This is a genomic window from Phytohabitans maris (assembly GCF_031085175.1).
In the GTDB taxonomy this organism is placed as follows: Bacteria; Actinomycetota; Actinomycetes; order Mycobacteriales; family Micromonosporaceae; genus Phytohabitans; species Phytohabitans maris.
In genome coordinates this window covers 57,672-115,342 of record NZ_JAVHUY010000024.1, presented here as the reverse complement: position 1 = coordinate 115,342, position 57,671 = coordinate 57,672, and the positions used below count along the sequence as shown (strand labels likewise).

44 protein-coding genes and 1 pseudogene (1 of these 45 only partly in view) are annotated in these 57,671 nt (G+C 71.4%); 19 read left to right on the top strand and 26 right to left on the bottom strand.

What is annotated here, in order from left to right; translation table 11 throughout:
* From ahcY to RB614_RS24830, 6 genes are all read right to left on the bottom strand, one after another.
* A protein-coding gene (ahcY, locus tag RB614_RS24855; RefSeq protein WP_308715023.1) for an adenosylhomocysteinase crosses the window boundary here: on the bottom strand, nucleotides 1–1,081 show its 5' portion. Its footprint begins 413 nt before the window's first position; the window shows 1,081 of its 1,494 coding nt (coding positions 1–1,081); its start codon is at nucleotides 1,079–1,081; the stop codon falls past the left edge of the window.
* 359 nt (nucleotides 1,082–1,440) lie between these two features.
* Nucleotides 1,441–2,538: a mannose-6-phosphate isomerase, class I gene (manA, locus tag RB614_RS24850; RefSeq protein WP_308715022.1), complete on the bottom strand. Its 1,098-nt coding sequence runs from the start codon at nucleotides 2,536–2,538 to the stop codon at nucleotides 1,441–1,443.
* Nucleotides 2,539–2,540: 2 nt separating this feature from the next.
* Nucleotides 2,541–3,482, bottom strand: a complete 942-nt coding sequence (locus tag RB614_RS24845) for a cation diffusion facilitator family transporter (protein ID WP_308715021.1) — start codon at nucleotides 3,480–3,482, stop codon at nucleotides 2,541–2,543.
* 67 nt (nucleotides 3,483–3,549) lie between these two features.
* A complete protein-coding gene (locus RB614_RS24840; protein WP_308715020.1) occupies nucleotides 3,550–4,734 on the bottom strand; it encodes an SIS domain-containing protein in 1,185 nt (394 codons plus the stop codon).
* Nucleotides 4,731–4,913: a Trm112 family protein gene (locus RB614_RS24835; RefSeq protein ID WP_308715019.1), complete on the bottom strand. Its 183-nt coding sequence runs from the start codon at nucleotides 4,911–4,913 to the stop codon at nucleotides 4,731–4,733. Before RB614_RS24835 ends, RB614_RS24840 begins: the two co-directional genes overlap by 4 nt.
* A 94-nt stretch (nucleotides 4,914–5,007) precedes the next feature.
* On the bottom strand, nucleotides 5,008–5,766 hold the full coding sequence (locus RB614_RS24830) for an HAD-IIB family hydrolase (RefSeq protein ID WP_308715018.1): 759 nt from the start codon (nucleotides 5,764–5,766) through the stop codon (nucleotides 5,008–5,010).
* An 81-nt stretch (nucleotides 5,767–5,847) separates the two neighbouring features.
* Here RB614_RS24830 and pgm point away from each other — a divergent pair, with 81 nt between their 5' ends.
* The 3 genes and pseudogenes from pgm to RB614_RS44350 form a co-directional block, all read left to right on the top strand.
* Complete coding sequence (gene pgm, locus RB614_RS24825; RefSeq protein WP_308715017.1) at nucleotides 5,848–7,503, top strand: phosphoglucomutase (alpha-D-glucose-1,6-bisphosphate-dependent); 1,656 nt, start codon at nucleotides 5,848–5,850, stop codon at nucleotides 7,501–7,503.
* Between the two features lie 452 nt (nucleotides 7,504–7,955).
* Nucleotides 7,956–8,870: an IS982 family transposase gene (locus tag RB614_RS24820; protein WP_308715016.1), complete on the top strand. Its 915-nt coding sequence runs from the start codon at nucleotides 7,956–7,958 to the stop codon at nucleotides 8,868–8,870.
* Nucleotides 8,871–9,554: 684 nt separating this feature from the next.
* A pseudogene (locus RB614_RS44350) lies at nucleotides 9,555–10,195 on the top strand (helix-turn-helix domain-containing protein); the annotation flags it as partial.
* Between the two features lie 112 nt (nucleotides 10,196–10,307).
* Here RB614_RS44350 and RB614_RS24810 read toward each other — a convergent pair.
* Complete coding sequence (locus RB614_RS24810) at nucleotides 10,308–11,747, bottom strand: aldehyde dehydrogenase family protein (protein ID WP_308715015.1); 1,440 nt, start codon at nucleotides 11,745–11,747, stop codon at nucleotides 10,308–10,310.
* Between the two features lie 204 nt (nucleotides 11,748–11,951).
* Here RB614_RS24810 and RB614_RS24805 point away from each other — a divergent pair, with 204 nt between their 5' ends.
* The 3 genes from RB614_RS24805 to RB614_RS24795 are packed head-to-tail and all read left to right on the top strand — an operon-like array spanning nucleotide 11,952 to nucleotide 16,035.
* On the top strand, nucleotides 11,952–13,385 hold the full coding sequence (locus RB614_RS24805) for a gamma-aminobutyraldehyde dehydrogenase (RefSeq protein WP_308715014.1): 1,434 nt from the start codon (nucleotides 11,952–11,954) through the stop codon (nucleotides 13,383–13,385).
* Between the two features lie 2 nt (nucleotides 13,386–13,387).
* Nucleotides 13,388–14,728 carry a 4-aminobutyrate--2-oxoglutarate transaminase gene (gene gabT / locus RB614_RS24800; protein WP_308715013.1) on the top strand — a complete coding sequence of 447 codons (1,341 nt, stop codon included), beginning with the start codon at nucleotides 13,388–13,390 and terminating at the stop codon, nucleotides 14,726–14,728.
* A gap of 44 nt (nucleotides 14,729–14,772) precedes the next feature.
* On the top strand, nucleotides 14,773–16,035 hold the full coding sequence (locus RB614_RS24795; RefSeq protein ID WP_308715012.1) for a type II toxin-antitoxin system HipA family toxin: 1,263 nt from the start codon (nucleotides 14,773–14,775) through the stop codon (nucleotides 16,033–16,035).
* 464 nt (nucleotides 16,036–16,499) lie between these two features.
* Here the strand turns inward: RB614_RS24795 and RB614_RS24790 are convergent, their stop codons facing one another.
* From RB614_RS24790 to RB614_RS24780, 3 genes are read right to left on the bottom strand one after another with little or no spacing between them, the layout of a single operon-like run.
* Nucleotides 16,500–16,907 (bottom strand): roadblock/LC7 domain-containing protein, encoded by a 408-nt coding sequence (locus tag RB614_RS24790; RefSeq protein ID WP_308715011.1) that lies wholly within the window; start codon nucleotides 16,905–16,907, stop codon nucleotides 16,500–16,502.
* 25 nt (nucleotides 16,908–16,932) lie between these two features.
* On the bottom strand, nucleotides 16,933–19,458 hold the full coding sequence (locus RB614_RS24785; protein ID WP_308715010.1) for a helix-turn-helix transcriptional regulator: 2,526 nt from the start codon (nucleotides 19,456–19,458) through the stop codon (nucleotides 16,933–16,935).
* Nucleotides 19,455–20,552, bottom strand: coding sequence for an Hsp70 family protein (locus RB614_RS24780; RefSeq protein WP_308715009.1), 1,098 nt, complete (start codon nucleotides 20,550–20,552; stop codon nucleotides 19,455–19,457). The genes RB614_RS24785 and RB614_RS24780 overlap by 4 nt, the downstream gene beginning before the upstream one ends.
* Before the next feature lie 321 nt (nucleotides 20,553–20,873).
* Here RB614_RS24780 and RB614_RS24775 point away from each other — a divergent pair, with 321 nt between their 5' ends.
* From RB614_RS24775 to RB614_RS24765, 3 genes are all read left to right on the top strand, one after another.
* Entirely contained in the window at nucleotides 20,874–21,785 is a 912-nt protein-coding gene (locus tag RB614_RS24775) for an IniB N-terminal domain-containing protein (RefSeq protein ID WP_308715008.1), read from the top strand.
* 178 nt (nucleotides 21,786–21,963) lie between these two features.
* Nucleotides 21,964–23,781: a dynamin family protein gene (locus RB614_RS24770; RefSeq protein WP_308715050.1), complete on the top strand. Its 1,818-nt coding sequence runs from the start codon at nucleotides 21,964–21,966 to the stop codon at nucleotides 23,779–23,781.
* Complete coding sequence (locus RB614_RS24765) at nucleotides 23,778–25,205, top strand: P-loop NTPase family protein (RefSeq protein ID WP_308715007.1); 1,428 nt, start codon at nucleotides 23,778–23,780, stop codon at nucleotides 25,203–25,205. The genes RB614_RS24770 and RB614_RS24765 overlap by 4 nt, the downstream gene beginning before the upstream one ends.
* Here the strand turns inward: RB614_RS24765 and RB614_RS24760 are convergent.
* The 9 genes from RB614_RS24760 to RB614_RS24720 form a co-directional block, all read right to left on the bottom strand.
* On the bottom strand, nucleotides 25,187–30,079 hold the full coding sequence (locus RB614_RS24760) for a DNA repair ATPase (RefSeq protein ID WP_308715006.1): 4,893 nt from the start codon (nucleotides 30,077–30,079) through the stop codon (nucleotides 25,187–25,189). The genes RB614_RS24765 and RB614_RS24760 overlap by 19 nt on opposite strands.
* A complete protein-coding gene (locus RB614_RS24755) occupies nucleotides 30,076–32,142 on the bottom strand; it encodes a flotillin family protein (protein WP_308715005.1) in 2,067 nt (688 codons plus the stop codon). Before RB614_RS24755 ends, RB614_RS24760 begins: the two co-directional genes overlap by 4 nt.
* Nucleotides 32,143–32,155: 13 nt before the next feature.
* The gene (locus RB614_RS24750; protein ID WP_308715004.1) at nucleotides 32,156–32,746 is read right to left on the bottom strand and encodes a hypothetical protein; all 591 of its coding nucleotides are present in this window, start codon (nucleotides 32,744–32,746) and stop codon (nucleotides 32,156–32,158) included.
* 103 nt (nucleotides 32,747–32,849) lie between these two features.
* Nucleotides 32,850–33,854, bottom strand: coding sequence for an agmatinase (speB, locus tag RB614_RS24745; RefSeq protein ID WP_308715003.1), 1,005 nt, complete (start codon nucleotides 33,852–33,854; stop codon nucleotides 32,850–32,852).
* Between the two features lie 10 nt (nucleotides 33,855–33,864).
* Entirely contained in the window at nucleotides 33,865–35,067 is a 1,203-nt protein-coding gene (locus RB614_RS24740; protein ID WP_308715002.1) for a saccharopine dehydrogenase family protein, read from the bottom strand.
* The gene (locus RB614_RS24735) at nucleotides 35,064–35,852 is read right to left on the bottom strand and encodes an ABC transporter permease (RefSeq protein WP_308715001.1); all 789 of its coding nucleotides are present in this window, start codon (nucleotides 35,850–35,852) and stop codon (nucleotides 35,064–35,066) included. Before RB614_RS24735 ends, RB614_RS24740 begins: the two co-directional genes overlap by 4 nt.
* A gap of 2 nt (nucleotides 35,853–35,854) precedes the next feature.
* Complete coding sequence (locus RB614_RS24730; protein WP_428983102.1) at nucleotides 35,855–36,754, bottom strand: ABC transporter permease; 900 nt, start codon at nucleotides 36,752–36,754, stop codon at nucleotides 35,855–35,857.
* Complete coding sequence (locus RB614_RS24725) at nucleotides 36,751–37,884, bottom strand: ABC transporter ATP-binding protein (protein ID WP_308715048.1); 1,134 nt, start codon at nucleotides 37,882–37,884, stop codon at nucleotides 36,751–36,753. The genes RB614_RS24730 and RB614_RS24725 overlap by 4 nt, the downstream gene beginning before the upstream one ends.
* Nucleotides 37,885–37,886: 2 nt before the next feature.
* Nucleotides 37,887–39,110, bottom strand: coding sequence for a polyamine ABC transporter substrate-binding protein (locus tag RB614_RS24720; protein WP_308715000.1), 1,224 nt, complete (start codon nucleotides 39,108–39,110; stop codon nucleotides 37,887–37,889).
* A gap of 150 nt (nucleotides 39,111–39,260) precedes the next feature.
* On the opposite strand from RB614_RS24720, the gene RB614_RS24715 reads away from it, so the two are divergent.
* Nucleotides 39,261–39,746 (top strand): Lrp/AsnC family transcriptional regulator, encoded by a 486-nt coding sequence (locus tag RB614_RS24715; protein WP_308714999.1) that lies wholly within the window; start codon nucleotides 39,261–39,263, stop codon nucleotides 39,744–39,746.
* 62 nt (nucleotides 39,747–39,808) lie between these two features.
* Here RB614_RS24715 and RB614_RS24710 read toward each other — a convergent pair whose 3' ends face one another.
* Nucleotides 39,809–40,429 (bottom strand): class I SAM-dependent methyltransferase, encoded by a 621-nt coding sequence (locus RB614_RS24710; protein WP_308714998.1) that lies wholly within the window; start codon nucleotides 40,427–40,429, stop codon nucleotides 39,809–39,811.
* Nucleotides 40,430–40,582: 153 nt separating this feature from the next.
* Here RB614_RS24710 and RB614_RS24705 point away from each other — a divergent pair, with 153 nt between their 5' ends.
* Nucleotides 40,583–41,929, top strand: coding sequence for an aspartate aminotransferase family protein (locus RB614_RS24705; RefSeq protein ID WP_308714997.1), 1,347 nt, complete (start codon nucleotides 40,583–40,585; stop codon nucleotides 41,927–41,929).
* Nucleotides 41,914–43,218, top strand: a complete 1,305-nt coding sequence (locus tag RB614_RS24700; protein ID WP_308714996.1) for an NAD(P)/FAD-dependent oxidoreductase — start codon at nucleotides 41,914–41,916, stop codon at nucleotides 43,216–43,218. The genes RB614_RS24705 and RB614_RS24700 overlap by 16 nt, the downstream gene beginning before the upstream one ends.
* On the opposite strand, the gene RB614_RS24695 is transcribed toward RB614_RS24700, so the two are convergent.
* Together RB614_RS24695 and RB614_RS24690 are read right to left on the bottom strand one after the other, a co-directional pair.
* On the bottom strand, nucleotides 43,190–43,954 hold the full coding sequence (locus RB614_RS24695) for a hypothetical protein (protein WP_308714995.1): 765 nt from the start codon (nucleotides 43,952–43,954) through the stop codon (nucleotides 43,190–43,192). The two genes, RB614_RS24700 and RB614_RS24695, sit on opposite strands and share 29 nt — an antisense overlap.
* Before the next feature lie 6 nt (nucleotides 43,955–43,960).
* Nucleotides 43,961–44,944, bottom strand: a complete 984-nt coding sequence (locus tag RB614_RS24690; protein ID WP_308714994.1) for an ABC transporter substrate-binding protein — start codon at nucleotides 44,942–44,944, stop codon at nucleotides 43,961–43,963.
* A gap of 116 nt (nucleotides 44,945–45,060) precedes the next feature.
* Here RB614_RS24690 and RB614_RS24685 point away from each other — a divergent pair, with 116 nt between their 5' ends.
* A complete protein-coding gene (locus tag RB614_RS24685; RefSeq protein ID WP_428983106.1) occupies nucleotides 45,061–46,068 on the top strand; it encodes a FecCD family ABC transporter permease in 1,008 nt (335 codons plus the stop codon).
* A complete protein-coding gene (locus RB614_RS24680) occupies nucleotides 46,065–47,045 on the top strand; it encodes a FecCD family ABC transporter permease (RefSeq protein ID WP_308714992.1) in 981 nt (326 codons plus the stop codon). The genes RB614_RS24685 and RB614_RS24680 overlap by 4 nt, the downstream gene beginning before the upstream one ends.
* A 287-nt stretch (nucleotides 47,046–47,332) precedes the next feature.
* Here the strand turns inward: RB614_RS24680 and RB614_RS24675 are convergent, their stop codons facing one another.
* Complete coding sequence (locus RB614_RS24675; protein ID WP_308714991.1) at nucleotides 47,333–48,460, bottom strand: hypothetical protein; 1,128 nt, start codon at nucleotides 48,458–48,460, stop codon at nucleotides 47,333–47,335.
* Between the two features lie 62 nt (nucleotides 48,461–48,522).
* Nucleotides 48,523–49,170 carry a hypothetical protein gene (locus tag RB614_RS24670; RefSeq protein ID WP_308714990.1) on the bottom strand — a complete coding sequence of 216 codons (648 nt, stop codon included), beginning with the start codon at nucleotides 49,168–49,170 and terminating at the stop codon, nucleotides 48,523–48,525.
* A 133-nt stretch (nucleotides 49,171–49,303) separates the two neighbouring features.
* Here RB614_RS24670 and RB614_RS24665 point away from each other — a divergent pair, with 133 nt between their 5' ends.
* Together RB614_RS24665 and RB614_RS24660 are read left to right on the top strand one after the other, a co-directional pair.
* Nucleotides 49,304–51,235 carry an acetoacetate--CoA ligase gene (locus RB614_RS24665; RefSeq protein ID WP_308714989.1) on the top strand — a complete coding sequence of 644 codons (1,932 nt, stop codon included), beginning with the start codon at nucleotides 49,304–49,306 and terminating at the stop codon, nucleotides 51,233–51,235.
* Nucleotides 51,236–51,281: 46 nt separating this feature from the next.
* A complete protein-coding gene (locus tag RB614_RS24660; protein ID WP_308714988.1) occupies nucleotides 51,282–51,656 on the top strand; it encodes a hypothetical protein in 375 nt (124 codons plus the stop codon).
* Here RB614_RS24660 and RB614_RS24655 read toward each other — a convergent pair.
* Nucleotides 51,637–52,341 carry a TIGR03089 family protein gene (locus RB614_RS24655; protein ID WP_428983105.1) on the bottom strand — a complete coding sequence of 235 codons (705 nt, stop codon included), beginning with the start codon at nucleotides 52,339–52,341 and terminating at the stop codon, nucleotides 51,637–51,639. The two genes, RB614_RS24660 and RB614_RS24655, sit on opposite strands and share 20 nt — an antisense overlap.
* Before the next feature lie 134 nt (nucleotides 52,342–52,475).
* Here RB614_RS24655 and RB614_RS24650 point away from each other — a divergent pair, with 134 nt between their 5' ends.
* The 3 genes from RB614_RS24650 to RB614_RS24640 are packed head-to-tail and all read left to right on the top strand — an operon-like array spanning nucleotide 52,476 to nucleotide 55,809.
* Entirely contained in the window at nucleotides 52,476–53,621 is a 1,146-nt protein-coding gene (locus tag RB614_RS24650; RefSeq protein WP_308714986.1) for a glycosyltransferase family 4 protein, read from the top strand.
* Nucleotides 53,622–53,658: 37 nt separating this feature from the next.
* A complete protein-coding gene (locus RB614_RS24645; protein WP_308714985.1) occupies nucleotides 53,659–54,759 on the top strand; it encodes a mannose-1-phosphate guanylyltransferase in 1,101 nt (366 codons plus the stop codon).
* A 3-nt stretch (nucleotides 54,760–54,762) separates the two neighbouring features.
* Nucleotides 54,763–55,809 carry a hypothetical protein gene (locus RB614_RS24640; protein WP_308714984.1) on the top strand — a complete coding sequence of 349 codons (1,047 nt, stop codon included), beginning with the start codon at nucleotides 54,763–54,765 and terminating at the stop codon, nucleotides 55,807–55,809.
* Between the two features lie 46 nt (nucleotides 55,810–55,855).
* On the opposite strand, the gene RB614_RS24635 is transcribed toward RB614_RS24640, so the two are convergent.
* Nucleotides 55,856–57,517 (bottom strand): glucuronyl esterase domain-containing protein, encoded by a 1,662-nt coding sequence (locus tag RB614_RS24635; protein WP_308714983.1) that lies wholly within the window; start codon nucleotides 57,515–57,517, stop codon nucleotides 55,856–55,858.
* Between the last annotated feature and the right edge of the window lie 154 nt (nucleotides 57,518–57,671).

The following is a 57,671-nucleotide window of genomic DNA, read 5'->3' as shown; positions in this document are numbered from 1 at the left end:
CGACGATCGCCTGGTGCTTCATCCGGGCCATGTGCTCGTTGGTGATCACGTCGAAGCAGCCGGTCGCGGTGATGAAGATGTCGGCGGTCTCGACCACGTCTTCGAGCGTGGCGACCTGGTAGCCGTCCATCGCCGCCTGCAGCGCGCAGATCGGGTCGATCTCGGTGACGATCACCCGGGCGCCCTGGCCGCGCAGCGACTCGGCGCAGCCCTTGCCCACATCGCCGTACCCGCAGACGACCGCGGCCTTGCCGCCGATCAGCACGTCGGTGGCGCGGTTGATGCCGTCGATGAGCGAGTGGCGGCAGCCGTACTTGTTGTCGAACTTGCTCTTGGTCACCGAGTCGTTGACGTTGATGGCCGGGAAGAGCAGGCTGCCCGCGGCCTGCATCTCGTACAGCCGGTGCACGCCGGTGGTGGTCTCCTCGGTCACGCCCTTGATACCGGCGGAGACGCGGGTCCAGCGGCGGTTGTCCTCCTCCAGCGAGCGCTGCAGCACGCCGAGGATCACCGCGTACTCCTCGCTGTCGGCGGTCTCCGGCGCCGGCACCACGCCCGCCTTTTCGAACTCGGCGCCCTTGTGCACCAGCAGCGTGGCGTCGCCGCCGTCGTCCAGGATCATGTTGGGACCCTGGCCGTCCGGCCACAGCAGCACCTGCTCGGTGCACCACCAGTACTCGGCGAGGGTCTCGCCCTTCCACGCGTACACCGGGACGCCGGAGGGGGCGTCGGGCGTGCCGTCGGGGCCGACGACGATCGCGGCGGCGGCGTGGTCCTGCGTGGAGAAGATGTTGCAGGAGGCCCAGCGGACCTGCGCACCCAGCGCGACCAGTGTCTCGATCAGCACCGCGGTCTGGATCGTCATGTGCAGCGAGCCGGTGACGCGGGCACCGGCCAGGGGCTGGGCGGCGGCGTACTCCCGCCGCAGCGCCATCAACCCGGGCATCTCGTGCTCCGCGAGCTGGATCTCCTTGCGACCGAACCCGGCCAACGACAGGTCCGCGACCTTGTAGTCGCCTTCGGCGACGGTGCGCGGGCGGGCCGAGGCCGACGCGTCCGGCGCCGGCAGAGTGCTGGTCATGAAAGCTCCTGTCGAACGCGTCCGTTGCAACGACCACACACCATACGCGGGCGCCGTCGAAGCCACACAGAAGGCTCGGGCCCTGGGTACCCCACGCAGCGCGCGGGGCGGCGGGTCATGAGCGGTCTTTCCGCTCAACTCCCACCGCCCCGCGCATCCCCCCGGTTTGGTTCCCCCGCGCGTGACTCGGACCTTCGTCGCGATAACGCTGCGTGGTTATAGCGTTACATTGCGCTATAGCGGTGTCAAGCGAATCAGGAAATTTCTTGATCTGTACCTCTGTGCTGATGGCGCAAACGCCCAGATGAGGGCGGAGACCGCTCAGGGAGGTACGCCCACAGAGGGCTACAGGGCCAAAACTACGCCGGTACCGACGCGACGTACGCCTCTCCGGCCCCTTCGAACGAGAGTCCGGCCGGCCCGGCCGCCGCGAACGCCGCCTCGCCACCGGCCAGCTGCACCGCGCCCGCGCCGTCGTCGACGGTCACCTCGCCGGCGGCGCAGAGGACCACCCGCGGCCCGGTCACCGGCAGCTCCACCACGCCTCCGGCGGGCCGTACCCGGTGCAGGACGAACTCCTCGACCGGCGCCGGCCAGGTCACGATCCCGGGCGAGACCGGCTCGGGCCGTACCACCGGGTCGTCCAGCACCTCGAAGCGGAGCACCCGGAGCAGCTCGGCGACGTCGACCGGCTTTGGCGTCAGGCCGCCGCGCAGCACGTTGTCGCTGGCCGCCATGATCTCCACGCCGGTGCCGTCGAGGTACGCGTGCAGGTTGCCGGCGGGCATCCAGATCGCCTCGCCGGGCGCGAGCGTGACGTGGTTGAGCAGCTGCGCCACCAGTGCCCCCGGATCGCCCGGATAGAGGGCGGCGAGCCGACGGACCAGCTCGGGCGCGTCGGGCGCCGCCGTGGCCTCCGTGACCACGGCGGCCGGCAGCTCGATCAGGCCGGCCACCGCGGTGCGCAGGTCGCCGCGGCCGAGCGCGGAGAGGACCGGGTCGAGCGCTGGCGCATCCAGTGTGGACAGTACGGCCGCGGCGGCCGCCGGGTCGCGAAACCCGCACAGCGCCTCGAAGTCCGAGACCGCCACGAGCATCTCCGGCTTGTGGTACGCGTCGACGTAGCTCGGATGCCCGGCCGCGAACCGCTCCCGGGCCTGCTCCGCGTCCGGGTGCGCCTGGAGCGACAGCGGCGCGGCGGCGGCGAGCACCTTCATCAGGTACGGCAGGCGCGGCCCGAAGCGCGCCACGACCGCGCCGCCGAGCAGGCGCTCCGGCTCGGCGGCGATCAGGTCGGCCAGGCTCGTCCCGTCGACCGTGGCCGGGTCGCGCGGGTGGGCCCCCAGCCACAGCTCCGCCTCCGGCCCGTCGCTCGGCACCGGCCGTCCTTGCAGCCGGGCGATCGCGCTGCGGGAGCCCCAGGCGTACGGCCGGATGCGGCCGGCGAGACGGCGCACGCTCAGCTCGTGGCCGGAGCCGGCTCGGCGCGGACCTGGTAGATGTCGGGCTCCAGGTAGATCACCCGGGCGATCGGCACGGCCTCGCGGATGCGGGCCTCGGTGGCGTCGATGTGCCGGGCGATGTCCTCGCCGGTCTCGTGCTCGCGTACCGCGATTTTGGCGGCGACGAGCAGCTCCTCCGGGCCGAGGTGCAGCGTCTTCATGTGGATGATCCGCTCGACCTCGGAGCCCGCGGTGATCGCCGCCTCGATCCTGGCCTGGTCTTCCGGCGTGGCACTCTCGCCCAGCAGCAGGCTCTTGGTCTCCATCGCCAGCACGACCGCGATGGTGACGAGCAGGATGCCGATCGCGGCGGTGCCGAACGCGTCCCAGATGCCGTCACCCGTGACCAGCGTGAGCACGACCCCGAAGAGCGCGAAGACCAGACCGACCAGCGCGCCGAGGTCCTCCAGCAGTACGACGGGGAGCTCGGGTGCCCGGGCCCGGCGGACGAACTGCACCCACGACGACTTCCCGCGTACGTGGTTGGACTCCAGGATCGCGGTACGGAACGAGAACGACTCCAGCACGATCGCCACGCACAGCACAAGTACCGGCACCCAGTGCCAGCTGTCGATGCCGTGCGGGTCCTGGAACTTGTGGTACGCCTCGTAGAGCGCGAACAGACCACCGACGCTGAAGAGCACGATCGACACGATGAACGCGTAGATGTAGCGCTCCCGCCCGTACCCGAAGGGGTGCTGCGGGGTGGCCCGCCGCTGCGCCCGGCGCCCGCCGAGCAGCAGCAGCGCCTGGTTGCCGGAGTCGGCCACGGAGTGGATCGACTCGGCCAGCATCGACGACGACTGGGTGAGCAACCACGCGATGAACTTGGTGACCGCGATGCCCAGGTTGGCCAGCAGGGCGGCGACGATCGCCCGCGTGCCGCCAGAAGCACTCATGCCCGTCCTCGCTTCGCTGCGGGCGGACATGAGGCACCCAAAGCGCTGTGCCTGATGATTCGCTCGCTCATGGGTTGCTCAGCTCCTTCATCTCAGTGACAGCGGGCACGGCCATGGGGTCGAGTCCGTGCGCGAGAGCGAGGTAGATCGAGGCGAAGTCCGGGACGGCCACCAGCGAGGCGAGCCGCTCCAGCGGGGAGCCGCCCTCGGCGGTCACCACGTCGCAGCGGACGCCGCGCCGCTCGGCGAGGGTCTGCACCGCGTCGGCCCGCCGCTCCTCGACCGCCACCGGCTCGTCGGCGTCCTCCTCGTTGCCGAGGCCGCCGTCGCGGAGCAGCACGACCCGCAGCCGGGTCACCTCCTGCTCGTCCCCGGGGTCCGCGAAGATGTCGCGGGACGACTCCACCAGCCCGCCGAAGACGCCGTCGAGCAGGCCCACCCGGCCACGGCCGGCCTCGCCGAGCGCGCCGGCGACCACGGGGTAGCGGGCGTTCGCGGAGATCGTGTCGGCGAAGCGCCGGGCCGCCACGGCGGCCAGCGGCGAGGAGCCCCACACGATCGGCACCGAGCCGGCCAGGCCCAGCGCGAGCGACTTGGCCGGGTTGACGAAGGACTCGGCCGTCGGGCGGCAGCGGTCGGCGTCCGCGTCGAGCCGGGCCGCGGTCTCCGCCAGGTCTGCCTCATTGACCTTGACCAGGCCGAACGTACGGGCGGCGAGCAGCACCGGCACGGTCAGCCCCCACAGGCTGGCGCGGGCCGGCGCGCGCCGCGGCACCGGGATGAACGGCGCCCGGGCGCTCTCGGCGACCGACTGGAGCAGCGAGTCGGGCGCGCCGACCGCCACCAATCGGGCACCCCGGCGGGCGGCCGCCTCGGCGGCACCGAGCGCCTCGGGGCTGCGCCCGGAGGCGCTGACCGCGATGACCACGTCGGCCGCGCCGACCCAGCCGGGCACGCCGGCGCTGCGGTGCGGGATCACGGGTACCGGGCAGCGCGGTCCGGCCACCGTGGCCAGGATCTCGCCGGTGCGGCCGGCGGTGCCGATGCCCGCGATCACGACGGCCCGGGGGCGCCCCTCGTCACCGAGCACGGCCAGGTTGGCCTCCGCGGCCAGGGCCGCCGACTCGCGGACCTGCGCGCCGGCGGAGGCGGTGGCCCGCAGCATGCCGCCCGGGTCGTTTTCCTCGATGGCGGCCGCGTCGTCCAGCACCGCCTCGTCGACCGAACGCCGGCCGCGAACGCTCGCGCTCATTTCTCGCCTTCGGGAGAGCGGGCCTCGTCCAGCAGCAGCACCGGGATGCCGTCGCGCACCTCGAAGATCCGCCCGCACTCGGTGCAGGTCAGGGTCTCGGCCGCGGCGTCGTAATCCAGCGGTGCGTGATGCGTGTCCGGGCACGCGAGGATCTCCAGCAACTGCGTGTCCAGCGACACCGGACGCTCCTTCCAAGCACTGTGCTCCCGCGCTGGTCCCGGGCCCACGAGCCGACGCGACCAGCGCCCAAAGTATCGGGGCGCTGCGATGATCCTAGACGTCGCCGGGTAGGGCGTCGGGGAGCGTGGTGAGCAGCCGCTCGACGTAGTCGGCGGTGTCCTGCCAGCGGGTCACCGCCACGCACCGGATGCCCATCGCCTTGACCGGGTAGTCGTTGCCCCCCTCGTCCAGGCGGTCGCCGACGAAGAGCACCTCCTCGGTGGTCAGCCCCAGGTGCCGCATGAGCTTGCCCATGCCGTACGCCTTGTCGACGCCCTTCTTGGTCACGTCGACCGATGTCGAGCCGCCGCTGCGCACCTCGAGGTCGGGCAGGCGGGCGGCGGCGTAGTCGCGCAGCGCCCCCTTCTTGGCCCCGTCCGGGTCCCACGCGTACTTGGCGTCGACCGGCGCGCGCTGCCCCAGCGCGGAGAACGTCACCTGGCTGCCGCGGTCTTCGATGATCTCGCCCCACGGCTCGGGCTCCCAGATGCCGAGGGCCTTCGCCCCCTCGACCAGCACGGATACGACCCGCTCCTTGGCCTCTTCGCTGAGGTCCTCCGCGTACACGAGGCCCCAGTCGCCGTCGATCCACCGGTAGTAGCGGGTGCCGCAGGTGGGCATGAGGTGCATCCGCTCGCGTACGCCGGAGTCGAGGTCCAGATAGCGCAGCACCTGGGTGTCGAACTGCTCGAACCGTCCGCCCGAGATGACACAGACGTCCACCTGGGCCAGCAACTCCGCCAGCAGCTTCGCCATCCGGTCGTCGATCTGGGACTTCGACACGGCGAGTGTGTCGTCGAGATCGAATGCCACGACCCGAATGTTCCCCGCCAACAGAAGCCTCCCACGCGACTACGATCGAAACCGCTTCCCAACTTCCCGAGAGGATACGTCGTGTCCGATACTGCCCGGCTTCACCCTCGTGCCGGTCGCGTTGCCGAGCCCGGCGATCTCGTCGATGTTCCGCACCTCGTCTCCGCCTATTACACGGGTAAGCCGGACGTGTCGCAGGCCGGGCAGCGGGTCGGCTTCGGCACCTCGGGGCACCGGGGCTCCAGCCTCAAGCTGGCGTTCAACGAAGACCACGTGGTCGCGATGAGCCAGGCCATCTGCGAGTACCGGGCGGAGCGCGGCATCGACGGCCCCCTCTACCTGGCCCGCGACACGCACGCGCTCTCCGAGCCGGCGCTGCTCAGCGCGCTGGAGGTCTTCGCCGCCAACGGGGTGCGGGTACGGCTGGACAGCCGCGACGGCTACACGCCGACGCCGGCCGTGTCGCACGCGATCCTCACGCACAACCGGGGTCGGACCAGCGGGCTGGCCGACGGTGTGGTGGTCACGCCGTCGCACAATCCGCCGCAGGACGGCGGCTTCAAGTACAACCCGCCGTCGGGCGGGCCGGCCGGCACCGACGTCACGAAGGTGATCGAGGATCGGGCGAACGCGCTGCTGGAGAGCGGGCTCAAGGAGGTCCGGCGGGTCACCGTCGCGCGGGCCCGCGCGGCCGAGACGACCGAGGGGTACGACTACGTCGGTACGTACGTCGGCGACCTGCCGAACGTCGTCGACCTGGACGCGATCCGGGCGGCCGGGGTGCGGATCGGCGCCGACCCGCTGGGCGGGGCGAGCGTGGCGTACTGGGACGAGATCGCCAGCCGGCACGGGCTCGACCTGACCGTGGTCAACCCGCGGGTCGACCCGACGTGGCGGTTCATGACGCTCGACTGGGACGGCAAGATCCGGATGGACTGCTCGTCGCCGTACGCGATGGCCTCCTTGATCGAGCAGCGCAGCGCCTACCAGGTGGCCACCGGAAACGACGCGGACGCCGACCGGCACGGCATCGTCACGCCGGACGGCGGCCTGATGAACCCCAACCACTACCTGGCCGTCGCGATCGACTACCTCTACCGCAACCGCCCCGACTGGGCGGCGGACGCCGCGGTCGGCAAGACGCTGGTCTCCTCCTCCATGATCGACCGAGTGGCGGCCGACCTCGGGCGGCGGCTGATGGAGGTGCCGGTCGGCTTCAAGTGGTTCGTCGACGGGCTGGTCGGCGGCAGCGTCGGCTTCGGCGGCGAGGAGAGCGCCGGCGCGTCGTTCCTGCGCCGGGACGGTTCGGTGTGGACCACCGACAAGGACGGGATCATCCTCTGCCTGCTCGCCTCCGAGATAATCGCGGTGACCGGCAAGTCGCCGAGCGAGCGCTACGCGGAGCTGACCGAGCGGTTCGGCGCCCCGGCGTACGCCCGGATCGACGCGCCGGCCAGCCGCGAGGAGAAGGCCGTGCTCGCCAAGCTCTCCGCCGAGCAGGTCACCGCGAGCGAGCTCGCCGGCGACCCGATCACCGCCGTGCTCTCCAAGGCCCCCGGCAACGACGCGGCGATCGGCGGCGTCAAGATCGTGACCGAGTCGGGCTGGCTGGCCGCCCGCCCGTCCGGCACCGAAGACGTCTACAAGCTCTACGCCGAGTCCTTCAAGGGCCAGGACCACCTCGCCCAGCTCCAAAAGGAAGGCCAGGCGCTCGTCTCCTCCGCCCTGAAATCCTAGGGCCTGTTTTTGCAGCGCCCTTGCCAGGCCGCGCCGGGCTCTTCTAGCTGCTCAGAGGGGCTTTGGCCATAGGCGTTGCCCGGTCCGCGCCGGCTGCGGGTCGCTGCCGCCGCGGACACCGCCGCGCCCCGGCGGCTCGCCAGGGCTCGCGGAAACGTCGCGGCTGGCACCCGATCATGGCGAGAGCAACCGGCAGAAGGAGGAAGCGGTCCAGGCGAATTGCCGAGCCACGATCCGGACCCGGGCTTCAGCGGGCTTTCCGAGCCGCTACGCAGCTATACGCACGAGGCTGGTCCGTGACCGACAAACCCGACGATCGGCCGACCGGTCCTCCGGCCTGCGGGCCGCGGGCCGCCTGCGGCCCCGACGATCTATTCCAAGGGGTACGGGGCAGCAGCGAAGACGGGCGTCCATGATCGACGTTGCTGAGCAACGATGACCATGGAGGCCACGTGCACGTCGATCTGGACACCCTAGCCACCGCACTGTACGTGAAGTTCGATGACGAGTTGAAGGCGTCCCCGCAGCTCAACCGGTACCGACCCACGATCGGCATCGACCCGAAAAACGCCGACGCCGAGCTGATCACCGCCGCGGTCCTGCAGGTGCTGCTCGGCCACCACCACGAGACCCGGTGGCTACGCCGGGCCCGCAAGGACATCGGGCATCTGTCCCCGTACCTGCCCAAACAGCCCGGCTACAACAAGCGCCTACGCGCCCTGACAACGCAACTGGCGCACCTGATCGCTCTTCTGGCCGCCGACACCGATCTGTGGCAACACCCCATCCGCCTAGCCGACTCCACCCCGGTGCAGTGCGGCACCTCCCGCACCACCGCCCGAAACTCCGACCTCGCCGGGTGGGCCGGGTGCGGCTACTGCGCCTCCCACTCCCGCAGATTCTGGGGACTACGGCTACATCTGGTCACCACCGTGCACGGACTGCCCGTTGCGTTCGCCCCGACCAACCCCAAGGCCGACGAGCGTGACATCCTGGCCGACCTGGTCTGCTTGCAACCGGCCATGTTCCACCACCCCGACGGCCTGATCCTGGTCGTGGACAAGGGCTACCGCGACCGAGCCACCGAGAAATGGCTCAACGAACGCAATGTCGAAGTCATCCGGCCCACCTACCGCACCGACCCACCACGACCCGGAAAGACACTCCTACGAGCCGTCCGGCATAACATCGAGTCCGTCAACGACACCCTCAAAGACCAACTCAACCTCGAACGCCACGGCGGCCGAACCGCCGCCGGCGTCGCCGTCCGCGTCCTGCAACGACTCCTCGCCCTGACCGCAGCCATCTGGCACAACTGGCACACCGGCCAACCGATCATGCGATCACTGACCGCCTACGACCACTGACCCCTTGGAATAGATCGTCTCGGTGCGTGGATCGCGGCGTGGCCGCCAGCTCGCTTCGCGTGCGGTGTGGCTGGAACGCATCCTGAGGTATTGGGGCCGGCTCGTGCTCTTACGGCTCCTTTGGCGAGATGTCTGGCCAATGGATTACGAATCTTGGTACGGCGTATACCAATAGCTGTCGGCGTTTTCGAGAGGCGCGCGATGGCTGCGTTTGGTGGCGTCAGCGTGGACCGCGACCGGGGTCTGAAGGCGCAGACACGTCGGCCAGGTGCGGTGCGCGTCGGGCGCGTCGGTGATTTGCTCGGCGCCGGTGCCAGGCTTCGCGACGGCTCGGCACTGTCGTCGCGGCTGTCGCGCTCGTCGCGCTTATGAGGGATGGGCTGGCTTTTCTCGGCTGGCGGTGTGACCCCGGTCGGTGTCTCGCCGCAGCGCGTGGAGGCGAGTGGGCTCGCCTCCTGGACGGCGGTGCGAGCTCCGTGGCGTAGGCGATTTAGCTTGTGGCCGTGGCGTTGCATGAGGCCCCAGGCGCGGTGACGCTCGTGCTCGCGGCGAAACTCGTCTCGCTCGGGAGAGTAGTTACGGGATGCGGTGCGGTCACGCATTTCGGCTAGTGCGGCCGGAGTGAATAGCTGAAGCTGCCGCATGCGATAATTGTCCCGCACGTCACGGAAATCCGCTGCCCGAATAGCGGCTGACCAGGTAGATCTAATTTGCTCCGGCTGCAAGCCCAGGCAGTTCCGCAAGCTGGTCCGACTGGTCGCCCGGCGCGGTTGGGGACCAAATCGCGGACGGTCGCCCAGGACGCCAGTGGGGCCTCGAACCTGTGGGACCGGATGCTGTTGGTCGCCGCCTACTGGCGCACCAACCTGACCTTGCGGCAGATCGGACCGCCGTTCGGGATCTCGCACTCCGCCGCCCACCGGCCATCGACACCCTCAGGCCGCTGTTGGCGTTGGGGCCGGTGCGGCGTCGCGGGCCCAGATCAGGTCACGATCGTCGCTGGCAGGCTGATACCGACCCGGGGCCACCGGCGGGCCGCAACGACACGATCGTCTACCGCACCAGCGGCATCAACCAGAAACTCGCGCCTACCGCGGCAACCCGGACGTAGTCATCCCGCACCGCAAGCCCGCTGACGGCACCGAACCGCCGCAGCGGAAACAGGACGCCAAACCCGATCCATCGCGGCGTCCGGGCCCGCATCTAGCACACCTTCGCCCCGAATGAAGGAATGGAAGATCCCGCGCGACTACCGCCGCGCCGCCAGCACATCGACCACCACCGCGTCCAGCATCGCCCACATATACAACATCATCACCGCAGGCTGGCTACTCCACCGCACGACCAACAGGCAGCGGTCTCCGCGGGAGCGACGGCCTACAGCTGCGGCGGACCGGGGCAAGCTATCTGAAAGTGACTCTGAAGTTGGAAAGCGTCTCAGAGATCGACGCCGGTGAGGACCATGACCCTCGGCTCGGTGTAGTCGTCCATGGCGCTGCGGAGGCCTTCGCGGCCGACGCCGCTGCCCTTCAGGCCGCCGTAGGGCATCTGGTCGGCGCGAAACGACGGCACGTCCCCGACGATCACGCCGCCCACCTCGAGCGTGCGGTGGGCGGTGAAGGCGGTCTGCAGGTCGTGCGTGAAGACGCCGGCCTGGAGGCCGAACGCGGAGTCGTTGATCGCCGCGAGCCCGGTGGCGTCGTCGGTGACCCGGGCCACCGCGAGCACCGGGCCGAAGACCTCTTCGGTGAGGACCTTGGCGCCGGCCGGTACGCCGGTCAGCACTGTCGGCGGGAAGGTCGCGCCCTGCCGGCGGCCGCCCGACACGAGGGTGGCGCCGCCGGCGACGGCCTCGTCGACCCAGCTCTCCACCCGCTTCGCCGCGTCCTCGTTGATCATCGGGCCGACGTCGACGGTCTCGTCGGCGGGGTCGCCGGTCTTCAGCGCCTCGACGGCCGCGACCAGGCGGGGCACGAACGCGTCCTCCAGGTACTCGTGCACGAAGACCCGCTGCACCGCGATGCAGCTCTGCCCGGCCTGGTAGTTGGAGAAGAGGGCGATCCGCTGGGCGGCCCAGTCCAGGTCGTCGAGCGAGGACCAGTCGCCGCAGACCAGGGCGGCCGCGTTACCACCCAGCTCCAGCGTCACGTGCTTGTGCGGCACCCTGTCGCGGATCGCGTACCCCACGGGGCCCGAGCCGGTAAACGAGACGACCGGCAGCCGCGGGTCCTCGACCAGCGCACCGGCCCGGTCGTTGGGGACCGGGAGCACCGAGAACATGCCCGCCGGCAGGTCAGTCTCGGCCAGGAGCGAGCCGAGCAGCAGCGCGGTCAGCGGGGTGGCCGGCGCCGGCTTGAGGACGATCGGGGCGCCGACCGCGATGGCCGGGGCGACCTTGTGGGCGACCAGGTTGAGCGGGAAGTTGAACGGGCTGATGCCGAGCACCGGCCCGCGGGCGAAGCGGCGCACCAGGGCGATCCGGCCGGCCGCCGCCGGTTCGGTGTCGAGTCGCTGGAGCTCGCCGGCGAAGCGGCGCGCCTCCTCCGCCGCCCACCGAAACGTGGAGACGCCCCGCCCCACCTCGACCCGCGCCCACTTGAGCGGCTTGCCGTTTTCCGCCGTGATCAGCTGGGCCACCTCGTCGGCCCGCTCGGCGAGCCGGCGGGAGACGTGGTCCAGCGCCGCCGCGCGGGCGGAGGCAGGGAGTGCGGAGGCATCCGCGGCCACGCCGGCCGCCGCCGCCAGCGCCCGCTCGACCTGTTCCGGAGTCGCGTTCGCGGTACGCCCCACCATCCGGCCGTCGTAAGGGTGGTGAACGTCGAGGATGTCGTCGCTGGTGCTCTTCTGGCCGGCCACGTAGAAGGGCGTGATCTCCATGGTCAGACTCTAGAGGGCCCCGGAGTCAGGGGGTGCCGGCGCCGGGTCCGCCTGTGATCGAAGCTCCTCTGAAGTCGTTCTAACGACTTCAGAGGAGCTTCGATCACCAAAACGAAAACGGTCGCACAGAACCTTGTCTGCCGCGAATTCAGTCGCGAAGATGGCGGGTGGGATGCGATAACCGCCGTTCACCGGGAGACCTCGATGACTGATAAGCAAATCCTGCGCAACTTCGTCAACGGGGAGTACGTCGATCCGGTCGACGGCGGCTACAGCGATCTGGTGGACCCCTGTACCGGCGAGGTCTTCGCCCAGGCCCCGGTCTCCGCCGAGCGCGACGTCGACATCGCGATGGGCGCCGCCGCCACCGCCTTCGAGTCGTGGCGTGACGCGACGCCGGCCGAGCGGCAGAAGGCACTGCTGAAGTTTGCCGACGCGGTGGAGTCGCGGGCGGCCGAGCTGGTCGACGCCGAGGTGCGCAACACCGGCAAGCCGCGCCAGCTCACCGCCGAGGAGGAGCTCCCGCCCTGCGCCGACGAGCTGCGCTTCTTCGCCGGGGCGGCGCGGGTGCTGGAGGGGCGCTCGGCCGGCGAGTACATGGCCGGGCACACCTCGTACGTGCGGCGCGAGCCGATCGGCGTCTGCGCCCAGGTGACCCCGTGGAACTACCCGCTGATGATGGCGATCTGGAAGATCGCGCCGGCGCTGGCGGCGGGCAACACGGTCGTGCTCAAGCCGTCGGACACCACCCCGGTCTCCACACTGCTGCTCGCCGAGATCGCGTCGGAGTTCCTGCCGGCCGGCGTCTTCAACGTGGTCTGCGGTGACCGCGACACCGGACGCTCGCTCGTCGCCCACCCGACCCCGCAGCTCGTGTCGATCACCGGCTCCACCCGGGCCGGCAAGGAGGTCGCCTCGGCCGCCGCACCCGACCTCAAGCGCACCCACCTGGAGCTGGGCGGCAAGGCACCGGTCGTGATCTTCGACGACGCCGACCTGGCAGCCGCGGCCGAGGCGATCGCGGTCGGCGGCTACTTCAACGCCGGCCAGGACTGCACCGCCGCCACCCGCGTGCTCGCCGGCCCCGGCATCCACGACGACTTCGTGGCCGCACTGGTCGAGCAGGCGCGGGAGACCAAGACCGGCGGGCCGGACGAGGAGGACGTGCTCTACGGCCCGCTCAACAACGCCAACCAGCTCGCCCGCGTCACCGGCTTCGTGGACCGCCTGCCCGGCCACGCCTCGGTCGGCATCGGCGGCTCCCGGGTCGGCGACCGCGGCTTCTTCTACGCGCCCACCGTCGTCTCCGGCGTCCAGCAGCAGGACGAGATCATCCAGGACGAGGTCTTCGGGCCGGTGATCACCGTGCAGCGCTTCACCGACGAGGAGGAGGCGGTGCGCTGGGCCAACGGCGTCGAGTACGGCCTCTCCGCCTCCGTGTGGACCAAGGACCACGGGCGCGCGATGCGGATGACCCGGCGGCTCGACTTCGGCTGCGTGTGGGTCAACACCCACATCCCGTTCGTCTCGGAGATGCCGCACGGCGGGTTCAAGCACTCCGGACACGGCAAGGACCTTTCCGTGTACAGCCTGGAGGACTACACCCGGGTCAAGCACGTCATGCACAACTGGGGGTAGTGGTGACCACTTCCGAGGAACTGCACAAGCGGCGTACGGCGGCGGTGGCCCGCGGGGTCGGCAGCGTCATCGACTCCTATGTGGACCATGCCGGTGGCGGCACGCTGACCGATGTGGACGGTCGGGAGTGGATCGACTTCGCGTCCGGCATCGCGGTCACCTCCGTCGGCAACGCGGCACCCCGTGTCGTCGCGGCGGTACGCGAGCAGGTCGCCCGCTTTACCCACACCTGCTTCATGGTCGCCCCGTACGAGTCCTATGTGGCCGTCGCCGAGACGCTGAACGCGCTGACCCCGGGCGCGTTCGAGAAGCGCTCGGCCCTCTTCAACTCCGGCGCCGAGGCGGTCGAAAACGCCGTGAAGATCGCCCGGCACGCGACCGGGCGGCCGGCCGTCGTCGTCTTCGACCACGCGTACCACGGGCGGACCAACCTCACGATGGCGATGACCGCCAAGAACATGCCGTACAAGCACCGCTTCGGCCCGTTCGCCGGCGAGGTCTACCGGGTGCCGATGTCGTACCCGTTCCGCGACGGCGGCCTCAGCGGCACGGAGGCCGCCGCCCGCGCGCTCGACCAGGTGGACAAGCAGGTCGGCGCCGCCAACGTGGCCGCGATCGTCGCCGAGCCGATCCAGGGCGAGGGCGGCTTCGTCGTACCCGCCGGCGGCTTCCTGCCCGCGCTCGCCACATGGGCCGCGTCCGCTGGCGCGCTCTTCGTCGCGGACGAGATCCAGACCGGCTTCTGCCGCACCGGTTCGTGGTTTGCCTGCGAGCACGAGGGCGGTGTGCCCGGCCCCGGCGCGCGGGTCGCGGGCACCCGCCCCGAGCACCAGGGGCAGGCGGAGTGGGTGCCCGACCTGGTCACCACCGCCAAGGGCATCGCCGGCGGGCTGCCCCTGGCCGCGGTCACCGGGCGCGCCGAGATCATGGACGCCGTGCACCCGGGCGGCCTCGGCGGCACGTACGGCGGCAACCCGCTCGCCTGCGCCGCCGCCCTGGCCGCCATCGAGACCATGCGCGAACTCGACCTCGCCGCCGCCGCACGCCACATCGAGTCGGTGATGATGCCCCGCCTGCGCACACTGGCCGGACGCGACCAGCGCATCGGCGACGTACGCGGCCGCGGCGCCATGCTCGCCGTCGAGATCGTCCAGCCCGGCACCACCACCCCGGACCCGACCACCGCCGGCGCCGTCTCGGCCGCCTGCCACCGCGCCGGCCTGCTCACCCTGACCTGCGGCACGTACGGCAACGTGCTGCGCTTCCTACCACCCCTGGTGATCGACGACCCGACCTTGGAGCGCGGCCTGCGGATCCTCGAAGAAGCCTTCTCCACCACCTGATTGACGGCCTCCCACCACGCTCCGTATCGGGCATGATGTGGCTCATGACGCTCGTCGTCCTGATGGACGGTCAGGTGGCCGGTGCGGTGAAACAAAACCGCGCTGGCGAGCTCACGCTCACCTACGACGACGAGTGGCGGGCATCCACAACCTCGACGCCGCTGTCGGTATCAATGCCGTTGACGCAGCGAACACATGACGACGCCATCCGCCCCTATCTCCTAGGCCTGCTGCCGGACAACGAGAGGGTCCTCGAACGGTGGGCCCGGTCATACCACGCGTCTGCGCGCAACCCGTTCGCGCTGCTCGGCCACGTGGGTGAGGACTGCGCCGGGGCCGTGCAGTTCGTCACACCGGACCGGGTCGAGGCCCAACTCGCCCGCGACGGTGGAGTCACCTGGATGAGCGAGGCGGAGATCGCCGACCGGATCCGGCTCCTGCGGCGGGATCCGGCGGCGTGGCACGTCGCCACCACCGGAAACTTCAGCCTCGGCGGCGCGCAGTCGAAGACCGCCCTCTACCACGACGAGACCACGGACCGCTGGGGTGCGCCCTGGGGCGCCGTGCCGACCACGCACATCCTCAAGCCGGCCATCACCGGGCTCGACGACCACGACCTCAACGAACACATGTGCCTCGCGGCCGCCCGGCACCTCGGCCTGGACGCGGCGGCCTCGCGCGTCGCGTCGTTCGCCGGGGAGCGGGTCATCGTCATCGACCGCTACGACCGGACGCGGCGGGCGGACGGGACGGTCGACCGGCTGCATCAGGAAGACCTGTGCCAGGCGCTGGGCATACCGCCCGTGATCAAGTACCAGAGCGAGGGCGGTCCGAGCCCGGAGCAGATCATCGCTCTCCTCCGGGCGGAAAGCGCCGACGGCGACGCGGAGGTACGGCGGTTCGTGGACGCGCTGGCGTTCAACTGGATCATCGCGGGTACGGACGCGCACGCGAAGAACTACTCCCTGCTGCTCGCCGGCCGGCAGGTGCGCCTCGCGCCCCTCTACGACCTGGCCAGCGCCCTCCCCTACGACGACATGTACGCGCCGAAGCTGCGGATGGCGATGCGCATCGGCGGCGAGTACCGGGTCGCGGCGCTCCGGGCGCGGCATTGGCGGCGGCTCGCCGAGGCCGCTGGGCTCGACCCGGATGCCACCGTGGCGCGGGTGGACGAGCTGGCGGCGCGTACGCCCGAGGCGGTCAAGGCGGCCGCCGCGCCCGGCGCGGACGGTGACCTCGCGGAGCGGCTCTGCCACCGGGTCACCGCACACGCCGAGCGGTGCCGCGCGGCGCTGGCGGAGGGCTAGATGCCAAAGCCCGCCACCAGCCCACGTTCGGCCCGCGTTCCGCGCGGACAATGACCAGATCCAGGCCGTTCGCCGAGATCGTGGTACTCAGGTGCCCCACAGGGGGCACTGGAATACCACGATCGCCGTGCGCCGACCGAATTTGACGCAGGGCAAGCCGTCCGAACCCCCGCTCTTCCCGCGTCGATCACGGAAGGGCTTGCGGCTCGACAGCCGTGGACAAGGTCGGACGGCGTGCCCCTAGGCACGGGCCCAGCTTCATGATCGACTTAAGGTGAGTGGCATTGGGTCCGACCACCGCGGACGTCGCGGTAGCCCAAATCTTCGAACAGATCGTAGAGCCTTCGGAGTGGGGTCACGGCCGAACATGGTGTGCGTCCGCAGAGCTCTCGAGCTGCACGCGCGAACGGGGCACCCGACAACCGCGACCATCCCGGGATGAGGAGGTAACCGCAACCGCCGGGCTAGGACGCGGCCAGCGCGGTGAAGGCGGGCAGGTGGTGGTCGGCGCGGCCGGCGAAGAGGGCCATCTCGTAGGCGATCGCGTCGACGTCGGAGTCGCCTTCGAAGACCACCGCGAGGATGGCGCCGCCCGCGGTGGCGGTCACGAAGAGGAACTTCTCCCGCATCTCGATGGTGATCTGGCGGACGGCGCCGCTCTCGGTGTGGCGGCCGGCGGCGACCGCCAGCGCGTAGAGGCCGGCGGCCACAGTGGACAGCTGATCGGCGGCCATCGGGCCGGCGTGGCGGGAGGCGGCCAGCAGCAGGCCGTCAGGGGAAATGGCTACCGCATGCTCCGCGCCCGGAACGCGGTCGACGACGTCGTCGAGAAGCCATGCCAGGTCATCGCTCGTAACCGCCGGATGCGCCAACGTCGTCTCCCCCTCGTTGAAATCTTCAGTCCATCGGGCGTCGCGGCCAAGGCGCCCGGCGCGACCCCGCGCCCGGCCGGTCCGCGGACATGGCACGCAGCTTGGCCAGCAGGTCGCCCCGGTTGGCGCAGCCCAGCCGCTGGCGCATACGTGCCACGTGGTGCTCGACCGTCTTGGCCGATATGAAGAGGCGGTCGCCGATCTGTCGATACGTCAGCCCGTCGAGTACCAGATCCGCCACCTCCTGTTCCCGCTCGCTGAGCAGGCTTTCCGCCGGCGCGGTGAACGCCTCTGTGACCTGCGCCACGGCCGGCTGGGCCGCCGACTGTGCGCCGCCACCACGAGCGGAACCCTGGAGCAGCCGGGCGCAGTCCAGCAACGCGGTCATGGCCTTGCGATCCGACGTACGGATCGCCGCCTGCCCCGCCAGCCGGGCCCCGTCCCACCACAGTCCCGCACCGTGCAACCCCCTGGCGGCAGCCTCCACTTTGGCCGGATCGACCGCCCCGCGCAGTGTCTCGAGCCAACTTTCCGCGGCCGCCGCTACCACCGCACCGTACCGGCTGTGCTGGGCCGTCGCCACCAACGCGGCGGCGTGTTCATCGGCGGTTGTGGGTTCCTCCGCGATGATCGCGGCGTGCAGGCCGCACCAGTGCAGCGGCACCGTCCACAGTGGTGGGCGGCCGAGCCGGTCGAGCAGCCGCCAAGCCTCGGCCAGGTGGGTGGCGATGCGGGCCTGCTCGCCCAGCCGGGCGGCGGCGACCGCCAGCTCACCGAGCGGCAGCAGCGAGTACAGGTCGACCGGGTGCCGCATGACCGCCTCGCGGGCCTGCGCCCAGGCGCGGTGCAGGGCGGCGAGGTCGCTGTTGCGCCGGGCGATGCCGGCGTCGAGGGCGGTGGCGAAGAGCAGGTCGCGCGGCTCCAGCTGGCCGGTCCCGGCAGCGGCGCGGTGCTCGGCGGCCGCCGCGGTGCGCCCGCGCACCATCTGCATCCAGCCCTGCAACAGCCGGTGGCGGCGGGACATCAGGGCGGCGCCGACATCGGCGGCGATGGCCCGGTCGAGCACCGACTCGCCGGTGTCCAACTCGCCACAGTGGATGGCCACGAGCGCGGCGAGCGCGGCCGGGCTGTCCGGCAGCAGCACCGCGCGGCCGGCCGGCTCCAGCAGGGCGGCCGCCTGGACCAATGTGGACAGCGCGGCCGTGGCGGAGCCGGACAGGGACTCCCGGATCCCGCTCGCCATCAAGGCGGCGGCGCCGGTGAGCAGGGTGGGCGGGCCGTCCGGCGGGACCAGGTCGTCGGCCCGGCCGAGCTGGCCGGTACCGATGAAGCCGATCGCCGCGAACGACACCGACGACGTGGTGCCCGACCACCGGTACAGCTCGGCGCTGCGACCGAGCTGGCCGCGATGGGCGAGCGCGGAACCCGATACCGCCGCACCCACCGCCCGGTCCGGCGAGCCCTCCGCGGCGACCAGCCGGTCGGCGAGGCGGAGGCCGGCGTCGAGGTCGCCGGAGAGCGCCGCGGCCAGCGCCCGGCGCGCGTCGGTCGGCCGTCCGGCGGACGCCGCGACCGCGAACAGCTCCGCGGCCAGCGCCGGCTCGTCGACGAGGGCCTCTTCGGCCGCGGCCTCGAAGACGGTGGCGAGGCCACCGCCGCTCACACCGACCTCGCGCAGGGCACGCACCAGCGGGAGTACGCCGCCGCCGCGGGCGAGCTGCAACTGCGCGAGCCGCTGCCACACGGCGGTACGCTGCGCGGCCGGGCTGAGCGAGGCGACCGCGCGGCGGGCGATCGGCACCAGCCGGCCGTCCGGCGCCAGCAGGCCGGTGGCGCGCGCGGCGTCGAGCAGGTCGTCGACCTCGTGCGGCGCGCGGTCGAGCAGCCCGCCGAGCAGGTCGGTGGGGAGGTCTACGCCGGTGGCGGCGGCGAGCAGCAGCGCGCGCAGGTCGGCGTCGAGGTCGTCCAGGTCGGTCCGGAACTGGGCGAGCACCTGCGGGGGTACGCCGTCCTCCGGGTGCTCGGCCGCCGGCGCCAGGCGCTCCACCAGTCGGGGTACGCCACCGGTCTGCGCGTGCACGTAGCTGGCGGCCGCCGCGCCCGGCTCGACGCCCAGGTGCTTGGCCGTCCGCTCGACGGTGAACGGGCTCAGCACCAGGGGCGGCCCGTCCAGCCGGAGCAGCTCCAGCAGCTCGACCAGCGCGGCGGAGCGGGGCCACGGCCGGTACGCGAGGACGATCCCGGCCCGCCGTGACCCGACGAGCGCGCACAGTTCGCGCAGCCGCGTCTCTCCCACTCTGTGGGCGTCATCCAAGGAAAGTACGAACGGACCGTCCTGTAGTGACACCTCTTGCCACGCGTCGACCACCGGCACGTCGGCGCGCCGGTAGATCCGGGCCAGCTCGCGCAGCAGCAGGCTCTTGCCGTACCCACCGGGGGCCTGGATGGCGACCCGCAACGGCGCCTGCGGCGCGGCGGTGGCCGCGTCGAGCAACGCCGTGGTCGGGTCGTCCAGGACGAGCCGCTGGGCCAGGACGATCCGGGAACTCAAGCTTGGCCTCCTACCAGGCCGAAGAGGCGCTGTGTCGGGCGGAGTCGCAACGGTGTGATGTCGACGGGCGGGCGCGGCGGTGGACCGGCGTCCATGCCCTCTTGAACGAGCGGCGGCGGCTCATGGTTCGATGCTTCGATGGCCCGCTGCTGCGGGATCCACATTGGATCCTGGCGGCGCGCGGTCGGCGGCGACACCACCTGCACGGCGGCGAGCGCCCCACCCGTGGCGGCCGTGGTCTGCGGCTCGGCCTCGACGCCGACCGGACCGGGCAGTGCGGCGCGGATCAGCTCCGCGACGAGCGGCATCCGCGCCGCGCCACCCACCAGGAGGACGCCGTCCAGCTCGCGCCGCCGCAGGCCACAGGTACGGATCACCTGCGCCAGCGTCTCGACGCTCAGCTCCAGCGCCGGCCGGACCAGCTCTTCGAGCTCGGCCCGGTTGACCGGCACCCGCACGTGCCCGTGGGACGTGCTGAGCACCACCTCGGCCTCGGTGGCCGTGGTCAGCTCCTCCTTCACCCGCCGGCACTCCCGGCGCAGGCCGAAAAGCGCGATCCGGGCCTGCGGGCCACTCGCGAACACCTCCCGCAGGTCCCGGTCGAGCCGCGACCGCACATGGCCGACGAGGGCTTCGTCGACGTCCGCGCCGCCGAACGGCTCGATCGCGCCCGCACTGCCGAGGAGCTGGAAACCGACACCCTCTGCCCAGCGCACGACCGAAGCCTCGTAGTCGCTGCCACCCAGGGAGTACACACCGAAGGTGCGGCCCCTCCAACCGCGTGCGGTGTGACTCTCAGCAGCGACGACGGGCTCCGGCAGCAACGTGACGTTGGCCAGGCCGATCTCCCAGAGCGCCCGGTGCAGCAGCTCCCGGCGATACGTACCCCATGCGGCGGGGTGGCTGATCACCACCTGCTCGGCCGGCTCCCCCTCGTGAGCCAACACCCGCTCGACCACCCACATGGCCAGCACGGCGGTGAGCGCCTGCGGGGTGCAGGGCTCACCCCCGACGATCTGCGGCACGTCATCGCCGATACGCCGGACGAAACCACGGGCTACCCGCCCCGCGTCCAACTGCACCGGCTCGCCCACGGTAAGCGCACCGTCTCCCGATACGTGTAACACCGACGGAACGGCCGCGGACCGTGTCCCCAGCCGCACGACCTCGGGTGCCAGCCATCCCGCGTTACCCAGTCGCGAGACAGCGGCGGTCGTGGTCGTCCCACCGATGTCGATTCCCAGCACGTACGGCATCCGAGCGCTCTCCTCCCAGCGGACCCATACGTTCGTACCAGAGATGTTCGTGCTGCTGAGCCACTAATTCTGGGGCGAGGGACCCCCTAATCCCCTAACCCGGAAACCCGGCGCGGTCCCCGATGCCCGGACGATCACCGCGCTTTTACGGTCTGCGGCATGGAATCGACCCAGACACTGCACGACTTCGTGCTGAACCTCCTCACCAACCCCGAGGCGCGCTCGGCGTTCGAGCTGGACCCAGAGGGCACGCTGAACGCCGCCGGGCTCGGTGACATCACCGCCGCGGACGTGCAGGACGTGGTCCCTCTGGTCGTGGACTACGCGCCGGTTCAGGGGATCACCGGCCTGGTGCCCACGAGCGACCTCAGCCTCGGCCAGCTCGGCGCACTCGACGGTGACGCCACCAACGTGATCGGCCAGCTCCAGACGGTCACCCAGCAGCTCGGCGTCGCCGTGCCCACGCCCAGCGCCGACGCCAACGTCAACATCGCCGCGGTCGGTGCGATCACCGTCGACACCACCGGTGTCAGCCTCACCACCAGCGGGATCATCCCCGGCATCGGCGTCGCGGCCAGCACCTCCGGCGCGTCGGTCGACCTCTCCGGCGTGCACGACGTGGCCGGCACCCTCGACTCCGATGTGGTCGGTACGGTCGGCGCGGACGCGACCGGCACGATCGACTCGACGCTGGGTACCGCCACGGGCCTGGTCCCGGGCGCGCCGGTGGACGGCGTGCTCGACACCACCGACGACACCCTGGGCACCGTCGACTCGCAGCTCGACGGCGTGACCGGCCTGGTCGGCTCGGTGACCGCCCCGCTCGGCGTCCCACCGGTCGACCTGCCGGAGCTGGACGACACGCTGGGTGCCGACTCGCTGCTGAGCGGCACCACCGGCACGGTGGACAGCACGCTCGACGGCCTCGGCGTGGGTGGCCTGCTGGGCGGCGGCGCGGAGGCGCACGGCTCGGCGAGCGTGGGCGGCGTGCAGGGCACGGTGCACGGTTCGGCGGGTGCCGACGCGCACACCGACGGCGGCCTTCTCGGCGTCACCGACATCCTGTTCTGATTCCGTCCGTAAAACCCGCCGTCACGGCTGGTTCTCTAAGCGTTACCGCGGTCCCAGGGATGGGAGACCGGACTCGGGCCCGGTCTCCCATCCCTCTTGATTTCTTTAAGTGACCCCGCTTGATATTTAAGTGACCCCACTTGATATGTGAGTGGAAATCAGCAGACTTGGTCCGGTGATGGCACCGATCTGGCTCGACACCCTCGACGAGACGGCTCGGGTATGCGCGGCGCACAGCCGCACCGACCTGGTCCGGTGGCTGCTGCAAAAGCGGGAGCAGCTGCTGGACCCCACCCTGCGGGTGCTCGTCGTGGGCGAGCCCAAGCAGGGCAAGAGCCAGCTCGTCAACGCGCTGATCAACGCGCCCGTCTGCCCCGTGGGCGACGGGCTGACCACCGCGATCCCCACGGTCGTACGGCACGCGGAGTCGCCCTCCGCCGCCCTGGTGCACGAGGGCGACGAAGACGAGCGGGTGCCGATGCCCGTAACGGACATCGCTGCCCGGATCAGCGCGACCACACCGGGCCGCCGGCCGGGCGCGAGCGAGGTGCACGCCGAGATCGGTGTCCCTCGTGGACTCCTGGCGAGCGGCATCGTGCTCATCGACACGCCCGGCGCGGACGGCGACGACCCGAGCACCGGCAGTGGAGTGGCGGCACTCCCCCGGGCCGACATCGTCGTGATGGTCACCGACGCGACCCGCGAGCTCTCGGTCTCCGAGATCAACCTGCTGCTGCACATCATCCAGTCGCACCCGCGGGTGGTCGTCGCGCTCACCAAGATCGACATCTCCCCGCACTGGCGGGCGGTGGCCGAGCGCAACCGCGACCACCTCGCCAGCGCCGGCGTGCCGGCCGCGCTCGTGCCGGTCTCGGCGACGCTGCGGCTACAGGCCGCGCGCACCAACGACAAGGCGGTCAACGCGGAGTCCGGCTTCCCCGACCTGATCGCCCGGCTCAAGCGCGAGCAGGGTTCCAAGGGGCAGGTGCTCGCGCCGGCCGCGGTGGGGCTGATGGCCAGCACCGTCATCGAGCAGCTCGCCGCGCCGCTGCGCGCCGAGCTGTCCAATGAGGACTCCGGGTCGCTGCACCGGCTGTACGAGGCGCAGCGCGGGCTCGACGAGCTGCGCCGCTGCTCCACCCGCTGGCAAAACACGCTCGCCGACGAGATGACGGATTTGATGTCCGACATCGAGTACGACCTGCGCGACCGCACCCGAAAGATCATCCGCAAGGTCGACGAGGCGTTCGAGACGGCCGACCCGCTGAAGACCTGGGACGACTACCAGGAGTGGATGGAGCAGAGCCTGACCGAGGCGGCCGAGGCCAACTTCGCCTGGCTGGTGCAGCGCTGCGACTGGGTCACCGGGCGGGTCGCCGACCACTTCGTCCGGTACGGCGCGGACATCCTCCCGGAGTGGCGGGCGGGCATCCCGGACCGGCTCGCCGAGCAGCTGGAGGAGATCGAGCGGCCGAGCGTGGAGAGGTTCACGCCGGTACAGAAGATCTTCAGCGGACTCCGCGGCTCGTACGGCGGCCTGCTCATGTTCGGCCTCGCCACGACACTCGCCGGCATGCCGCTGATCAATCCGGTCTCCCTCGGCGCCGGCGCGCTCTTCGGCGGCAAGACGATCCGCGACGAGGGCAAGTCGATGCTGCGGCGCCGGCAGGCCGCGGCCAAGGCCGCCTCGCAGCGGCACGTCGACGACTTCTTCCTCCGGCTCAACAAGGAGTGCAAAGACACCGCGCGCTGGGTGCAGCGGGCGCTGCGCGACCACTTCACCGGGCTGACCGAGCAGTTGCAGGAGGCGATCGTCCACTCGCTGCGCAGCGCGAAGCAGGCCGCCGACGCCGACGCGCTGGAGCGGGAGCAGCGCCGCCGCGAGGTGCAGCAGCAGATGCGGCGGCTCGCCGCGCTGTACGAGCGGGCCCAGGCCCTGACCGAGCTGGGCGGCGCCCCCGGGCAACGGCAGCGCCGCCTGGAGCCCGTAGGGTGACGTCCGTCCTGGAAGAGTCTGTGTGGCGGCTCATGCACGAGGCGCTCGACCTCTACCACGACAGCCCGGCCGCGGCCGATCAGCTCCGCCACCACCTGAGCCGGTTCGACGAGCCGCTGCGGATCGCGATCGCCGGCCCCTGGCAGGCCGGCAAGTCCACATTGGTCAACGCGATCGTCGGCGAGGAGGTCGCGCCGATCGAGGTACCGGACGCCGAGCAGGTCTTCACCTGGTACCAGGACGGCGCCGAGCCGCACGCCACCGCGTACCCGGCGGGGATCGAGCTGCCGGTCGCGCGCACCGCCAACGGGCTGCGGGTGGACATCCGGCGGTGGCGGCCGGCACCGGTCAACGACCTGGTGGTCACCTGGCCCAGCCGGGCGCTGCGCAACGCCACCATTGTGGACACTCCGGCGCTGCCGGACGCCGGCGACAAGGTGCTGCGGGACGCCGACGCGGTGCTCTACCTGACCCGCGACGGGCGCGGCACCGACCTGGAGTGGCTGGAGTCCGCGCAGGACGGCACCGTGGCCCGGGCCGCTCCGGTCAACGTGATCCTGGTGCTATCCCGGGCCGACGAGATCGGCGGCGGCCGGATCGACGCACTGCTCGCCGCCAAGCAGCTCGCCCGCAAGCATCACCGCGACCACCACGTCGGCTCCCTCTGCCTGGCCGTGGTGGCGCTCGGCGGCCTGATCGCGCTCGCCGGCCGGGTCCTCAGCGACCGGGACTACTCCGCACTGTCCACACTGGCCCGCACCCCGCGGCCGGAGCTGGAGCCGTACCTGCTCACCACCGACCGCTTCGTGGGTGAGGACTTCCCCGCGCTGGTCGACGTGGAGACCCGGGAGGACCTGCTCGACCGGCTCGGCATCTTCGGCGTACGGCTGGCCACCACGCTGATCCGCACCGGCACCGGTACGGACACCCGGGCCGGGCTGGCCGCCGAGCTCGTCCGCCGCAGTGGCCTCAGCGAGCTGCGCGAGGCGGTCGGCCGCTGCTTCGTCGACCGGGCCGACGCGCTCAAGGCCCGCTCGGCGCTCGCCGCGCTGGAGGCGGTGCTCCGCACCGAGCCGAGGCCCGGCAGCGAAAAGCTCCTCGCCGACCTGGAGCACACGCTGACCAACGCACACGACTTTCGCGAGCTTCGGCTGGTCGCCGCGCTACAGGGGCACCGGATCAAGTTCGGCGCGGAGCTGGAGGCGGAGGCGCGCCGGCTCGTCGGCGAGGGCGGCACCACGCCGACCGCCCGGCTCGGCGTCGACCCACGCACCAACCCGGGCCAGCTGTGGGAGCTGGCCACCGGCGCGCTGGCCCGCTGGCAGGAGCAGACCGAAGACCCGCTGCTGAGCCTCGAACAGCGGCGCGCGGCCGCCGTCGTGGTCCGCAGCTGCGAGGGCATCATTCACGCCTTGTCGTCGTAGAGCCGCTCGGCGGCGCGGTCGATCGCCGTCTCGACCGCGCCGACCCGGTCGGCGAGCAGGCCCACGGCGCCAACCGCGCGGCTCATCGGGTCGTCCTCGGCGCCGCCGAGTGCCTTGGCCTTCAGGTAGCCCGCCTTCACCTCGCTCCACCGGGCGGCCCGCTCGCCGCTGAGCCGCCCGCGCAGCTCGGCGAGCTTGAGCAGGTTGGCCTCGGCGTTGGCGGCCAGCGTCTGCGCCTCGCCAAGGTAGTGGTCGTCGATGACGGCTTCCAGCTCGGCGTCGTTCATCACCGGCACGATCCGCTCGGCCAGCTTGTTCATGTTTCGGTACGAGCCCTGCAGCTGGTACGGCGGCTCGGTGCGGGACGCGTCGGACTGGGCGGCCGAGGCGATGTACGCCTGGTTGTTGGTGAGCACCACCTGCTGCACCCGCAGGAGCTTGCGCAGCACCGCGAGGATCTGCTCCAGCTCGACCGCCGAGTACGGGTGGGCGAGCTGGTCCGGGCGCACCGCCTCGTCGCCCTTGGCGAGCCGGACGAGCAGCTCCAGGTCACCACGGTCCCTTGTGGAGAGCGGGGCGAGCACGGGGTTGGCGGTCAGCGAGTTTTCGATGTAGCTGAGTGCGAAGAGCTCCTCCTTGCCGGAGAGCACGTCGCCGAGGTTCCACACGTCGGCGCGGTTGGCGAGCATGTCCGGGATCCGGAAGCGCTGCCCCGACTCGGTGTACGGGTTGCCGGCCATGCAGACCGCGAAGCGCTTGCCGCGCAGGTCGTACGTGCGCGTGCGCCCCTCCCACACACCTTCCATCCGGCGCTGGGCGTCACAGAGCGAGATGAACTTCTGCAACAGCTCCGGCGAGGTGTGCTGGATGTCGTCGAGGTAGAGCAGGACGTTGTTGCCCATCTCCAGGGCGAACGAGATCTTCTCCACCTCCTGCCGGGCCGTGGCGTTGGGCGCCTCGGCCGGGTCGACGGAGGTGACCGCGTGCCCCAGCGCCGGACCGTTGACCTTGACGAAGACCAGGCCGAGCCGGCTCGCCACGTACTCCATCAGCGTGGTCTTGCCGTAGCCGGGCGGCGAGATGAGCAGCAGCAGCCCCATCTGGTCGGTGCGCTTGGCATCGCCCACCGCGCCGAGCTGGCGGGCCAGGTTGTCGCCGATAAGCGGCAGGTAGACCTCGTCGAGCAGGCGGTTGCGGACGAACGCGCTCATCACCTTGGGCTGGTGCTCGGCCAGGCGCAGCCGGGTGCGCTCGTGGGCGACGAGCTCGTTGCGCCGCCGCTGGTACGCCCGGAAGCCCGGCGCCCGCTCGTCACGGAACCGCCGCACGCGGGTGAGCACCTCGTCGAGCCGCAGCTCCAGCTTGCGACCGGTGACCCGCGGGTGCGTCCCCAGTACACCGTCCACAGTGGCGGAAAGGACGGCGGACGAGTCGTGGCGGGGCAGCTCGGTGCCGCAGAGCTCGATCGCCACCGCCTCGGACAGCTCGGGCGCGGGCCGATCGCCGGCGAACGCGGCCAGCCAGGCCGACGCGAGCTGGTGCCGGGCGGCCAGGTCGCCGCCGAGCGCGCGCAGATCCTCGTCGAAGGACTCCACCGTCGCGCGGTGAAAGCGGTCCAGCAGGTCTCGGGCGCCGGCACTGGTGACGAAGCCGAACGGCGCGCCCGCCAGCTCCTCGAAGAGGTACTCACCGGTGAGGTGGGCGTCCAGCGGCAGGCCGCGGTCGCGCAGGAAGCCGCCCACCGCGCCGGCCAGCTCGGTCCGCAGCTCTTCGATCGCCGGTGTGGCGCCGAACGCCGCCCGGGCCCGGGCCAGCGAGCCGGCCCTCGTGGACCACGCGGTGCGGGCGGCCCCGTCGGTGCCGTACGCCCAGAAGAGCTGGGCGGCGGCGCGAGCGGCGGGTGGGTAGCGGAGCAGGCCCGCGCCGGCGTGCAGGCGGAGCAGGGCGTCGAGAATGGCGGCCGCGTCCTGGTCGTGCACGCCGCGCTCGTACCCCTCGTCGTAGCGCGTTTCGGCCGCGCGGCGTACCAGGTCGCGCAGTCCACCCTCGACCACGGCGGCCTCGTGTAGAGCGTCCAGGTCGCCGTCGAGCAGGATCGACGCGGCGAGGAACTCGGCCCGGTACACCTCCGGCGTCTCCGAGACGAGAAGCTGCTCCCAGTACGGCCGGGTCGCCTCGAACGCCTCGTCGCGCACCGCGGCCCGGTAGTCGGTGCCGGTGACCGCGACCGCCATCCGCCCGTCGTGCGGCACGAGCGTGAGGTCGATCGCCTGGGTGTTGACCGCGAAGCGGTGCCGGCCCAGCGCGATCGTCTCGCCGCCGTCGCTGTAGAGGTCGAGCCGGTCGCGCAGGCTGCGGCCGGCCTCCTGGCGGGCCGCCTTGATCCGGCCGTCCAGCTCCTCCGCGCGCACCGGGTCGCCGAGGTCGCGCAGCTCCTGCGCCACCGAGCGGAGCTTGGCCACCATCGGGTCGCCGGCGAAGTACGTGTTGACCTCGTCGATCGTCTTGAGCGTGGCGATCCGCCGGTGGACGCTGGCGAGGATGCGGTCGGCCGAGTCGACGAGCCGGTCGGAGCGGCGGGCCCGCTCGTCCAGCAGCGCCTGCTTGCGGGCGGAGAAGACCTCGTACACATCGGTGCGCTTGGCCCCGAGGTCGGCGAGGAAGTCGTCGAACTCGCCGAACCGCGACTCCAGGTTTTCCAGCTGGAGCAGCAGCCGGCCCAGCTGCTCGTCGCAGCGCTCCGGGGTGTCGGCGACCGCGAGCGCACCGGTGATCGCCTGGCCGAGCAGCGCGAACTCGGCCGCGAACTCGGCCCGCCCCTCGGTGGCGAGCAGCTCCTTGCGCCGACCCTCCAATGTGGCCCGAGCGCGGTTGACGCCGCCGAGCACCTCGCCGATCCGTTCCAGGATCGAGGTGCGGACGGTGGCGTCGGCGATGTCGAGCGAGCCGACCACCTCGGTGATGACCTGCATCCCCTCGGCCTGCTCGGCGAGCCGCTCGCCGAGCGGCTCGGCCGCCGCGACGGTCGCGATCCCCTCCGCGTCCGCGACCAGCCGGTCGATCTCCGCGTGGTAGCCGGCGAACGCGTCGTCCCGCCGCAGGAACGACACCGCACGCTGCGCCGCGGACGCCAGCTCCTCGTCGAGTACCCGGGAAAGCTCGTCGATCCGGGCGGTGTCCACATAGCGCAGTTCGCGGAGTGTCACCAGGTGGCCCTGCGCCGAGCGGAGGTCGGCGAGCTGCGCCACCCAGCCGTCCGTCGACTGTGGAGCTTCACCGCGCGTGCGGCGGACCAGCGACTGGATCCGGGCGCCCGCCTCGTCCAGCGCGGTCGCCGCCTGCGCGGTGAGCGCCTGCACTTTCTCGAACTCGTCGAGCACCTGCTCGGCGGTGGCGCGTACCTCCGACAGCGGCGAGCGCAGGTCGCCCAGTTCCGGCTCGCCGAGCCAGTGATAGTGGTCGAAGATGCGGGCACAGGTGGCGATGAGGGCCTCGAAGACTCCGGTCGACGGGGTCGTCTCGTCGGCCATCCGCCCCACGGAGAGGCAGTCGGAGATGCCCCGGACGAGGTCGGCGTTGCCTACCCGCTCCAGCGGCCCGGTGCCGGTCGGCTGGGCGGCGGCGTACGCGTCCGAGAGGTACGGCGACTGCCACACCTGCATCGGGTGCACCCGGGTCGGCTCTTCGGAAGTCGCCCGGAACACGACGAGCGTGCCGTCGTCGAAGAGCGAGTACCCGTGGCACGGGATCGGGGTGGCGACCTCTTTGCGGATCACGTTGTACGGCAACAGGAGCGTGCGCCCCTCGGCCCGCGCGTGGAAGACGTAGAGCACGTCCTCGCCGTTGGTGGAGCGGATGACCCGGTCGAACTCCAGGCTCGCCACGTCGGTGTCGAACGTCTTGTTGACGCCGGTCGCCAGGTAGTAGCCGCCGGGGAAGATGATGCCGTGGTCCTCCGGCAGCCGCTGGCACGCCTGCCCGATGCCGTCGAGCCGCACCACCGACTTGGTGCGCGTGTTGAAGACCAGGTGCCGCCAGACCGTCTCCTTGTACGGCCGTACGCGGAGCAGGATCAGCGGGCCGACCCGGGCGTAGTGGACGTCGGCGTCGGCGAGGCTCTGCAGCGGCTCGTCGACCGGCTCGGCGTAGATCCCCTCACCGGTCTCGGTGTTGTTTTCCACCTTGACGGTGAGCGTGCCGCCGACCGTCTCCACGAAGACCTCGTCGCTGATGGAGATGTGCGGGTGGCGGCCGAGAACGTGGTGTTCCCGCGTGGTCTCCACCCACTCGAAGTCGTGCGGCGACGGAAACGTGTGGTCGCGCTCGCCCCGGTTGTCCATGTAGGACACGGTGCCGTCGGTGGCCACCTGCCACCGCAGCACGCGGATGTCTTCGGTGTTGGGGCCGGTCTGGAAGACGGCGAGCAGCCGCCCGTCGAGCCGGCGCAGCTGGAGCAGCCGGGTCTCCCGGTAGTACCGGTACAGCTCGCCGAAGTCGCGCAGGAACTGCGGCTCGCGCAGCCACGGCACCTCGGCCGCCGGCTCGAAGCGGAACGCCTCGCCCTCGCGGCTGAACGCGTGCACCGCGAACACATCGTCCACTGTGGTCTCCGGCTTGAGCCCGATGAAGACGTTGTAGCCGAAGAGCATCAGCCCGCCGATCGACACGATGTCGCGGGGCACGCAGTTGTTTTCGGTGCGGATCCGCTCGGTGCCGACCAGCCGCATCTCCGCGCTGCCGAAGACCTCCAGGCGGCGCACGTTGAGCGCCTCCGCCCGGCGGACCAGCTCGGCCGACCGGTCGGCGAGCCGCCCGCGCAGGACCTCGTAGGTACCGACGTCGAGCGCGGGCTTGGCCTCGGTTGCCGTCGTCACTTGGCGTTCAGCTCGGCCAGGGGTGCGTCGGCGAGGCCGAGCCGCTTGGCCGCCTCCAGCAGCTCCTTGAGCTTGTCGGCGTTACCACCGGCCTTGATCTGCTGGAGCAGGAACGCGGACAGCGTCAGGTTTTGCACGTCTGCCGTGCTGAGCGACTTGAGCATCTCGGCCAGATCCTTGGTGAAGTCGGCCGAACCGTCCAGCCACGGCTTGGCCAGTGTCTGCGCCACGTCGGAGTGGCCGACGAAGCCGTCGACCGCCTTGCCCGCCGCGATCGAGCCCATCAGCCGGTCGAAGAAGATGCTGTCGCCGCCGACGATGTCGATGTTTGCCTTTTCCAGGCCCTTGCCGATGACCGACGCCTGCGCCTCGGCCACCTGGCGCTGCACGTCGATACCGGCCAGCCGGATCTCCTTCTCCGCCTCCAGCCGCAGCCGGTACTCCTCGTGCTCGCGGGTGGCCTCGTCGAGCGCGGCCATCGCGGCGGCCTTCTCGGTGAGGCCCTCGGCCTCGCCCTTCAGCTTTTCGCGCACCGCGTCGGCCATCGCGAGGGCCTTCTCCCGCTCGACCACGGCCTCCGCCTTGCCGACCTTCTCCGCGCCCTCGGCAGCGGCGAGCGCCTTCTCCCGCTCGACGGCCGCCTCGGCGCGACCGACCTTCTCGATCGCCGCCGCGTCCCGCTCGCGCACCTGCACCTCGGCCAGCCCGGCCGCGGCCGCCTCGGCCTGCGCCCCCTCGGCCAGCCGGATCTTCGCCCGGGTGTCGAGCTCGGCCGCCTGCTGGCGCGCCTCGGCCAGCACCAGCGCTTCGCGCGCCTTGTGCTTGGCGGCCGCCTCCGCCGCCTCGGCCGCCTTGATGTCCTTGACCAGCGACTCCTGCGCCTCGGCCTCGGCCTGGATGACGGTCGCCTGCCGCACCCGCTCGGCCTCCTCGACCACCCGCAGGCGCTTGATGTTTTCCTCCTGCTCGGCGACGGTCTTTTCGACCGCGATCCGCTCCCGGACCACCTCGGCGATCGCCCGCTTCTCCGCTTCGACCTCTTTGTCCTTGGCGATCGTGGTCAGCTCGGTCTCCCGCTGCCGGGCGATGACCTCGAGCATGCGGTCCTTTTCGATCCGCTCGGTCTCGATCGCGATGACCCGCTCCCGGTTCTTCGCCGCGACCGCGATCTCGCGTGCCTTGTTCTCCTGCTGGACGCCCAGCTGCTCCTCGGTGCGGAGGTTGGCACCCTCGGCCCGCTGCCGCTCCTGGGCGTGCGCGGTGGCGATCTCCGCCTCCTCGCGGGCCCGCATGGTCTCGATCTCGCGGCGCTGCTTGATCTCCGCCTCGGCCTGCTGCCGCTCCAGCTCCAGGATCGTCTGGCGGGCGTCGACGTTTTGGCGGGTGATCTCCTTCTGCTCGGTCTTCTGGAACTCGTTGGTCCGCACGTGCTCGATCGCGGTCAGCTCGGTGATCTTCCGGATGCCCTGCGCGTCGAGGATGTTGGCCGGGTCGAGCCGCGCCATCGGCGTCTGCTCCAGGAAGTCGATCGCCGCGTCCTCCAGGCTGTACCCGTTGAGGTCGGTGCCGATCACCTGGATGATCTGGTCGCGAAACTCGTCCCGCTTCGTGTACAGGTCGACGAAGTCGAGCTGCTTGCCGACCGTCTTCAGCGCCTCGGAAAACTTCGCGTTGAACAGCTCCTGCAGCGTCTCCTGGTCGCTGGCCCGCGCGGTGCCGATCGCCTGCGCCACCTTGATGACGTCTTCGACCGTCTTGTTGACCCGCACGAAGAACGTGATCCGGATGTCGGCCCGGATGTTGTCGCGGCAGATGAGCCCCTCGTTGCCGGTGCGCTCGATGTCGATCGTCTTGACCGAGATGTCCATGATCTCGGCCTTGTTGAAGACCGGCAGGACAACCGCGCCGGTGAACGTGACGTCGACCTTCCGGATCTTCGAGATGATGAGCGCCTTGCCCTGCTCCACCTTGCGGAAGAGCCGGCTCACCATGAACAGCAACACGATGACGACGAGAAGTACGACGGCGATGAGCACGCCGAAGCCGGTGGTGATGGCGTCCATGAGGGGTCCTTCTCTATCCGTGTGGCTGGCTGTGTGGGACGGGGGTGACCCAGAAGAACTCCCCGTCGGCGTCATACTCGTAGATCAGCGCGGTGGTGCCGGCCTTGAACGTGTCGGCGCCGGTCTGCCGCACCTGGATGATCGCGGACGAACCATCCGCGGCGGTAACCTCCGCTTGGCCGAATGTCTGGCTGACCCGCCCGGTGCGGATGACACACACCGACCCGACGAAGTCGGCGCGGGACGCCTCCGGCCCGCTGGGAAAGAGCTTTTGGAGTGGCTTGACAAGCAGTCGCGTGACGAACCACGCGGCCGCGAGCGCCACGAACAGCGCGAGGATCGCGAGCACGAGCACGCCGCCGAAAAGCACCGTGCCGGCGAGGCTCACGAACCAGGCGATCGCGATGAGCAGCGAGGCGGTGACGGCCACGGGCACCCCGGCGAAGCCGAGACCGCCCAACACGTCACCGTCGGCGTCGAAGTCGAGGGCCTCGATGTCGAGCGCACCGAGAAGCACGAGGAGCCAGTAACCGACGACGACCACGAGGAGGAAAGTGAACAGCACGGCCGGGAAACCGAGCGCCGCGTCCACGAACTCACCCATCGACCCGCGCCTACCCCCGCTACGAAAATCCCCAAAACCCGTAGCCAGGATCATGACACGCCAGGTCAACCCGCTGGTGCCCCGGGCTGGGCCCGGCTTGGCGTCAGCGGCCGTCGAGCAGGGGTCGGCGGGGGTCCCAGGGCTCGCCGCCCTGGCGGCGGCGGGCGATCGCGGAGAGGGCCTCCAGGACGACACGGTTGCCCAGGTAGGCGGTGATGTCGGCGTGGTCGTACGGCGGGGAGACCTCGACCACGTCGACACCGACGACGGGTAGCTCCAGGCAGCAGCGGCGGACCGCGTCGAGCAGTTGGCGCGCGGTCAGGCCGCCCGGCTCCGGGGTGCCGGTGCCGGGCGCCATGCCGGGGTCGACCACGTCGATGTCGACCGAGAGGAAGACGCCGTCGCACTCGTCCACCGCGATCGTGAACGCCTCGGTCAGGCACTCGTCCACGCCGCGGGCCACGATCTCGCTCATCTCGTACGAGCGCATGCGCCGCTGCGCCATCCAGTCGAGCACCGCCGGGCCGGGCCAGTAGCCGCGCAGTCCAATTTGGAGGAACCGGTCGCCGCGGATGGCGCCGGACTCGATGAGGCGGCGCATCGGGAGGCCGTGGCCGTAGAGCGAGCCGAACTCGATCTCACCGGTGTCGGCGTGCGCGTCGAAATGCACCATCGACACCCGGCCGTACCCGTGGTGGCGGGCCACGCCCTTGGCGTCCGGCAGCGTGATGGAGTGGTCGCCGCCGAGCACCAGCGGGATCGCGCCAGTCGCCGCCACCGCGGCGACCGCCTCCTCCAGCGCGCCGAGCGCCCGCTCGATGTCGCCGCTGAACATCTCGACGTCACCCGCGTCGTACACCTTGAGGTCGCGCAGGCCGTCGGTGCGCAGCGCGAGCGACGGGCGGCTGCCGTCGTGCTCCAGGTAGCAGGCCTGGCGCATGGCGGACGGGCCGAAGCGGGTGCCCGGGCGGTTGGTGGTGCCGCCGTCGAAGGGCGCGCCGACGATGACGACGTCGGCGTCCGCGTACGTGGCTGGCTCGCCGATGTCGCATCGCGCGACGCCGAGGAACGTCACGTCGGGACCGAACATCGGGCCGTATCGGGTCATCGGGTGTACCTCACCGCTCCTCCATCCCCCACGGCGAGCCGTACGCGGTCAGCAGGTCGAGGAACGGCCGGGCCGCGAACGCCTCCGGCCCGAGTACACCGCTGCCGGACCAGGTGCCGGAGGCGAGCAACTCCAGCGCGACCACCGGGTTGATCGCGGTCTGCCAGACGACGGCCTGGTGCCCGTACTCGCGCATCGACCACTCGTTGTCGACCACGTGGTAAAGGTAGACGGCGCGCGGCTCGCCGGACTTGCCGGTGCCGCGCACCCAGGTGCCGGCGCAGGTCTTGCCGCGCATCCGGTCGCCGAGCGTGGCCGGGTCGGGCAGGCAGGCGGCGACCACGTCGCGCGGCGCCACCGACACTCCGCCCACCCGCACCGGCGCGGTGCCGTCCAGGCCGAGCTTGTGGAGGGTACGGAGCACGTCGATGAACTCGCTGCCCAGGCCGTATTTGAAGGTGACCCGCTTGGCGCCGACCCAGCGCGGGATGAGCAGCACCTCCTCGTGCTCGACGTTGACGCACTCGACCGGGCCGATCCCCGCCGGAAAGTCGAAGACCTCCGGCTCGGAAAACGGCTCGGTGGTGTGCCAGCCCCGGTCCGCGCTCCAGATCACCGGCGGGTTGAGGCACTCCTCGATGGTGGTCCAGATGGAGAACGAGGGGGCGAAGTCGTACCCGTCCACGACGAGGTTGGCACCATCGCGCACGCCGATCTCGTCGATCTCGCTGAACAGCTCGTCGGCCGCGTACCGGGCGAAGACGTCGGAGAGCCCCGGCTCGACGCCCATGCCGACCAGCGCCAGCCGCCCGCTCGCCACCCACCGCTCGGCCTGGGCGAACTGGTCGTCGCCGAGTTTCACGCCGGTCTCCGCGTGCGGCCGCTCGGGGTGCGGCTTGGAGAGCGACATCGCCATGTCGAGGTAGTCGGCGCCGGCGGCGTACGCGCCGTCGAAGATGGGCATGACGAACCGCGGGTCGACCGCGTTGAGTACGTGGGTGATGCCGTGCTCGCGGCAGAGCGCCGTCACGTCCGCGGGCGAGGACGCGTCGAGTCCCACCGCCGTGAAGCGACCATCCATAATGGACACAGCCCGATCGGCGCGGCGCGGGTCGCGGTCGGCCACCACCATCGACCCGAAGAAGTCGCGGCGGGCGGCGATCGACACGACGGCGGAGCCCACCCCGCCCGCGCCGACCAGCAGGATCCTCATGCGGCCCGCCGGCGGCGTACCGAAGTGCTGAGCACCAGCAGCAGCGCGATCAGGAACATGGCGGTGCCGATGACGTTCACCTGCGGCGGGATGCCCCGCTGGGCGGCGCCCCAGACGTACATCGGGAACGTGACGGTGGTGCCGGAGTTGAAGTTCGTGATGATGAAGTCGTCGAACGACAGCGAGAACGCCAGCAGCGCGGCCGCCACGATGCCCGGGAAGACCAGCGGCAGCGTCACCTTGCGGAAGGTCTGTAGCTCGCTGGCGTACAGGTCCATCGCCGCCTCCTCCAGCCGGCCGTCCAATCCGGACAGTCGCGCCTTCACCGTGACGACGACGAACGAGACACAGAACATCACGTGCGCGATGACCACCGTCCAGAAGCCGAGCGGGACCCCGCCGGCCACGAAGAGGGCGAGCAGCGAGGAGCCCATCACCACCTCGGGCGTCGCCATCGGCAGGAAGATGAGCAGGTTGGTGGCGCCCCGGCCGCGGAAGCGGTGGCGTACCAGCGCGAACGCCATCAGGGTGCCGAGCGCGGTGGCCACGACGGTGGCGAGGAAGCCGATCTGCACGCTGCGCACGACCGCGTCGCACATGTCACCGGGACCGCACGGGTTGGTCCAGTTGTCCAATGTGAACTCGTTGAAGTCGTACGACAGGCGGCTCGACGGCTCGTTGAACGAGAGGCCGACGACCACCGCGATCGGCAGGAAGAGGTAGGCGAGGACGAGTACGCCCGCGCCCATCACCCAGTGGTCGGAGAGCCAGCGCCCGAGCTTCATGGTCAGAGCACCTCGTCCGTTCCGGCCCGCCGCACGTACACGAACACCATCGCCAGGATGATGGCCATCAGGATGAACGACAGCGCCGCCGCCTGCGGGTAGTCGAGCCGCACGAGGAAGGCGGAGTCGATCACGTTGCCGATCATGTACTGGTTGGGCGTGCCGAGCAGCTCCGCGTTGATGTAGTCACCGGCGGCGGGGATGAACGTGAGCAGCGTGCCGGCCACCACGCCGGGCATCGACAGCGGCAGTGTCACCTTGGCGAAGGCGCGCACCGGGCTGGCGTAGAGGTCGTTGGCCGCTTCCAGCAGCCGGCCGTCGAGGCGGTCGAGGCTGGCGTAGAGCGGCAGCACCATGAACGGCAGGAAGTTGTACGTCAGGCCGAGCACGACCGCCACGGAAGTGGCCAGCAGCCGGCCGTCCGAGCCGAGGATGCCGACGTCGCGCAGCAGGCCGACCACGAAGCCGTTGTCCGACAGGATCGTCTTCCAGGCCAGCGTGCGCACGAGAAAACTGGTGAAGAACGGTGCGATGACGCAGACCAGCATGAGGTTTTTGAAGCGGGTGGCCTTCTGCGCGATCGCGTACGCCAGCGGGTAGCCGAGCAGCAGGCAGAGCAGCGTGGCGATGCCCGCGTAGACGAGCGAGCGCACGAAGTGCGGCCAGTACGCGGAGAGCGCGTCGGCGTAGTTGCCGAACTCCCACGTCATCGCGTAGCCCTCCTGCAGCGACCCGCTCGGGTCGTACAGGCTGGTGGCGGCGAGCTGCACCGCGGGCACCGCGAAGAAGACGGTCAGCCACAGCCCGCCCGGGAGCAGCAAAAGGTATGGCAGCAGGCGGCTGTGCCCCCGCCTCGTCTGCTGGGCCGGCGTCTCGGCGGGCAGGTGGGCCAGGACACTCACGGAACCGGCTCCAGCAAAGGCTGGGTGGCGTCGCCGGCACCCGCCTCGCGGCCGAGCAGGAACGCGTGGTCCGGCCGCCAGTACGCCACCACGTGCGCGCCGAGCGGGACCTGGGCGAGCACCCCGGCGTTCGAGGCGAACGCGGAAACCTCGGTGCCCCAGGGGGTACGGACGAGGTACTGCGTGCTGACGCCCACATAGGAGGAATCCGAGACGACCCCGGTGACCCACTGGTGGCCCGCCGGCACCGAGTCGGAGTCCGGAGCGAGGTGCAGCTTCTCCGGGCGTACCCCCAGATAGACGTCTCCGTCGACGGCCCGGCAGCGGGCCGCGGGCACCGAGAAGCGCGAACCGTATGCCGAAACCAGGATGTCGTCGCCGGAACGGCCGGCGACCTGGCCGGCCAGGAGGTTGGACTGGCCGAGGAAGTTGGCGACGAAGGGTGTGGACGGAAACTCGTAGATCTCGGCGGGCGCGCCCAGCTGCTCGATCCGCCCCGCGTTCATCACCGCGACCGTGTCGGCCATCGTCATGGCCTCCTCCTGGTCGTGCGTGACGTGCACGAACGTCAGCCCGACCTCGGTCTGGATCCGCTTGAGCTCGATCTGCATCTGCCGGCGCAGCTTGAGGTCGAGCGCGCCCAGCGGCTCGTCGAGCAGCAGCACCTGCGGGTGGTTGATGAGGGCGCGGGCGAGGGCGACCCGCTGCTGCTGGCCGCCGGAGAGCTGGGCGGGACGGCGCTTGCCGTACCCCTCCAGCTGCACCAGGGCGAGCATCCGCTCGACCTGCGCCCGGATGTCGCCGATGCCGCGCCGGCGCAGGCCGAACGCGACGTTTTCGAAGACGTCCAGGTGTGGGAAGAGCGCATAGCTCTGGAACACGGTATTGACCGGCCGCTTGTAGGGCCGGAGCCGGCTGATGTCCCGGCCGCCGAGCTGCACCTTGCCGCTCGTCGGCTCCTCCAGGCCGGCCACCATGCGCAGCGTGGTGGTCTTTCCGCAGCCGGAGGCCCCGAGCAGGGCGAAGAACCCACCCTGCGGGATCGTGAGGCTGAGGTCGTCGACGGCGGTGAAGATCCCGAACCGCTTCGTCAGGCTGACCAGCCGCAGGTCACCGTTTTCGGCCGCCATCGTCACGCCCCGATTGCCTGCTGGAACTTCGTGGAGTACGACCGCTCCTGTGCCTCGTCGAGCGCCATGAACACCTTGGTCTTGCCGAGCGTCGCGTCGTCCGGGAAGATCAGCGGGTTTTCCGCCAACTCGGGGTCGATGTCCGTGATCTTCTCCTGGGCGCCCTGCACGGGGCAGATGTAGTTGACGTACGCGGCGAGCTCGGCGGCCACGCCCGGGTCGTAGTAGTAGTCGATGAGCTTCTCGGCGTTCGCCTTGTGGGCGGCCTTGTTGGGCACGAGCATGTTGTCCGACCAGAGCATGAGCCCCGATTCCGGCGCGACGAACTTGATCTTTTCGTCTTCCGCGGACAGCTGGATCACGTCGCCGGACCAGGCGACGCAGGCGGCGATGTCACCCTTGGCCAGGTCGGTGGAGTAGTCGTTGCCGGTGAACTTGCGGATCTGGCCGGAGGCGACCGCCCGCTTGAGCTTCTCCAGCGCGTCGTCGAACTGGGCCTCGGTGAAGTTGCTCGGGTCGTGCCCGTTGGAGAGCAGCATCAGGCCCATCGTGTCGCGCATCTCGGTCAGGCAGGTCACCTTGCCCTTGAGGTCGGCGCGGGTGAGCAGCTCGTCGATCGTGCGCACCTCGCCGGTCACGCTGCCGTTGTACGCGATGCCGGTCAGGCCGGACTGCCACGGCACCGCGTACTCGTCGTTCTTGTCGAACGGGCGGGCGCGCAGCGAGCGCAGGAGGTTGGCCTGGACGTTCGGCAGGTTGGCCTTGGTGAGCTTTTGCAGCCAGCCGAGCCGGATCAGGCGGGCGGCCATCCAGTCGGTGAGGACGAAGATGTCGCGGTCGGTGGGCTGGCAGCCGGAGAGCTGGTTTTGCACCTTGCCGAAGAACTCGTCGTTGTCGTTGACGTCCTCTGTGTACGTGACCTGGATGCCGGTGCTCTGCTGGAAGGCGAGCAGCGTGGGGTGCTTGGACTCGTCCTTCTCATCGACGTCCATATATTGTGGCCAGTTGGAGAAGGCCAGCTTCTTGTCGGTGCTCGACGTGTCGTCGCTGACGCAGCTTTCGGCGGACTGCGAGGTCCCCTCGGTGCCACAGGCGCTGAGCAGGCCGCCGGTGGTGACCAGCGCGCCGGAGGCCATCGCGCCGCGGACGAGGGTGCGCCGTGAGAACCTGGTGGCCGACAGCACGGCGGTGGCCTCAGGTGACAGGGGGCTATGTGTGAGGCGCATGTGCGGCTCCAGAGTGGTTCGCGAGAATGGTTCGTACGACCCGACGCCTGATCCTGGCATGATGTAATGCTCAGTCACAAGGATTCCGTTGCGGAAGAGCCAATCCGCAACGAAATGCGAACGTAACAGTGCTCTCGCGGGAGGCGTTGGATGGCGAAGCCGCGGCAGGGCGTGGGCGAGGGTGTGGCCCACGTACTGCTCGATGACGTGGGCAAGCAGATCATCGAGCAACTGCAGGAGGACGGGCGGCGCCCGTACGCCACCATCGGCAAGGCGGTCGGGCTCTCCGAGGCCGCGGTACGGCAGCGGGTGCAGCGGCTCCTCGACGCCGGCGTGATGCAGATCGTGGCGGTCACCGACCCGCTCCAGCTGGGCTTTCCCCGCCAAGCCATGATCGGCCTACGCGCCACCGGCGACCTGGAGGCGATCGCCGACCGGCTCGCCGAGGTCGAGGAGCTCGACTACGTGGTGATCACCGCTGGCTCGTTCGACCTGCTGACCGAGGTGGTCTGCCGCAACGACGACCACCTGCTCGAGATCATCAGCCGGCTGCGCCAGGTCGAGGGCGTGGTCGCGACAGAGGCGTTCGTCTACCTCAAGCTCCGCAAGCAGACGTACAGCTGGGGCACGGCCTGAGGCCGGCCCGCCGTGATCGAAGCTCCCCTCATGTCGTTCTAGCGACTTGAAGGGAGCTTCGATCACGCGGGGAGAGCGGGGAGAGCGGCGGGCAGGGTGCGGGGGCGGCGGGCGTGGTAGACGAGGGCGGGCGGCAGGTTGCGCCAGACCGTGCGGCCGACGACCACCTCCTCGAACGCCGTGCCCAGCGCTGACCGGAGCCGCCGGGCCGGGGGTGCCCAGAGCGCGTGGATGTACGCGAACGTGGTGAAGGCGCCGGTCGGGGCCAGTGCCCAGCGCACCGCGTCCAGTACGCTCCCCTGCCGGCGGGCGGAGAAGGCCGCCCACGGCAGCCCGCTCACGATCACGTCGGCCTGGCCGCGGCCGCGCTCGGCCAGCAGGTCGCCGAGGTGCGCGGCGTCGGAGACCGCGACGTCCAGGCCGGGGTACCGGTCCGCGAGCCGGGCGGCGAAGACCGGGTTGAGCTCGACCGCCAGGTGGTGACCGCGGCCGCCGAGCCGGCGCTGGATGACGTCGGTGAAGGCACCGGTACCGGGACCGAGCTCCACCACCACGGGGTCGCCGCCCTCCGGGACGGTGGCGCAGATCTGGCGGGCCAGGACGGCGGAGCTCGGGGCGATCGCACCCACCGAGAGGGGTGCGCGGGCGAACTCGCGGAAGAAGCGCATCGCATCGTCGGTCACGCCGCCAGTCTGGTGATCGGCGCGGCGGCAACCCTCCTCCCAGCGGACCGGGGATCGACCAGAAGGAGGAGACGCTGCGAAATCCGTTGTATCCCGTTTATCGCGTGACGGATTCCCTTGCACGCCGGGGCAGCACTATGCGGTAATCGTTGCATGGGCAACGCGACCGACCACCTCTGGATGCACTTCACCCGCATGGCGAGCTACCGCGAGGGCGAGGTGCCCACGATCGTCCGCGGCGAGGGTGCCTACGTCTGGGACGCCCAGGGCCGCCGCTACCTCGACGGCCTCGCCGGCCTCTTCGTGGTGAACGCCGGCCACGGCCGCACCGAGCTTGCCGATGCGGCCGCCAAGCAAGCTTCCGAGCTGGCGTTCTTCCCCCTCTGGTCGTACGCGCACCCGACCGCGGTCGAGCTGGCCGAGCGGATCGCCGCGCTCACGCCGGGCGACCTCAACCGGATCTTCTTCACCACCGGCGGCTCGGAGGCGGTCGAGGCGGCCTGGAAGCTGGCCCGCGCCTACTACAAGCGGGTCGGCAAGCCGACCAAGCACAAGGTGGTCAGCCGCTACATCGCGTACCACGGCACGTCGATGGGCGCCCTGTCGATCACCGGCCTGCCCGGCATCAAGAGTGACTTCGAGCCGCTGGTACCGGGCGGGATCAAGGTGCCCAACACGAACTTCTACCGGGCACCGGAGCACGGCGACGACGTCGAGGCGTTCGGGCGGTGGGCGGCCGACGAGATCGCCCGGGCCATCGAGCGCGAAGGGCCGGAGACGGTCGCGGCGGTCTTCCTCGAGCCGGTGCAGAACTCCGGCGGCTGCTTCCCACCCCCGCCCGGCTACTTCCAGCGGGTGCGGGAGATCTGCGACGAGTACGACGTGCTGCTCGTGTCGGACGAGGTGATCTGCGCCTGGGGCCGGCTCGGCGAGTACTTCGGCGCGGTCCGCTACGGCTACCAGCCCGACATCATCACCACCGCCAAGGGCCTCACCTCCGGCTACTCGCCGCTCGGCGCGATGATCGCCACCGACCGGCTGATGGAGCCGTTCCTCGCCGAGACCGGCGTGTTTGCCCACGGCGTGACCTTCGGCGGGCACCCGGTCTCCTGCGCGGTGGCCCTGGCCAACCTCGACATCTTCGCCCGCGAAGACCTCACCGGGCACGTCCGGGCCAACGAGGCCGCCTTCCGGGCCACGCTGGAAAAGCTCAACGACCTGCCGATCGTCGGCGAGGTCCGGGGCGACGGCTACTTCTACGGCATCGAGCTGGTCAAGGACAAGCAGACCCGGGCCACGTTCGACGACGACGAGTCCGAGCGGCTGCTGCGCGGCTTCCTCTCCACCGCCCTCTTCCAGGCCGGGCTCTACTGCCGGGCCGACGACCGGGGCGACCCGGTGGTGCAGCTCGCGCCGCCGCTGATCGCCGGGCAGGAGCAGTTCGACGAGATGGAACAGATCCTGCGCGCCGTACTGGCCGAGGCATGGCAACGTCTCTGAAGGCGGACAGCCTCTGGATGTCCACTGTGGACGACGACCTGGCGCGGCGGCCGGCGCTGGGTGGGTCGCTCGTGGCCGACGTCGCGATCGTCGGAGCCGGGTACACCGGCCTGTGGACCGCGTACTACCTGGCGAGCGCCGCGCCCTCGCTGCGCGTCGTGGTGCTGGAGAAGGAGTTCGCCGGCTACGGTGCCTCCGGCCGCAACGGCGGCTGGTGCTCGGCCCTCTTCCCCACGCCGATGTCCCGGATCGAGCGGCAGCACGGCTCGGCGGCGGCCGCCGCGCTGCGCCGCACCATGAACTCCACTGTGGACGAAGTCGGGCGGGTCGCCGCCGCGGAGGGCATCGACTGCCACTGGAGCAAGGGCGGCACGGTGGCGCTCGCCCGTACGCCGGCACAGCTGCGCCGCGCCCGCGCCGCCGTGGCGGAGGACGAGGACCTGGTACTGCTCAGCGCCGAGGAGGCCGCGAAGCGGTGCGGCGCCACGGGCGTACTGGGCGGTGCGTACACGCCGCACTGCGCCGCGATCCACCCGGCCCGGCTGGTGCGCGGGCTGGCCCGGGCGGTGGAGCGGCGGGGCGTCACCATCTACGAGGGCACGCCGGTCGTCGGGCTGCGCAAGGGCGCGGCCGACACCCCGGTCGGCACGGTGCGGGCCCCGGTGGTCGTGCGGGCGACCGAGGCGTACACGCCACGGCTGCCCGGCACCCGCCGCGCGATCGCGCCGGTGTACTCACTGATGATCTCCACGCCCCCGCTGCCGGACGACTTCTGGGCCGCCGCCGGGCTGGCCGAGCGGGAGACGTTCACCGACTTCCGCCGGCTCATCATCTACGGGCAGCGCACCGCGGACGGGCGGCTGGCGTTCGGCGGTCGGGGCGCGCCGTACCACTTCGGGTCGAAGACCGACGCCGCGTACGACAGCGAGCCGCGTGTCTTCGCCGCGCTGTACAAGGCGCTGGTCGAGCTCTTTCCCGCGCTCGCCGGCGTACCGATCACGCACAGCTGGGGCGGCGCGGTCGGGGTGGCGAGCGACTGGGCCGCCTCGGTGGGGCTCGACCGGGAGACCGGGCTGGCCTGGGCCGGCGGCTACGTCGGTGACGGGGTCGGCACGACCAACCTCGCCGGCCGTACGCTCGCCGACCTGATCCTCGGCGTGGAGAGCGAGCTGACCTCGCTCCCCTGGGTCGGCCACCAGTCTCCACAGTGGCCACCGGAGCCGCTGCGCTGGATGGGCATCAACACGGTCCGCAAGATAGTCACGTGGGCTGACGCAGCCAGGTTGTGATCTGGTCCCGCCGGGTAACGTCGTCGAGCTTCGGGCAGACCCGCTCGCAGTGCTCCAGCCCGGGCCGCTTGTAGGCGAGGCAGCAGGCCGCGGCGAGCGGCACCGGCCCGCTCCAGCGCCGCCGCACCGCGAGCGGGCCGCCGGCGGCGAGCAGCCGGTCCGCCTCCGCCACCGCGGCGTGCGCCGGGCCGGGCGGCAGCTCCCCCGCGAACGCGCTCATCACGGTGTCGGCGACCAGCGCCCAAGCGGTACGCCGGCCGAGGCGCGAGACGCCCCGCAACGTGTCGAGGACCGGGCCGGACAGGGCGAGGACGGTGCCGATCAGATCGGCGTCCATCGTGGACGTCACCACGACACCCGGTTTGCCGGCGAGCGGGTCGCCGGGGAGGACGGCGAGCACGGGCGCCTCCACGGCCAGCGCGTTGAACCAGCCACCCGGGTCCGCGCGGAGCGCCGTACCGTCCATTGTAAACAGTGGCAGCCGGCGCTCCTCCCGGTACGCGTAGACCAGTGGCCGGATGAACGAGCCGGTCACCCAGCCGGCCATGTGCGTCGCCGCGGTCTGCGCCGGGCAGCCGGACGAGGCGGCGAACGCGCGCATCTGCGCCGCCAGCACGCTCCCGTCCGCGTGCAGCTCGCGGAGGGTGTGCCAGCCCGCGCCGTCCCGGACCGCACCCGCGGGCGGGTAGCCGTCAGCCGCGTTGTAGCGCTCCAGGAGGGCGTTGGCCAGCGGCATGGCGACTCACGCGACGGTCTTGCACGCGCTCAGCTTGCCGGTGAGGTCGCGCATCGCCGCCCCGAACGCGGCCCAGGTGGAGGGCGTCTCCGGGTTCCACGAGATCGCCTGGTTGGCCTTCACGGCCGGCAGGTTGGCCACCGTCGGGTAGCGGGAGAGGTCGGTGGTGAAGTACGACGGGTTGCGCGAGTCGTAGAGCAGCACGTCGATCGGGTACTTGCCGGCCTGCTCCCAGGAGAGCACCTCCCAGTGCGGCTCGTTCGCCGGCACGGTCGGCTGGACGAAGTTGACGCCGAGGTTCTGCAGGTACGCCAGGTCGGAGAAGATCTTCGCATTGCCGAGGTAGAGGTTTTCCTTGGTACCGCTGACGAACGCCACCCGCAGGCCGGGCTTGGCCTTGACCGCCTCGCCGAGGGCCGTGCCGGCCGCCTCGAACTCCGTCTTGGCGCTGGTGACCGCGCTGGCGTTCAGGTCGGCGCCGAGTGAGGTGGCCAGCTCGGCGAAGCGGCTGATCACCTTGTCGACCGGCACCTCGAACTGGTTGATGCCGACGGTCGGGCAGAGTGGCTCGATCTTGGCGACCGCGTCCTCCGGCACGTACCAGAGCTGGTCTTTGGTCTGCATCGGCGCGACCAGCAGGTCGGGGGTGAGCGACGCGAGCTTTTCGATGTTGAAGTCGCCCCAGGTCTGGCCGACCCAGGTGACCGCGTCGGTGTCGACGTTGCCCTTGCGCGCGGTCATGTCTTTCGTGTCGCCCCAGGTGCCGACCGGACGGATGCCGAGGTCCCAGAGGGTGGCGGCGGCGCTGAGCTGCGCCACGATCTTGGTAGGCCGGCTCTCCCGGGTCGCCTTCTTGCCCCGGTCGTCGGTGAACTCCCACGGACCGCTGCCGCCGGTCGCCGCGGGCGCCTCACCGCCGTCCTCGCCACCGCACCCGGCCAGCACGAACAGTGCCGCGCCCCCACCGATCAACAGCCGTCGCCGGCTCACTCCACTCACGCCATGGCCTTTCCTCGCCTAGATAAGGGGAGGCTAAGCTAACCGACACCGCGATGTCGAGGAGGGATCTTGTGACGGCGACCGCAGCGGGAGTCCCCGCGACGAGCGTGCGGTCGCGGCCGGCGCTCGCCTGGGGGCTGGTCGCGGCCGGCGCCGCCCTGGTGGCCGCGGCGCTGCTGTCGATCGCGGTCGGCTCCAAATCGATCCCGATCGGCACGGTCTTCGACGCGCTGCTGCACTACGACGCGCGGATCGACGACCACGTGGTGGTCCACGACCTGCGGGTCCCGCGTACGCTGCTCGGGCTCGTCGTCGGCGCCGGGCTGGGGCTCGCCGGTGCGCTCATCCAGGCGCTGACCCGCAACCCCCTGGCCGACCCGGGCATCCTCGGCATCAACGAGGGGGCCGCCCTGGGCGTGCTGGTGGCGATCGGCATCGCCGGGCTGACCAGCCCGTGGGCGTACGTGTGGTTCGCCTTCGCCGGGGCCGCCGCCAGCGCCGCACTCGTGTACGCGATCGGCGCGCGCGGCCGGGAAGGGGCGAGCCCGGTACGGCTGGTGCTGGCCGGTATCGCGTTCACGTACGTGCTGCACGCGATCGGCCGGGCGATCCTGCTCACCGACTCGGCGACCTTCGACCGGTGGCGCAACTGGATGGTCGGCTCGCTGGCCAGCGCCGATCCGGGCGTGATCGTGGGCGTACTGCCGTTCATGGTGATCGGGACGGCGATCGCGCTGGGGCTGACCCCCTCGCTCAACGCGCTCGCGCTCGGCGAGGAGGCGGGACAGGCGCTCGGCGTCCACCGTGGACAGACGCGGGTGCTCGGTGCGGTGGCGGTCACGCTGCTCTGCGGCTCGGCGACCGCGGCGGCCGGGCCGATCACGTTCGTGGGCCTGATGGTGCCGTACGCCGCCCGCATGATCACCGGACCGGACTACCGGTGGCTCGTGCCGTACTCGCTGGTGCTCGCGCCGATCCTGCTGCTCGTCGCGGACGTGTTGGGTCGGGTGGTGACCCGCCCCGGCGAGGTCGGCGTCGGCGTGGTGACCGCGGTGATCGGCGCCCCGCTGCTCGTCGTGCTGGTCCGCCGCCGGGGAAGGCTGCCCCGGCTGTGAAGCGCTCCTTCGCGGTCGGCCTGGCACTATTGGGCATCTGCGCCGCCGTCGCCGTCGTCGCGCTCGGCACCGGCGACTACCCGATCTCGCCCGCCGGCGTGCTGCGGACGCTGGTGGGGCAGGGCAACCCTGCGACCGAGTACATCGTGATCGACCTGCGGCTGCCCCGGGTGCTGACCGCGCTCGCGGTGGGCGCGGCGTTCGGCGCGAGCGGGGCGATCTTCCAGAGCCTCACCCGCAACCCGCTGGGCAGCCCGGACGTCATCGGCTTCACGGCCGGGGCGAGCGTGGGCGCGCTCATCATGATCATCCTGGTCGGCGGCGGTCTGCTGGAGATCGCGTCCGGCGCGGTGCTCGGCGGGGCCCTCGCCGCGGCCGCGGTCTACCTGCTGGCCTACCGGCGCGGCTCGCAGGGGTACCGGCTGGTGATCATCGGGGTGGCGGTGCAGGCGCTGCTCACCGCCATGACCACGTACCTGCTGGCCCGAGCGAACATCTTCGACTCGCAGCGGGCCGCACTCTGGATCATGGGCAGCCTGAACGCCCGCGGCTGGGCGCACGCGGCCGTGGCCGGTGGGGCGCTCGCGCTGCTGCTGCCGGTCGTGCTGGCCCTGCACCGGCGCACGCTCGTGCTGGAGATGGGCGACGAGACCGCCCGCTCGCTCGGCGTCTCCGTGGAGCGGGTCCGGCTGGCCCTGATCGCCACGGCGGTGGCCCTCGCCGCGGTCGGTACCGCCTGTGCGGGACCGATCGCGTTCGTCGCGCTGGCCGCACCCCAGCTTGCCCGCCGGCTCACCCGGGCCACCGGGCCAAACCCGCTACCCTCGGCCGCGATGGGCGCCGCGCTGCTGCTCGCCAGCGACCTCCTGGCGCAGCGGGCCCTCGCACCCACCCAGCTACCGGTCGGCGTCGTGACGGCCGCGCTCGGCGGCGCGTACCTGATCTGGCTCCTGGGCTGGCGCCGCACGGCCGCCTGACGCCCGGCTGCGGGCTTCGACGTCGGGTCGCGGAATCAGATCGTGGTATCCAGGTGCCCCCAGAGGGGCGTTGAAATACCACGATCGCCAGCTGAAGTCCGGTTCGGGCCCCGAGCCAAGGGGTGGCGGTGATCGTTCGCCCGTTCTCCGCGTGACGCGCCGGGCAGGACGCGGGTTTCGGGTGAACGATCAGCGGGCTGGCGTTGAGGTCGGACCGTCCGCGGACGTCGCGGTGACTGATGGCTTGGAGAGCACTTAATGGACCTTCGGGGTCAGTGATCTACAGGTCAGCGGGCGGGTTGGGTGGCTTCGGGGTCGTCGAGGTCGTCGTCCGGCTTGCGGGCACCCGGCGGGGTGATCGGCGGCGGGGTCGGCGCGGACCAGGCCGGCCGCGGGTAGGCGTCCTTCGGCGGCGGGCCCTTCAGCAGCTGGGTGGCCTCGGTGTCCGGCGTGCCGATGCTCCGCGTGGTCTGGTCGCCGAGCGGCGTCGCGGGCGGCGTGGCGGCCGGCACCGGTGCCGTGGGCGAGGTCGGGATCCGGGTCGTCGCGGCCTCGGCCGGCGCCGGCGCGGGCGGGACCGCCGCCGGCGAGGTGGGAATCCGGGTGGTCGGTGCCTCGGCCGGCGGCTGGCCGAGGCGCGTCGTCGTCTCGTGCTCGGGTGGCGGGGGCGGGGTCTGCGCCGGGATCCGGGTGGTCGGTGCCTCGGCCGGCACCGGTGGCGCCGAGGACGGCACCGGGGCGGGCGGCGCGGACGACGGCAGCGGCGGGACGGGCGGCGCGGTCACCGGGAACGGCGCGGTGGGCGGCGGCGGTGCACCCGGTCCGCCGGGCACCGGCTGGTAAGGCGCACCGGGCGGCGGCGGGGCCAGGTAGCCCGGCGCCGCGGCGAAGGAGGGCTGGCCGGGGTAGGGCGGTGGGTACGCGCCGCCCGGCGGGACCGCGCCCGGGGGCATCCCGGGCCCCGGCACCGGGTACGGCGGTGCGGCGACCGGCGTGCCGGCGGCCGGGTGGGCGTAGCGGCGCCAGCGGCGCGGGCTCAGCAGTGTGGCGAGCAGCGGCACGGCGAGGAGGGCGGAGTACCCGAGTGCCGGGTAGGTGAGCGCGAAGTCACCGCGGCGCAGGTCGGTGGGCATGGTGTCGAAGTACGACGCCGGGTCGAACGCGGACCAGGCGGCCAGCACGACGAAGACGATCCCGATGAGGGCGGGCCCGATCGGGGAGAGCCGCGCCATGGTCAGCAGCGCGTACAGCCCGCCGGCCGCCAGCAGCGCGAGCAGGCCGAGCACGATCTCGATCTGGAACCCGCCGGCGAACTGGACCCGGGCCCGGTTGACCTCGGTCAGGCCGTAGCCGGCTCCGACCCATATCAGCGGCGCCAGAAACAGCGACAGCAGGAGCGAACCCGCGTGGCGCATGTGCCCTCCCCATCATCATCCGCAGGGGCACCGTACCCCGCGGGGGCAACCCCCTTGAACTGCTACGACTCGCCGCTTGTGCGCTTGCCCGCACCGGCGGGCGGCGCCGACCAGGGAGTACCGCCGGACGGCCGGCTGGGGACCGTGGGCGTCTCGTCCGCTTCGCCCAGTGGCCGCGTATCGAAAGCGTTGAAGGAGGAGAGCGACGCCGGCGCGGTGACCACGTCCGGCAGCGTGTCCGGTTCGTCCTTGACGACGAACGGCTCGGGCGCGTACCCACTCGCCAGCGGCCACCGCCGCCACCGCTGGACGCTGAACGTGGCGATCACGAGCAGCACCCCGAGCAGCAGGAGCGTGCCGTTGTCGAGCGGTACCAGCAGCGGGATGTCGCGGTCGAGGACCGCCCAGTTGTCCGGCACCGTGTCCCGTACGGCCAGCGGGTCGGCGAAGAGCCCGGCATACGGGGTGATCAGCAGCAGCCCGGCGAGGAGCGGGCCGAGCGGCGAGAAGCGCAGCGTGCCGATCACGCCGAGCAGGATGCCGGCCACCACGAGGTAGGCGGCGGGCTCGATGAGGTCGATCGTGTCGTACCGCCGGGCCTCGGCCCACCCGGCCACCGTGCTGGACGACCTGGACTGCCCCACGGAGACGAGCACCCAGGTGAGCGGCGCGACGACCACGCCAGCGAGCAAACTCCATAAATGTCGCATGCGCGCACCGTACCGGGTTAGCTCGCCACGTGGCAGGCGGGCAAGATGATCGAATGAGCGAGCGCAGCGAGCGAATCATTGGGCGCAGGGCGCTTGGAGCCTCGTGGCCGCCCGCGGCGAAGCGAGGACGGGCATGAGCGAGGGCACCGTGTTGTGGACACCACCGGCAGACGTGCGGGACCGGTCCCGGATCGGGGACTACCTGCGCTGGCTGCGCGAGCACCGGGGGCTGGACTTCGCCGGGTACGCCGAGCTGTGGCAGTGGTCGGTCGACGACCTGCCCGGCTTCTGGCGGTCCATCTGGGACTACTTCGAGATCATCGCGTACGACCAGCCGGCCGCCGTGCTGGAGCGACAGGTGATGCCGGGCGCCCGCTGGTTTCCCGGCGCCACGCTCAACTACGCCGAGCACGTGCTGCGGATGCCGGGCCTGGCGCCGGACGACCCGGTCGTGCTGGCGTACTCGCAGAGCCGCGCGCCGGTGACCCTCACCAAGGCCGAGCTGCGCGAGCAGGTACGGCGGGTGCGGGCCGGGCTGCGCCGGCTCGGCGTGGGGCGGGGCGACCGGGTGGCCGCGTACGCCCCGAACATCCCGGAGACGTACGTGCTGATGCTCGCCGCCGCCAGCCTCGGCGCGACCTTCTCCTCCTGCGCGCCGGAGTTCGGCACGCGCAGCGTGGTCGACCGGTGGCAGCAGATCGAGCCCTCGGTGCTGGTCGCGGTCGACGGCTACCGGTACGGGGACAAGGCCGTCGACCGGCGCGCCGAGGTGGCCGCGATCCGGGCGGCGCTGCCGTCGCTGCGGCACACGGTCACGCTGCCGTACCTGCACGGCGACGGGGACTGGGCCGAGCTGGCGGCCGAGACCGACGAGGAGCTCGCCTTCGAGCCGGTCCCCTTCGACCACCCGCTCTACGTGCTCTACTCCTCCGGTACGACCGGGCTGCCCAAGCCGATCGTGCACGGCCACGGCGGCATCCTGGTCGAGCACCTCAAGATGCTCGCGCTGCACCACGACCTCGGTCCGGGCGACCGGTTCTTCTGGTTCACCACGACCGGCTGGATGATGTGGAACTTCCTCGTCTCCGCCCCGGCCGTGGGCGCGGCGATCGTCCTGTTCGACGGAAATCCTGGGTACCCGGGCCTCGGCGCGCTCTGGCGGATGGCCGAGGAGGCCGGCATCACGTACTTCGGCACCAGCGCGCCGTTCCTGCTCGCCTGCCGCAAGGCCGGGCTCACCCCGCGGATGGGCCCCGGGCTGCGCGGGGTCGGCTCGACCGGCGCGCCGCTGCCGCCCGAGGGCTTCGCCTGGGTGTACGAGGCGGTCAGCCCCACCGTCCAGCTCCAGTCCCTGTCCGGCGGCACGGACGTCTGCACCGGCTTCATCGGCGGCGCCCCGCTCGTCCCGGTGTACGAGGGCGAGCTCTCCTGCCGCTGCCTCGGCGCCCGGGTGGAGGCGTACGACCCGAGCGGCAAGCCGGTGATCGACGAGCTCGGCGAGCTGGTGATCACCGCGCCGATGCCGAGCATGCCGGTCGGGTTCTGGGGCGACACGGACGGCAGCCGCTACCGCGAGGCGTACTTCGACGTGTACCCCGGCGTGTGGCGGCACGGCGACTGGATCACGATCAGCGAGCGGGGCACCTGCGTGATCACCGGCCGCTCGGACGCCACGCTCAACCGCGGCGGCGTACGGCTGGGCACCGCCGAGTTCTACTCCGTGGTCGAGGGCCTGGACGAGGTGGTCGACTCGGTGGTCGTCCACATCGACGGCGACGGCCAGGGTGAGCTGCTGCTCTTCGTGGTGCTGGCCGGTGACCGCGAGCTCGACGACGACCTTCGCAAGAAGATCGCCCGCGAGCTTCGTACCGCCCTGTCGCCCCGGCACGTGCCGGACGAGATCCATCAGGTACGGGCGGTGCCCCGCACGCTCAGCGCGAAGAAGCTGGAGGTGCCGGTCAAGCGGATCCTCACCGGCACGCCCATCCAGCAGGCGGCGGCGACCGGCGCGCTGGCCAACCCCGAGTCGCTGGAGGAGTTCCGACGTTTCGCCCGAGAGCACTGACCACTCAGCCGACAACGATGCGGTGCCGCCACGGCGTCTCATCGCCATGAGCGAGAAGACGGCCATGAGCGCGTACCTGCGGCTGACCGTCACCGACACGCTGGGGGTGTGGGTCGACGGCAACCACGCGTTCAGCCCGCTGGCCAAGGTCACCCGCACCTGCTGGTACCGGCTGCCGAGCGACTGGGTGGTCGGCGACTCCCTCGCGCCCGGGCGGCGCGACCGCCTGGTCGACGCGCTTTACGGCCCCGGCTGGCGCGACGGCAACCCGGACGGCTCCCGGTACGTGCTCCTCGACGTGGACGAAAAGGTGCTCACCGAGCGTGAGGTGCGGTCCCGGCCGTGGCTGAGCGACCGGGCCGGCTTCTTCGTGTGGACCGAGGAGGGCGCGTTCCGCGAGGTCATACCAGCCGAGCTGTGACCTTTTCGGCGGCCGCCCGGTCGTCCAGCTTGGCCGGGTCGAGGGCGGCGCAGAGCACCAGCGTCGCGCCCCCGGCCAGCGGCGCGAGCAGCCAGTCGAGCGGGTCCGGGTGCTTCGCGGCGTCGACCAGCACGCGGTCGCCGGCCTTCAGGCCGAGGTCCGCGGCACGGGCCGCCGCGCGCTCCACCAGGCTGCGGTCACTCTGATCCGGGTACGGCGTGAAGTGGTCCCCGAACGTCAGCACCTCAGCCGCGTAGTCCACAAAACCGGACGGTACTGTCCGCATCGGCAGGGCCATCGGGGCGAGGCCGAGCACGAAGCGGTCGCCGGCGCTCCACTCCGCCGCGTCGTTCACCCGATCAGCCGCCGCGAAAATGACATCGACGGAAATTTTCCCATTCGTAACCTGAGCACCGGGAGCGACGACCTCGACGCCGGCCGCCCAGGCGCCGAGCAGCACGGCGGCGGTCTGCCAATGCGGCGGGAGCAGTACGCCGGCGCGGTCGCCCGAGCCCAGCCCCAAGCCGTCCACCAGCAGATTCGCGGTCTTGGCGACCCAGTTGTCGAGCGTGGCGCCGGACAGCTCGGTGCGGTCGCCGGTCGCGTCGTCGTACCAGGTGAGCAGCGGCTGGGCCGGATCCTCAGCGGCCGCGGTGGCGAAGCGTTCGATCACAATGCCGGACAGTACTCACTCCTGACTCACTCACTCCGGGAAAAGTCTTACCGTCGCGTCGCAGACAACGATGGCCGAACCGTGCGGCGTAGGCTTTACGTACGTGTTGTTGAACACAACCACAGACCGTCGCAAGGAGTCGTCCAGTGACCCCCGGTAGTCCGCCCCGCGTGCTCGTCGACGCTACGAGTGTTCCCGCCGACCGGGGTGGCGTCGGCAGATACGTCGACGGGTTGCTCGGCGCCCTCGCCAAGGTCATCGGCTCCGGGGTGGAGCTGGCCGTCGTGGCCCTCCGCACCGACGTGGAGCGCTACGGCCGCATGCTGCCGGCCGCCGAGGTGATCGCCGCGCCGGCGGCCGTGGCCCACCGCCCGGCCCGGCTGGCCTGGGAGCAGACCGGGCTGCCGCTGCTGGCCCAGCAGGTCGGCGCCGAGGTGCTGCACTCGCCGTTCTACACCTGCCCGCTGCGGGCCGGCTGCCCGGTGACGGTGACCGTCCACGACGCCACGTTCTTCACCGAGCCGGAGCACTACGACAAGTCCCGCCGCACGTTCTTCCGCAGCGCGATCAAGACCGCCCTCCGCCGGGCCGAGCGGGTGATCGTGCCGAGCAAGGCGACCCGCGACGAGCTGATCCGCCTGCTCGACGCCGACCCGACCCGCATCGACGTGGCCTACCACGGCGTCGACCACGCCGCGTTCCACCCGCCGACCGACGAGGAGAAGGCCCGGGTCCGGGCCCGGCTGGGCCTCGGCAGCAGCGGCTACGTGGCGTTCCTCGGCGCCAAGGAGCCCCGTAAGAACGTGCCCAACCTGATCCGCGGCTGGGCCCAGGCGGTGCGCGACCGCACCGACCCGCCGGCCCTGGTGATCGCCGGCGGCCAGGGGCACGACGACGACATCGACCGCGCGGTCGCCGAGGTGCCGGCCCACCTCCGCCTGCTCCGCCCCGGCTATCTGCGCTACGCCGACCTGCCCGGCTTCCTGGGCGGCGCGCTGGTCGCGGCCTACCCGTCGTACGGCGAGGGCTTCGGCCTGCCGATCCTGGAGGCGATGGCCTGCGCGACGCCGGTGCTGACCACGCCGCGCCTGTCACTGCCCGAGGTCGGCGGCGACGCGGTGGCGTACACGAGTGAGGACCCGGCGCAGATCGCCGCCGACCTCGGCGCGCTGCTCGACGACGAGGCCCGGCGGCTGTCGCTGGCCAAGGCGGGCTTCGACCGGGCCAAGGAGTTCACCTGGGAGAGCAGCGCCGAGGTGCACGTAGCCGCATGGAGCCGCGCCGCGAGCTAACCGGCGCGGCAGGCCAGTGACAGGCATGATGGGCGGCATGCTTTTCGCCGTCATCCCGGCGGGCGGCAGCGGCACACGGTTGTGGCCGTTGTCCCGAGCCGGCCACCCTAAATTCCTGCACCCGCTCACCGGCACCGCCGCCTCGCTCCTGCAGGCGACCGTCCAGCGGCTCGCGCCGCTGACCACCCCGGAGCGGACGCTGGTGGTGACCGGCCTGGCCCACGCGGCGGCGGTCGCCCGGCAGCTCACCGGGCTGCCGGAGGAAAACATCCTGGTCGAGCCCTCACCGCGGGACTCCTGCGCGGCGATCGCCCTGGCCGCCGCGGTGATCGCGCGGCGCGACCCGGACGCGGTGATGGGCTCGTTCGCGGCCGACCACCTGATCGCCGACCCGGAGGGGTACGTGGCGACGGTCCGCCGCGCGGTGGAAGGCGCCCAGCAGGGCCTGCTGATGACCGTCGGCATCAAGCCCACCCGGCCGGAGACGGGATACGGCTACCTCCAGTGCGGCAGTGGCGTCGGTGACGGCCCGATCCGCGTCGTCGAGGAGTTCAAGGAAAAGCCGGCGTACGACGTGGCGGTCTCCTATGTAGAGTCCGGGCGGTACTTCTGGAACGCCAGCATGTTCGTGTGGCGGGTCGACACGTTCCTCGCCGAGCTGGCCCGCCAGCAGCCGGAGATGCACGCCGGGCTGGAGCGGATCGCGGCGGTCTGGGAGTCGGCGGCCCGCGAAGAGGTGCTCGGCGAGGTCTGGCCGACCCTGCCGAAGATCTCCGTCGACTACGCGGTGATGGAGGGCGCGGCGGTGGCCGGGCTGGTCGGCACCGTCCCCGGCGACTTCGGGTGGAACGACATCGGTGACTTCCACACGCTCGGCGACGTACTCCCCACCGACCCGGCCGGCAACGTGGTGGTGGGCGCCGGCACGGCCGGCGACAAGCCGGGCGTACTGCTGCACGACTCGAGCGGCCTCGTGGTCGTACCCGGGTCCGGCCGGCTGGTCGCCGCGCTGGGCGTACGCGACCTGATCGTCGTGGACACCGAGGACGCGGTGCTCGTCTGCCCCCGCGACCGTGCCCAGGATGTGAAGAAGCTGGTGGACCAGCTCAAGCAGCGTGGCGACGACAGCTACGTTTGATCAATGACGCTGACCCCGGTTGAGCTCGCCGTCGGCTGTAACGAGGCGAGCGACCTGCTGCCCGTGCTCGCGCCCGAGGTGCTGGCGGCGCACGGCGCGCGGCGGGCATTCTGGACGGTGCTCGACGAGGGCACGGTCGAGCAGTGCCTGGCGCTGCTGCTGGAACGCCCGGACGGCACCTGGACCGCGCACCACGCCGCCTTCGACGCGGGTGCGGAGACCGGCCGCACCGAAGACGGGGAGGCGCTGGCCCGCTCCGGTGAGTGGATCTACGTGCTCGGCTCGCACTTCGGCTCCAAGGCCGGCCCGCTGCGCCCGAAGCGCGCGTTCTTCGCCCGGTTTCGGGAGGCGGACGCGGGTCGCCCCGGCGCCGCGCCGCTGCAGATCGTGCGCAACCAGTTCCGGCTGCACCGGCTGGTCAACGACGCGCTGGCGGCGGCGGACATCACGCCGCTGCCGCCGGGCAACCGGGTGCGGGCCAGGTTCATCGTGGAGACCATCAACCGGGGTACGGCGCGGGAGAAGAGCTGGGCCACCCGCCTCGCCGCCGGCGACCTCCCGCTCAACGTCGAGGCGGCCGCCTTCACGCCGTCCGGCACGCTGCTGCTCGGGCTCCGCTTCCCGGTGACCGAAAAGGGCGAGCCGGTGCTGGTCGAGGTGGCCGGCGTGGAGGGCATGTTCGACAGTGACGCGCAGACCTGGCCGGAGGTGCTCGGGGCGTACGCCCTCACCGGCGTCACGCCGCCCGGCGCGCTGGTCGGCTTCCGGGCGCTGACCGCGGCCGGCGACGGGACGTACGAGGCGATCGTCGGCTCGATCGACGCGCTGGGCAAGGGCTCGGTGCTGCTCGACGACCACCCCGAGGGGGGCGAGGTGACCAGCCGGCACATCCGCTTCCGCCTCCCCGCGCCGGACGGCGGCCGCCGGGTGCCCGCCGAGCTCGTCGGCGACCTGGCCCCGTTCCACAACGTCGAAGGGCTGGCGGTCGAGAGCGGCCAGCACGTGTACGTCACCGACGAGGACCACCGGGTGGCGATCTGGCTGGGCTGAGCCCCGGGTCCCGCGGCGGCCGCGAGACCCGGGGTCCGAGAGGGCGCTACCCGGCCGTGCAGGTGGGTGTGATCCCGGTACCGGTGCCGGTGCCCTGGAAGCCGAACTCGGTCGACTGGCCAGCGCCGACGGTGCCGTTGTAGCTGGCGTTGGTGAACTGGACGGTCCCGCTGGTGCCGGTGCGGTTCGCGTTCCAGTGGTTGGTGACGCTGGCGCCCGACGGCAGGGTCGCCGAGACCGTCCAGCCGTTGATCGCCGCGGAGCCGGCGGTCACCCGTACCGTGGCCACGAAACCGCCCGTCCACTGGTTGAGCGAGACCGTCGCCGTGCAGCCGTTACCGGCCGGCGGCGGGGTCGTGGGCGGAGGCGTCGTCGGGGGCGGGGTGGTCGGCGGCGGCGTGGTGGGCGGAGGCGTCGTGGGCGGCGGGGTCGTCGGCGGCGGCGTGGTCGGGCCGTCGGTCAGCGTCGGCGTCGTCCAGTCCCGCCACTCGGCGAGGTTGCCCTGCTTGCGGCTGGAGATCCGGATCGTGCCGGCCGCGCTCCCCGTCTTCAGCAGGAACTTCTGCAGGAACTGCTGCATCGGGGTACGCCACTCGGGCCGGACCGCGCAGTGCGTGCCGTCCGAGACGTCGGACCAGTACGTGATGTTGCCGCCCACGCCCAGCGCCTTGTAGATCTCGGCGCCGGCGAGGGCCGCGTTGCTGCCGGACCGGGCGGCCAGCCAGTCGATGTGCGGGTTTTCCATGAGGAGCAGGCCGCGCGGCGCGATCATGCCGACCATCTCGTGCGTGTCGACCGGCAGTGAGTTCGGGTTGCCGGTGTACGAGTTGAACGCGTCACCCAGCCACGGCTGCTCGCTGTAGGCACTGCTCAGCGGCTGCGCGCCGGACTCACCGGGGATGCCGCGGAAGATCGGAGCACCGCCGCTGCCGGACTCGACCGGCATGGTCAGCGCGATCCGCTGGTCGAAGACGCCGATCGTGAAGGCGCCCTTGCCGTACCGGGAGCATCCGGTGACGCCGAGCCCGTCGGCCCGCAGGACGTTGCCGCCGGAGGACTCGATGACGTCGATCAGGCGGCTGACGCCCCAGGCCCACGCCATCAGGATGCCGGTGCTGCTCGACGCGCCGTAGACGCTGTAGAACGCGCCCTGCTTGTTGTTGCGCGGGGTGCCCTCCCGGCCGACCGCGAGCGGGTCGTAGTTGATGACCGCGACGCCCGCCCCGCGGATGGTGGCGGTGTCGGCGCCGAGACCGCCCACGACGAAGACGGCCGGGTACGGTGCCGTGCCGGTCGTCGGGAGCTGGACGCTCGCCGAGAAGCTGGCGCTGCGGCCCTGGTCCGACACGCTCACGGTGATGCTGCTGCTGGAGACGGTACCCGTGACGGATGCCGGCTTTGGAGGCTTCTGACCGTAGACGGTCCGCTCGGCCATCTCCCGGATCTCGGCCCGGCGGCAGCGCCAGTCGGCCTTCGAAGTGATGCGACTACCGTCAATCTTCCGGAAGGGATCCGGGAGCCTGGCGCTGGACGTCGAGGGGGTGTTGGCCACCGGGCAGTCGGCGCCGTCGTCCTCGACGCCCACGGCGGCGTACGCGGGGGTGGAGGTTTTCGTTAGCACAGTTACCGTTCCGGTGACCGCGAGCACCGCGACTGCCAGCACGATGACCGTCGATCGGAACGTAGAGCGGCCCGAGCTGATGATCACCAGGGCTCTCCTTCCGGCGTGGGGTGGTGGGAGCGGCCTCGTGATCGATGATCACCGATGCCGTCACCGACAAGTTTCGACCGAGATACCGAAACATGTCAATACTGTTCCGGTACAGCTGGCAGGCGACGTCGAAACCCGGGGCACCCACCCC

Excerpts from the sequence above, each read along its gene's own strand:
- RB614_RS24845 (WP_308715021.1), bottom strand. The coding sequence starts at position 3,482 with ATGAGTGCTTCTGGCGGCACGCGGGCGATCGTCGCCGCCCTGCTGGCC.
- RB614_RS24840 (WP_308715020.1), bottom strand. The coding sequence starts at position 4,734 with ATGAGCGCGAGCGTTCGCGGCCGGCGTTCGGTCGACGAGGCGGTGCTG.
- RB614_RS24810 (WP_308715015.1), bottom strand. The coding sequence starts at position 11,747 with ATGGAGATCACGCCCTTCTACGTGGCCGGCCAGAAGAGCACCAGCGAC.
- RB614_RS24805 (WP_308715014.1), top strand. The coding sequence starts at position 11,952 with ATGACTGATAAGCAAATCCTGCGCAACTTCGTCAACGGGGAGTACGTC.
- RB614_RS24795 (WP_308715012.1), top strand. The coding sequence starts at position 14,773 with ATGACGCTCGTCGTCCTGATGGACGGTCAGGTGGCCGGTGCGGTGAAA.
- RB614_RS24775 (WP_308715008.1), top strand. The coding sequence starts at position 20,874 with ATGGAATCGACCCAGACACTGCACGACTTCGTGCTGAACCTCCTCACC.
- RB614_RS24770 (WP_308715050.1), top strand. The coding sequence starts at position 21,964 with ATGGCACCGATCTGGCTCGACACCCTCGACGAGACGGCTCGGGTATGC.
- RB614_RS24755 (WP_308715005.1), bottom strand. The coding sequence starts at position 32,142 with ATGGACGCCATCACCACCGGCTTCGGCGTGCTCATCGCCGTCGTACTT.
- RB614_RS24750 (WP_308715004.1), bottom strand. The coding sequence starts at position 32,746 with ATGGGTGAGTTCGTGGACGCGGCGCTCGGTTTCCCGGCCGTGCTGTTC.
- speB (WP_308715003.1), bottom strand. The coding sequence starts at position 33,854 with ATGACCCGATACGGCCCGATGTTCGGTCCCGACGTGACGTTCCTCGGC.
- RB614_RS24740 (WP_308715002.1), bottom strand. The coding sequence starts at position 35,067 with ATGAGGATCCTGCTGGTCGGCGCGGGCGGGGTGGGCTCCGCCGTCGTG.
- RB614_RS24735 (WP_308715001.1), bottom strand. The coding sequence starts at position 35,852 with ATGAAGCTCGGGCGCTGGCTCTCCGACCACTGGGTGATGGGCGCGGGC.
- RB614_RS24725 (WP_308715048.1), bottom strand. The coding sequence starts at position 37,884 with ATGGCGGCCGAAAACGGTGACCTGCGGCTGGTCAGCCTGACGAAGCGG.
- RB614_RS24720 (WP_308715000.1), bottom strand. The coding sequence starts at position 39,110 with ATGCGCCTCACACATAGCCCCCTGTCACCTGAGGCCACCGCCGTGCTG.
- RB614_RS24715 (WP_308714999.1), top strand. The coding sequence starts at position 39,261 with ATGGCGAAGCCGCGGCAGGGCGTGGGCGAGGGTGTGGCCCACGTACTG.
- RB614_RS24705 (WP_308714997.1), top strand. The coding sequence starts at position 40,583 with ATGGGCAACGCGACCGACCACCTCTGGATGCACTTCACCCGCATGGCG.
- RB614_RS24700 (WP_308714996.1), top strand. The coding sequence starts at position 41,914 with ATGGCAACGTCTCTGAAGGCGGACAGCCTCTGGATGTCCACTGTGGAC.
- RB614_RS24695 (WP_308714995.1), bottom strand. The coding sequence starts at position 43,954 with ATGCCGCTGGCCAACGCCCTCCTGGAGCGCTACAACGCGGCTGACGGC.
- RB614_RS24675 (WP_308714991.1), bottom strand. The coding sequence starts at position 48,460 with ATGCGCCACGCGGGTTCGCTCCTGCTGTCGCTGTTTCTGGCGCCGCTG.
- RB614_RS24670 (WP_308714990.1), bottom strand. The coding sequence starts at position 49,170 with ATGCGACATTTATGGAGTTTGCTCGCTGGCGTGGTCGTCGCGCCGCTC.
- RB614_RS24665 (WP_308714989.1), top strand. The coding sequence starts at position 49,304 with ATGAGCGAGGGCACCGTGTTGTGGACACCACCGGCAGACGTGCGGGAC.
- RB614_RS24660 (WP_308714988.1), top strand. The coding sequence starts at position 51,282 with ATGAGCGAGAAGACGGCCATGAGCGCGTACCTGCGGCTGACCGTCACC.
- RB614_RS24645 (WP_308714985.1), top strand. The coding sequence starts at position 53,659 with ATGCTTTTCGCCGTCATCCCGGCGGGCGGCAGCGGCACACGGTTGTGG.
- RB614_RS24640 (WP_308714984.1), top strand. The coding sequence starts at position 54,763 with ATGACGCTGACCCCGGTTGAGCTCGCCGTCGGCTGTAACGAGGCGAGC.